The following is a 57,395-nucleotide window of genomic DNA, read 5'->3' as shown; positions in this document are numbered from 1 at the left end:
TTCTTCTTGGTCTACGTGCCATAAAATACTCCATATATTGATGTTTATAACATCATTTGGGGAGCAAAATATCACTTATAAGTGTTGTTCAAATTTCCTGATCCACCTCTCAAGTAAAAATAGGCAGCCAAAGTTTTGCAATTAAGAAATCTTAAAAGTCATCTATATTTATGGTTAATTTTGCTTACATAGGATACGTATTGACATACATTTTATAAATTGAAGGATACTTGTTTAAAGTTATATTTAAAATTAACCCTAATAAGAATTTAGAGAAAGCAATGAAAATTGGATTTATTGGCGGAGCCAATGACGGTATTGTAATCAATGCTGCTGATGGCCTTGATACTTATAAGCTTGAATGGCATTACAAAGCAGAAAAGCACTGTGAAGCACAGCCAACCTTAGGTCTTAATGGGCCTGAGTATGATTACTACAACCTATTAATACTAAGAAAAAATAAAGAGGCTAAACTCTTTTATGTACTCACTACAATGGGAAAAGATGATATCGCGAGTAAAATCCATGAGTATTGGGAGTGCTCTACATCTGTTGGCTATGATTTCGATGATTAAGAAAATTTTTATTAATAATTTAAAATTTTGACTTTAATCAAAAAATAAATGAAGAGCTCGTAATTTCATATAACACATGTGCTTTTAGTTGGTGATGGAGAGGAACCTTGGGATGATCAAAGTTTTTAACTTTGTGCATTCCAAGTCTTTCCATGACGGCTTGAGAGGGTATATTTATGTTAGCGGTAAATGAAACGATCTTATCTAAATTCAGTACATTAAAACCATAGTCTAAAGCCGCTTTTGCTCCTTCAGTTGCATAACCTTGTTTCCAGAATTCTTTTGCAAGTCGCCACCCGATTTCCACACAAGGAGAAAAGTCAAATTGTTCAGGTTGGCTATGTAAACCAATAAACCCGATAAATTGATGGGTTTCTTTTAATTCTACTGCCCAGAAGCCCCAACCATTTTCATTAATTAGAGATGAAATTTTTTGGATTAAATTAAGGCTTTCTTGGGGTGTTAATAGAGTTGGGAAAAATTGCATAACATCTTGATCCAAGCCCATTGTTATAAAAGGCTCAACATCACTTTCTTTCCATTGTCTTAAAATTAAACGTTTTGTTTCGATCATGAGATGTCTCTTTAATAAAAATAAGGGATTAAAGTGGTTTTTGCACAATCTTTTGTAAAATGATCTTGGAATTGATGCTCACTACACCTTTTATTTTATTTAAGGTATTAATGACGAAATGAGAAAAAGAACTCAAATCTTTGGTCGCAACGTGTAAAACATAATTAGATTCGCCAGTAATAATATATGCATTAATGACTTCATCAAAATTTTTGATCTGACTTAAAAAGAAGTTGTGATCATTTTCTGTGAGTTGGGCAAGCTTTATTTCGACAATTGCCTCAATTTTTATACCTAGTTTTTCATAATTAACTTTCGCTTGATATTTTTCAATTACACCATTGCTTTCTAAAATTTTAACTCGCCGATGACAAGCTGAAGCCGAAAGGTTAACGAGATCGGCCAGTTCTTGGTTACTTAACCGAGCATTATCTTGTAAATATTTTAAAATTTTAAGATCAATTGCATCTACATTCATTTTCGAATTTCATCCATGTTTTTTAATTTTAATTCGAATTTTATACGAAAATAGCAAATTTTAATCAAATATTATCGAATAAATCGAAAGAATTGGCGTGATAAAATTCAAATACAAAGGAAATGTTGAAAATAGGTGAAATAACAAATGATTACTCACGAACAATGCTGCTATTGGGATCAGGAAGATGAACTCAAAAAGTTTAAAGATGAATTTGCACTGCCAGAAAATATCATTTATTTAGACGGGAATTCTTTAGGCGCAAGACCAAAAAAATCATTAGAGGTTGCTCAGCATATTATTGCAAAAGAGTGGGGTGAGGACCTCATTAATAGTTGGAATAAAGCCGATTGGTGGGGACTACCGACTAGACTCGGAGATAAAGTCGCGCAGCTTATCGGTGCTGAAAAAGGTGAAGTGGTTATTTCAGACTCAACGACCCTAAATCTATTCAAAGTTTTATCAGCAGCGGTAAAAATTCAAGCTGAAAAATTTCCGGAACGTAAAATTATTGTTGCAGAAAAAGATGCCTTTCCAACCGATATTTATATTATTGAAGGCTTTATCGATTTGATTCATCAGGGTTATCAAGTTGAATTGATTGATGGCACCGATGATTTATCTCGTGTTTTAGCAAAAGATGTGGCGGTTGTTGTTCTTTCTCATGTGAATTATCGGACTGGATATTTCTATGATATGGAATCTATTAATCAACAAATTCACGCTAAAGATGCTTTGATTATTTGGGATTTATGTCACTCGGTTGGTGCGGTGCCTATGGATCTTAATCAGAGCAATAGTGATTTTGCGATTGGTTGTACTTATAAATATTTAAATGGTGGCCCAGGTTCTCCAGCGTTGTTATGGGTAAATCGAAAGCATCGTGATCAGTTCTGGCAACCTCTCTCAGGCTGGTGGAGCCACAAGAAACCTTTTGATATGGCTCAGCACTATGAACCAGCTAACAGTATTCGCCGTTACTTGTGCGGAACTCAACCCATCATTTCTATGAGTCTAATTGAATGTGGTATCGATATTTTCTTACAAGCTGATATGCAACAAATACGCGTGAAATCACTCAAATTAACTGATTTGTTTATTCAACTTGTTCAACAAGAGTGTGCCCAGTTTGGTTTTGAGCTGATTACACCTTTAAATCATAAATATCGTGGCAGTCATGTCAGTTATAGGCATGAGTTCGGTTATGAAATTATTCAAGCTCTCATTGCTCGTGGGGTAATTGGGGATTATCGAGAGCCGGAAGTATTACGTTTTGGAATTACACCTTTATATCTAGGATTTGAAGATATTTGGAATGCCGTACAACAACTTAAGCAAATTATGCTGAATAGTGAATGGAAAAATGAACGTTATCTGGTGCGCAGTGAAGTGACCTGATCGTTAGAGATCAACATTAGAAAAATGGCTAGGAGGGCCTATGAGCAGTTTTGATGAAATACAAAATCGAGAAGCGGGTTTACATAAAAAATTATCCGCAAAACAGATGGGAATGATTGCAATTGGTGGAGCGATTGGTACAGGGCTGTTCATGGGAAGCAAGTTCGCAATTAGCTTTGCTGGCCCAGCCGTCATTGTGAGTTATGCCATTGGAGGCTTAATCGCATTTGCTATTATGGCTTGTTTGGCTGAGATGACAGTCCAGCACCCTACGTCAGGCTCATTTGGGGCATATGCTGAGCATTATGTAAGTCCGCTTGCTGGGTTTTTAGTCCGTTATTGTTATTGGGCATGTATTGTATTAGCGGTCGGTACAGAAATTACAGCAGTTGCAGACTATATGAAATTATGGTTTCCAGATGTCGGTTCCTGGGTCTGGATTGCGTTTTTTTCGCTAACCTTACTTGTGGTTAATGCATATAGTGTTAAAGCATTTGGGTTGGTTGAATATTGGTTTTCGACCATAAAAGTCTTTGCAATTATTGTATTTATTCTTTTAGCAATTGGTATTTTGACTCAAGGTCATGGAGGAACAGCTCAGGTTGTCTCTAATCTAAATGATCATGGGGGCTTTTTTCCTCATGGTTTTAGTGGAGTCTGGATTGGAGTAATCATTTCAATATTTAGTTATTTAAGTATTGAAATGATCGCTGTTGCAGCAGGTGAGGCTAAAGATCCAGAAAGAGCTGTTAAGAAAGCTTTTAAAAGTACGGCAATTCGCTTAATCCTATTTTATTTGCTGTCTTTATTTCTCATTGTGGCCCTTGTTCCTTGGATAACCTTAATTGGAGCTGACGCAACCAGCCCTTTTGTGATGGTAATGAAAATTGTAGGTATTCCATATGCGGACAGTATTTTAAATTTTATTGTAATTGTCGCGGCCTTATCCGCCATGAATAGTATGTTGTATATCTCGACACGTATGCTATTTAGCTTGTCACGCGCAGGTGATGCACCGAAACTATTTGGTCGTATTAGCCATAATGGCGTACCAATTAACGCGTTGCTATTATCAGCAGTGGGTATTGGAGTTGCGAGTATTATTTATACCATTAATCCGAACTCGGCATTCCCGATCATGATTGCTTTATCTATGTTCGGTGCACTGTTCACTTGGGGCAGTATTTTTGTTACCCATATGTTTTTTAGAAGGAATATGGCGCGAAAAGGAGAACAGTTAAAATTTAAAGTTCCAGCGAGTCAGTTAATCTCCTTGTTAGGATTAATCGCAATTTTAAGTATTACGATCACAACGTGGTTTACCAATGAATTCAAGTCAACTTTACAGTTTGGAGTCCCATTAGTTGTTGTTCTTACATTTTTCTATTATTTAAAACGTTCATCAGCCAAGCTTGCTTTAAATAGTCATGAAGAATCTTTGAAGTAAGACACCTATGCGACCATATGATAATTCTAGAACCGTAGCGAATGAACATGAAATATTGGCAGAATTTAAAAGAACAAGCTTGTTGAGCTATCAAAAATTTACCCATATTGCAGATATCCAATATGGTACGCACTCACGGTCAACTTTAGATTTTTTCCCATTAGAGCAAGCCAAAAAGACTGTTATTTTTATTCATGGTGGATATTGGCAATGGTGTGATAAATCAGATTTTGCATTCATCGTACCGTATGTTCTAGCAAAAGGAGTCCAGTGCGTTCTTTTAGAATATGATCTGGCCCCACAAAGCAAAATTTCAGATATTGCTTCTCAAATTAATCAAGCTCTCGATTTTATTCGAGAGCAAGACTGTAAAACTAATGAGGTAGTTTTGGTTGGGCATTCGGCAGGGGCGCATCTGGCTGCTTTGTCATTAGGCCATCCACTCATATCTGAGATGGTTTTGTTAAGTGGAATTTATGATCTGGAACCTATACAAAGTACACATTTAAATCATGCTCTCAATCTTTCAAGCGAAGATATCTTAAAATACAGCCCTGTTCATCAGTCAAAACGAATTACTACTCCATGTTCAATTTTCTGTGGTGAACTCGAACTTGATGAGTTGAAATGGCAAAGCCAAAATTATTTTGAAATGAAGAAAAGGCAAGATCAGGATTTTGTTTCTTTCAAGCTTATTCCTAAAATTAACCATTATTCTATTTTAAATCATTACTTTAATAATATTTTAATTTAAGTGTTTGAAATAGAATGTAATTGAGTAAAGAAAAACAGATTAAACTTATTAGAAGATAAAATGTGAGATAAATCACAACTCAACCTAATTTTTATAAAAATTAAGTATCGTTATTGACCTGACTATAGAACTTAATTAGATTAAAAAGATAGTGCTTTCTCACTAAGCGGCAAAATGTTTAGCTGTTGTTTAGTTGAGTTTCAAGTCCGTAGCTTCCCAAGATGCGGACTTTTTTATTTGATTTTTAAAAACAATAAGATAAATCGAATTTTGTTCTTGGATATGGCGGTAATATCTATTTAATGATTAATATGAGTTAATCACATAGCCCTCTGCCAAATAAGAAACAAACTAGTATTTGCTTTTCATTATTTAACTGGAATTATCATTTAATTAATAGATTATATAAAATATATTTTACCAAACTAACAAAGTGTGAGATTACACTCGGAACTTCATGAGTTTGTCATATAGGTTAGATAAATTAAAAACAGAAAAATAAAAGAGAGAAGGCTATAGCACATAATTTAATAATATATTGCATCTGTAAATAAATGGTTTAGTCGGCTCTTATGAGTTGGCTTTTTTATTTTTAAAGGAGTGTTAATGAAAGTACAGTATTTTGAAGGAGGCATGTATAAACATATGTGTCCTGCTTGCGGATATCTTCATTATATTCCTGTACATTATCCTTTCTCTAACGGCAACCAATGGTTTTTTAATGGTAACTTGGAAAAACCGACATTTGATCCCATCATAAGTATAAATGAATATTGTAATTACTTTATTAAAGATGGCTTTATCGAATATAGCGTTAATTGTAGGCATCATTTAGCTGGTTGTAAGGTTGAACTGCCAGAACTAAAATTAAAAAGCTATAGAATATAATTGATTTTAGTATTTATTAATTATAACCATTTAAAAAACATTATATTCATTAATTATCACATATTTTTGCAATATATCTTTACATATTTGATACTGAACACCTATAGTTTAAAAAATTGTAAATCTCTTTTAGTTGAAGGCTATATTGTAATTTGCAAGAATTTTCATAACTCACTGTTTTATATTTTTATTTATGGATATCTGGAAATTTTTAAAAAGCTTTAATACAACTGGAACATATCTCATTATTTCTACATTTATATTATTTTTAATGATTATATATTTTTACATTATACATCCCACCTAAACTAAATTATAAATAAAGTAAGATAATTATTTATTCTAAAATGTTTGATGTATTGGTTTATTTAAATTGGTTCTCAATTTTAAATGAAAAAAGATAATAGCATTGTATAGGTCCAAGTTTTATGAAAACATGATGTGGTTATAATATATGGAGAATATAATAAAAATTCCTTTCTAAAGATGTTAATCCCTAAATATAAAGACTGTACTGATCATAACAATGATGTCTAAAGTAAAAAATATGGAGATTTTCTATGAAGTTTTGCCAAGTTTCGACTTTTCTTTTAGCAATAGCGCTGAGTCATTTAACCTATGCTGCACCTGCTACAACAAATTCTGTATTAGGCTCATCTGAAGCAAAAGGAATTATTAAAAATCAATATATTGTTATTCTTAATAAGGATGTGGGTTCTTCTAACGAGTTTGCACAAGGTATTGCTAAACAACATGGTGGGAAGGTATTACAGACCTATGATGCTGTACTTAAAGGATTTGCAATTTATTTACCCGATGTTGCCGGTACTGCTTTTGTTGAAGCAATGAAAAAAAATCCGAAAGTCGTTTCTATTGAAAATGACACAATCATGAAAGTCGATGCGACTACGCAAAGTAACCCAGATTGGGGACTAGATCGTATTGACCAAAGAAACTTACCTCTAGATTCAGCCTATTCGTACTTACAAACAGGTTCAGGCACAACCGCTTATATTGTTGATACAGGAATATTGTCTACACATCAACAGTTCTCTGGACGGGTATTAAGTGGCTATACCGCGATATCTGATGGTAATGGAACAAGTGACTGTCATGGTCATGGTACCCATGTGGCAGGAACAGTTGGTGGTAGTACCTATGGGGTTGCCAAGAATGTAAGCTTAGTGCCTATTCGGATTTTAGGATGTGATGGTTCTGGTGCTTCGAGTAATGTGATTGCTGGTTTAGATTGGATATTAAAAAATGGTAAAAAGCCAGCTGTAGTGAATATATCTTTAGGTGGTGAAGCAAACGCATCTTTAGATAGTGCAGTAGAAAACTTATTTAATAATGGCTATGTAATGGTTGTGGCTGCAGGAAACTCGAATACAGATGCATGTAGTTCTTCTCCTGCCAGAGTAAGTAAGGCAATTACTGTCGCTGCTACAGATAATACTGATACACGAGCGAGTTATTCTAATTATGGAAGCTGCGTTGATATTTTTGCGCCAGGAAGCCAGATCAATTCTTCATGGATTGGGAGCAATACAGCAACTAAAGTTTTAAATGGAACTTCAATGGCTACTCCACATGTTGTTGGAGTCGTAGCTGAAATGTTGCAAAGTACACCTACAGCAACACCTCAGACAATCTCAACTAATCTGTTAAATCAAGCAAGTAGTAATGTGGTAAAAAATCCTTCTGGTAGCCCAAATCGATTGTTATATAAATCACCTTAATAAGAAGTATGTCTTGAAATTGGAAAAGGTCCCGAAGGACCTTTTTTTAGATTTTTGCATGAGTACCGTATTTATCAATCATGATTGAGCTGGCTTCATTTAAACCGCGAACCGTTACCTGAATACCGTTCTTTTGAAATTTATTCACAACAGAATCTAACATGGCAACTGAGGTCACATCCCAAATATGAGAATGGGTGAGATCAATAATGACTTCTTTAACATCTTCTTTAAAGTTAAAACCTTGCATAAATTTTTCAGATGAACTAAAAAATATTTGACCTTTTAATTCATATAGACGAGCTTGATTTTCGAATGAAGTTTCTATACGAATATCATTTTCAAGTTTATTTGCTAAGAAAAGTGCTGAAAGTAATACCCCAGTTAATACACCTAACGCTAAGTTATGGGTAGCAACTACTACAATAACGGTTGCGATCATAACGACATTACTACTTTTAGGATTATTTTTAAATTGAGTCAGTGAACTCCACTCAAAAGTACTAATTGATACCATAATCATGACGGCAACCAGAGCGGCCATGGGAATAACCTTTAACCAGTCACTTAAAAATACAACGAGAATAAGTAAGAATATACCTGCGCAAAAAGTGGATAAGCGTGTGCGACCACCCGATTTTACATTAATCATTGATTGACCAATCATGGCACAACCCGCCATACCTCCCATAAAACCTGAAGCGATATTTGCAATGCCTTGACCTTTACATTCTTGAAATTTATCACTAGATGTATCTGTCATTTCATCAACGATTGTTGCAGTCATCATTGATTCAAGTAAGCCAACCGCGGCAAGGGCTAAAGAATATGGAAGAATAATAAGGAGGGTTTCTAAATTTAAAGGAATATTCGGAATTAGAAATATCGGCAAAGTGTCTGGTAATGAGCCCATATCACCAACCGTTCGAACGTCAAATCCTAAAAAAATAGCGAGTAATGTGACTACTACAATACAAATAAGAGGTGAGGGAAAGAACTTTCCAATTTTTGGAATATAGGGGAAAAGGTAAATAATTCCTAAACCAATTGCTACTAGTAAGTAGACATGCCATGTCACATTTACCAATTCTGGTAATTGAGCCATAAAGATGAGTATGGCGAGGGCATTAACGAATCCAATAACCACCGATTTAGAAACAAAACGCATGAGTTTGGCAAGTTTAAAATATCCGGCCAAAATCTGTATGACGCCAGTTAATACTGTCGCAGCGAATAAGTATTGAAGCCCGTGTTCCTTTACTAGCGTTGTCATAACCAAAGCCATGGCACCCGTAGCTGCCGAAATCATAGCTGGACGACCGCCTACGAAAGAAATAATAACGGCAATACAAAAGGATGCATATAAACCGACTTTGGGATCTACACCCGCAATAATTGAAAATGCAATTGCTTCTGGAATTAAAGCAAGACCGACAACGAGACCAGAAAGAATATCTGCGCGGACATTAGAGAACCATTGTTCTCGGACATTCGATAACATGAGAAATAGCCTAAGTTTTAAAATTTTGAAAAGGCTAGTGATGTGATATACCAACACAAGCGACTACACCACATCACTAAACAGTGATGAGTTATTTACAAGGGATAGGGGTAAATAAACTTAAGGTGGCGTAAGTGTCATAGGTATAGAGATTTGAGGCATTTAAAAGTGCCCGAAGAATAGCATAAGTTTTTAAGGCTGACTAACCTAAGTCGACTAAACCGATTTAATCATAATTTTTCATTTCAGCTTTTGGCATTGAGGCAAATTCATTCGCAGGCATATCTAAGAAAAAGTCTTTTGCTTCAGAATGAGTACAGTTGAGCCAATCATTTCTAAGATTATCAGGTATCACAATAACCGAACGTTTTTCATCATCAGGTTTGTGAAATTGTTTCATGAAAGGGTGATGATCAGCATTAATTGTTAATAGCGACATTGATCTAACTTTCTGTTCATCTATAAGTGTTTCTTCATAGATTGCAGCAAGGGTAAAAGGTTGCCCATCTTGACGGAAAATACCATACCAATGTGCTTTCCCATTGATATATTTAGGTTCATAAATAGCTTCAACAGGAATAAGCGCAAATTGATCATTTAACCAAGCATGTTTAAAAGAGCGCTTTTGTTCTACTGTCTCTGTTCTGGCATTATAAGTTGCATATTTGAATGCGATTTCTTTGGCATAAGGGGGAAGCATTCCAAATTTAGCTTTTCGCCACTCAAGCTCATTTTGATGAGATAAAATAAGTGGACAATCATCACTTGGGAAAATATCCATCTTATATTCAAAAGTGGGTTCAAATAACTCTAATTGATTGGCATGTATTTTCTTAATAGGTTTAAAGTTTGCACACATAAGACACCTTCGTTGTAAAAATAGCTCTCAATTACAGCTTCTAACTTTTAGTCTTTAGTGATGTATATTTTTATAATTAGAATTGTCTCTTTGAGTATTAATTTTTTAACTATCAATTACTTCGTTAATAAATATTTATTTAACTCATGGCCATTTCAAAAAAGTTTCAGATATAAAATTAATAGAATAGATAAATCGTATAGTTAAGTTGCTCATCTTAAAGAGAGTTTATTCAGTTTTAATAGCTACTTTTATGCAACAGAGCCTTTCAGAAATTTAGATTTTAATAGATTTGTTATTCATCATAATACAAATCATATAGAGAACTCGTACAAACCCTTTATTAGAGGTTTAAAAATTCTCGGAAAATTTTGACAATTTATAAGGTGGACACATGAATAAACATTTACTGGCAAAAATTGCTTTATTAGGCGCCGCTCAGCTAGTTACACTCAATTCAGCATTTGCTGATGTTCCTCTTACTCCATCTCAATTCGCTAAAGCAAAAACAGAAAACTTTGACAAAAAAGTTATTCTATCTAATTTAAATAAGCCACATGCTTTGTTGTGGGGGCCTGATAATCAAATTTGGTTAACAGAGCGCGCAACAGGTAAGATTTTAAGAGTGAATCCAGAGTCGGGTAGTATAAAAACAGTTTTTCAGGTGCCTGAGATTGTAAATGATGCTGATGGACAAAATGGTTTGTTAGGCTTTGCTTTCCATCCTGATTTTAAAAATAATCCTTATATCTACATTTCAGGTACATTTAAAAATCCGAAATCTACAGATAAAGAATTGCCTAATCAAACTATTATTCGTCGTTATACCTATAATAAATCAACAGATACGCTCGAGAAGCCAGTAGATTTATTGGCAGGATTACCATCATCGAAAGACCATCAGTCTGGTCGTCTTGTCATTGGTCCAGATCAAAAGATTTATTATACGATTGGTGACCAAGGGCGTAACCAGCTTGCTTATTTGTTCTTGCCAAATCAAGCACAGCACACGCCAACTCAACAAGAACTGAATGGCAAAGACTATCACACCTACATGGGTAAAGTACTACGCTTAAATCTTGATGGAAGTATTCCAAAGGATAATCCAAGTTTTAATGGGGTGGTTAGCCATATTTATACACTCGGACATCGTAATCCACAGGGCTTAGCATTCACTCCAAATGGTAAATTGTTGCAGTCTGAACAAGGCCCAAACTCTGACGATGAAATTAACCTTATTGTCAAAGGTGGCAACTATGGTTGGCCGAACGTAGCAGGTTATAAAGACGATAGTGGCTATGCTTATGCAAACTATTCAGCAGCAGCCAATAAAACAATTAAGGATTTAGCTCAGAACGGAGTAAAAGTAGCCGCAGGGGTTCCTGTGACGAAAGAATCTGAATGGACTGGTAAAAACTTTGTCCCACCATTAAAAACTTTATATACCGTGCAAGATACCTACAACTATAACGATCCAACTTGTGGAGAGATGACTTATATTTGTTGGCCAACAGTTGCGCCGTCATCTGCCTATGTCTATAAGGGCGGTAAAAAAGCAATTACTGGTTGGGAAAATACATTATTGGTTCCATCTTTAAAACGCGGTGTTATTTTCCGTATTAAGTTAGATCCAACTTATAGCACGACTTATGATGATGCTGTACCGATGTTTAAGAGCAACAACCGTTATCGTGATGTGATTGCAAGTCCAGATGGGAACGTTTTATATGTATTAACTGATACTGCCGGAAATGTCCAAAAAGATGATGGCTCAGTAACAAATACATTAGAAAACCCAGGATCTCTAATTAAGTTTACCTATAAGGCTAAGTAATACAGCCCATTAAAAAACCGATCTATAAAGATCGGTTTTTTAGCTTTAGAAAATTATTCAGTTACGACTAATACTGGTAAATGAATTTCTCCTAAAAGGGCTTGAGTCACACTTCCTAAGAAGAACTTTTTAAACCCTTTTCGCCCATGCGAGCCAATCACTAATAAATCTGCTTTTAGCTCATTAGCTGCTTTAATAATTTCTGTGTGGATTGTTTGACCCTCAACAATTTTTGTTTCAACAGAAATTCCATGTTGGCTAAATTGTTCTTTAGCTTGGTCTAAAATGCTCTGAATCGATGCTCTAGCTTTATTAAAATAATCCTGTGCTAATTCTGTACTATCAATGAATTCTACAGAAATGAAAGGATCTATAGTAAGCGCATATACTAGAGTCACTTTACTGCCAAAGGCCTTTGCAATTGCTGTTGCATGATTAACGGCAATAAGTGAAGTAGGAGAACCATCGACTGGAACCAAGATATGGTGATAACTCATATATTGCTCCTTATTGTCTTGTGACAATGTATGGTGTGGAAACACCGAAATTATTATCTTTATGTTTATATTATGAACAGTTTTTAAAAAATTATTGTTTATTTTTAGTATGAGTAAAAACTAAAAGGTTTATTAAACCTCTTATTTTCAAAGATTGTAATGACTTTCTAAGTAAGGCTGATTTTGTTTAAGTATGGAAATAACCTGAGTAGCATCTATAGCAGATTCAAACAAGAATCCTTGACCTATGTTATAACCAAATTGTCGAAGCAGTTCTTCTTGTTCTGGAGTTTCAATTCCTTCAGCGATAAGCCCGAGTGATAAATTTGGAGCGAGTAAACCAATTGCTTGGACAATTGCATAAATTGATGGGTCATGTTGCATCTTTTGGATAAAGCTACAATCTACTTTTAAACTGTCAATCGGGTAATCGCGAATATGGGTTAGCGATGAGAAACCAGTCCCAAAGTCGTCAAGTGCAATACGTACCCCATGCTGTTTTAATTTATTAAGTGCACGGATCACATATTCCGAGCCTCGGTCGCCTAGCATGTGCTCAGTGACTTCCACTTCAATATAATGCGTTGGTATTTGAAATTGATTAATCTTTTTCAAAAGTCTCTCAGCATAATTATCTCTTAAGAACTCAACTGGTGCAGCATTTAGTGAAACAGGGAGAGGGGTAATACCAAGAGTTATCCATTTGGCGATATCACGTAAAACTTGATGTTGCATCGTTTCACCGATCTTACTCGCTAAATTATAATCTTTAAAAGCTTCCGCAATTTGTGCAGGGTAGCCTCTTTGAGCTGAGGTTGTATGCCATCTTAATAAAGCTTCAAACCCCACTACACGATGAGTTCTTAAATCTACTTTAGGTTGATAATAAGGCTGGATGGTATGATGGCGAATCAGCTGACGAGCTAAATTAAGCTGAGAAGCGACAGTTTCAGTCATTTGCATCATGCATGGATCATACATGCGAATACCACCACGACCACGCGCTTTTAAATCATGCAATGCCATATCGGCACAACTGAGCAAACCTGACTGGTCTACGGCATCTTGCGGGTAAATTGCGCAGCCAATGCTCATCCCACCATTTAAGACATTACCTAAATAGGTAATCGGCTGATTTAGCTGTTGAAGTAAAATGGCTGCTAACTCTCGGACATCATTTTCAGAATTGAGATTATTAATAATAACCGCAAATTCGTCTCCGCCTAACCGCGCGACAAAGCACTTTTCATCATCTACACAATGACTAAAGCGTTTAGAGAGAACTTTTAATAGATGATCGCCTGCGCTATGCCCTAAAGTATCATTAATATGTTTAAAGTGGTCGAGGTCAATTAAAAGTAACCCTACACTTGTTTGAGTATCTTTTGAATATGAGAGAGTACGCTTAAGTTGAAATTTAAATGAACGCCGATTATATAATCCGGTCAGTTCATCTCTCTCACTCATATTCCTAAGCTGGTTTTCTGCCAAATGTTGTTGAGTAACATTACGTGAGACACAAAGGATTTGTCCAATTTCACCATTTTCCCGATGAATCGGGGTAAGCATATTATCCCAATACTCAGGATCCTGATCTGGCAAACAGCTCATTCCTGCAAATCTAGCAACTTTACCTTGAAAAGCTTTTTTCAAAGCGACTCGACCGCGTTTACGAATGTGCGGTGGTAATAGTTCGAGCCATTTCATTCCAAATTCTGTTTCATCAACAGGTACACCTAAAGCGAGGCATCCTGATTTGTTCATATGAGAAAGTGTGCCGTCTACATTTAAAACTTTAATGCAATCTACACTGATATCTAACATCTGATTTTGTATTTCAATGTTCTTTTGCAAGTTTTGTTGTTCTTGAATATCGTGATCTATATCTAAAAAGCTAACATACCATTCGCTAGTTTGTGAGGAGCTGCGATACTTAGATGCTTGAATCGATAGTTTGCACCATCTATATTGATTTCCAGCTCGTAAAAGTCGACATTTTAATTCGATTCTTTTTTGTAGGCGAATTGCTTCGAGCCATCTGTTTTTGACTTCATCTAAATCGGCAGGATAAACAAAATCTAGCCATTGCGCTGGCAATGGAGAAAAAGTATCCAACCAATATTCTGTACACTCTATATTGCAATATAATATCAAGCCATTTTCATCACTCACCCAAGTTGGGAGTGGAATTTGCTCAACAATAAAATGCTTTTGGGTGTTGTTCGACATTGAAGTCATAACATGCCTAGAAAGATTGTGTTGATTAATCTATTTATTAGCCATTATTGTAATCTTTCTGTAGTAAGCAAAACAGCAAATAATAAATTTTATGTGTATTTTTTTTGAACTAAAATTGAGTTATTAAAGCTAAAATATACTAAAGATTTAATTTATGTTTTTGTTATTTATTAATTTTTATTTATCTTTCTTTAAAAAAATATTTATGCTTATTTTTGTAAAAAACTTATTAAAACAGCAGCTTATAATTATGCATATATATTTGTCATATTAAAAATAAAACTAAGAAAGTAGAAGGAGTAAAGATAAAAAATAAAGAATTTGATAAATCAAATTTTATTCATAATATAAACAAAGAAGCTCTCAAAAGAGGTTAATTAAATACAATAATCGCTATTAAGTTTACAAAAGTAATATAAAATAATAGCTTGTATTATCGTAAAATTCTTTTTGTCAAAAAGGATATATATTTCCTTTTTGTACATTTTATAGCCTACATTTTCCCCAAGATGTAGGTTTTTTTTATGCATAATTTTTATAAATTTTAATTATAAAAATAAAAAAAGCCAAAATGGCTTTTTATACAGTTTCTGGCTTGTTCAACTGTTGTTGTATGTACAGATTCATATAGTACTGTTCGATATAATCATCAGCATAGTTGTTTGCTAAGGTTTTTGTTGCCACTTGCTCATGTTTTAAATAGCAGTTTGATTCAAGGTCTTTTTCAAGTACCCACCAGCTACGGTTAATACGACGTACCTGAAATTTGTCACTTTTGTATTTTCTTTTAGCCATTTTCCGAAATTTGCTATTCAGTTATTGAAAGAGAATTTCTACTGGAGTTAAGAGCTCAAGTCAACAGATGGAAGGTTAATTGATTATTTTATGTGGGATGCCATTTCTCTCAATATTAAAGTAGAGACATTAAAATAGTTAAGCTCTCATAATGAGAGCTTAACTATTGGGTGTAAATAGATTCTTATTTCATCTTAGCGAGAAAGGTTCTTTAAAAGTAATTTTAAACTTTCCATCATTTTTTCTAACTGTAAGGGAGTAATACCTTCAAAAGACTGCTCAAGTACTACACTTGTAAGATCATTGATCTTGTTGATCATTTCAGTCCCTTTTTCTGTAAGTACTACACGAGTGATACGACCATCAGTTTGGCAAGAGTAAGTTTCAACCAAACCTTCATCTTTCAAACGATAAACAATTTTTGTGGTAGTCGACATTTTTGAAATAATCATATCTGAAAGTTCAGAAACACTCGCATGGGGCTTGCTGCTTAAAGCCAACATGATGCGTCGACGTGAGTTATCTAAACCATATTTTTTTAAAGCATTATCAATGTTTTGTACATATTGAGCATGTACCTGAGTAATCCAATAATATGGAAAATCTTCAAGAGTAAAAGATTCTGTTGTAGGTAAAAAACGCGCATACTTCTTTGTCATTGACTTTTCCCCATACCTTGGTGGATCGCATTCCTGGTGAACTATCTTTAATAGTTGAAAAATATAGTTTCATCAAGCAAGTTATAGCAGGACTTTACTTGATGAGCAAAAGTTATATAGCTTCATTTAACAATGACATGGTTTAATTGTCTTTATCTTTATAAAGCGTTCCTACAACTTTGCGAACTTTAAATACTCTTCAGCTATAATCAAAGACTATTAAAGGTAAAACTGCTTAACAGGGCTGTACCTAAAACTCTTTGAGTGGATATGTAAGATTGCATCTAAGCTTGCTTGATCGTTAATTGAACGATATTGCTTGCAAGGGCATCGTAGAAAAAAAATTATGATTTGAACGTGGCATTGAACGAGAAAGTTTTTGTCTCTAAAGTCATAACTATGAAAAATTAAGATATTTAAATAAAAAATATTTATTTTTATCAATCACTTGTATTGTTTTGATGTTGCCGAAATTTACCATACATTTAACATGAAACATCTATTATTTAGTAAAATAAAATTAGATTTCTATATTAAATAATTGATTTTTATTAATAAATTTCAAATATTATTTGAAATCATAAGCTTTTGAAATAGAGGTGTTTTTGTCTATAAATTATAATTTTAATAAATTTTATCCATTAAATCTCAAAAGAGCCAATCTAACCGTAATACTCGCAGAAGAAGTGCCCACAAAGATTATGGCAAGAGCTATTCAGATTAAATGATTTAAGTCTCAGAGAAAGAGAATTAAATATTAAAAACTCTCAGTTTAAATTTTTATGAGATCAGGCACATATAATTTATAAAAAAGGGAGAATTTATATTCTCCCTTTTTAATTATGCAGTGGTCACAGCTTTTTCTTCTATTTTTTTCTTAACAATCGCATAGCTTATCCCTGTAACGATACTACCAGCAGCAATTGCAGCAAGATATAACCAAGCATGATTAATCGCATTGGGAATTAAAAGAACAAATACACCGCCGTGAGGAGTAACCAACTCACAATGGAATAGGGCAACGAGTGCTCCAGTCACAGCTCCACCTAAAATGCAAGTTGGAATAACACGCATTGGGTCTTTAGCTGCAAAGGGAATAGCACCTTCAGAAATAAAACATAAACCTAATACGAAAGCTGCTTTTCCGGCATCTTTCTCTCCAGTACTAAATTTATTCCTAGCAATGAAAGTTGCAATAGCCATACCAATAGCAGGGACCATGCCGCCTGCCATCGTGGCTGCCATAGGCATATAAGTATTTGTTGTCAGCAGTCCAACAGTAAAAGCGTAGGCTGCTTTATTGATTGGTCCACCTAAATCAATACACATCATGCTTGCTAATATAATTCCCATTAACACGGCATTTGTTGTACCCATGTTATTTAAGAAATCTTTCATTAGCTCAAAAATATGTGCTACTGGCTGTCCAACCACATAAAACATAATTAGACCAACAAATAATGTGCCTAATAACGGAATAATTAGAATGGGTTTAAGTGCTTCTAAACTAGTTGGAAGTTTAAGTTTTTTAGCGATAAATAGTGCGATATAGCCTGCAAGAAAACCTGAGACAATACCTCCTAAAAAACCTGCTTGTAACTGAGAAGCAAGTAAGCCGCCAATTAAACCAGGTGCGAGGCCAGGACGATCAGCAATCGAGTAGGCGATATAACCAGATAACATTGGAACCATAAGTATAAATGCAGCGGCACCAATTTGTTTTAATATAGCCGGTAAGCTGCCTGCTTGTTCAGCTGCATTAAGGCCAAAGCATAAAGACAGAGCAATTAAAAGACCTCCCGCCACCACCATAGGTAACATATAAGAGACACCTGTTAAGAGATGTTTATATACGCCAACTTTTTCGGTTTTATCTTTGTTTTCTGCAGATGTTTGTTGCTTACCTTGTTCTAAAACTTGCGCATTACTGATTGCCTCAGCAAAAGCTTTATCTGTTTGCTTTAGAGCAAAACCTGTACTACATCTATAAACACGCTTACCTACAAAACGGTCTGTATTAACTTCAATGTCAGTCGCAAGAATGACGATGTCCGCATCAGCAATAGTTTGAGGTGATAAAATATTTTTTGCGCCAACGGAACCTTGAGTTTCTACTTCAATGTCATAACCATGTTTTTCTGCGCCTTGCTGTAAAGCTTCGGCGGCCATAAAAGTATGCGCGACACCCGTAGGACACGCAGTGATCGCAACAAATTTTTTAGCTGTAGATGCTGATACGTTATTATCATTTTGCCAGTCTTGAGCAGATTTAAAATGATCTAAAGCAGTTTGAAAAGCTGAATCAGTATCACTTTTGATCTCTTCAATGTTAATGAAAGATAAAGGGTGTGTACCAAAAATATTAAGATTTTTCGGGCGTTGTCCAACAACGATAATTTGGTCAAAGCTTTCATTCACCTCGAATTCATCAAGCGAAATAATGCTGTTTTGATAACCCTGTTGAGACGCGACTTGTGCAAGCTTACGAGCTAAAATCAAAGCATTGACTTGCTGTTGCGGACTATTAATAACAAATAATAAACGTTTAGCAGTTGGCATCAGATTCACTCAATGAATTGATTGTTGTTTGGGCTTTTAATTGGTTTAGCTTTTCAGCATTAGGAATACGAAAGCCTATTTGTGTTACAGCGTGGCTTGCAATTGCTGTAGCAATTTTTAATGTTTCTTCGGCAGAGAAGCCACTTAATAAGCCATGAATCATCCCTGCTAAAAGAGAGTCACCCGCACCAACTGTACTTTTAACTATCACTTTAGGTGCTGTGGCATGAAGTGGGTGAGTGTCATGTAACCAGTTTACACCGTCTTCACCCATCGAAATAACGACATGTTCAATTTTAGCTAAGTTTGCAAAAAGTTTTTTTTGTTCAGCATAGGTTGTAGCAGGAAGCTGATAACTTTCTACTAACTCATCTGTATTTGGTTTAATCATCCAAGGTTGACATTCAATTGCAGCAACCAACGCTTTACCACTTGTATCAAGTGCAACATTTTTACCTTGCTCTTGAATAAGTTTAATAAGTTGTTGTAACTCATCAGCACTAAAACCTTGTGGTAGGCTTCCAGCAATAGCAACCACATCTACCTGAGGCAAAATCATCTCGATTTTTTGAAAGAGGTTTTTCTTATCTAGTTCATATACGAAAAAACCTTTTCCATTTAAATCCGTCATACGTCCTGATTGTTCAGCAATTTTTATATTTTGGCGAGTTTCACCTTCAATATAAATAAATTCAGATTGAAATTGAGCTTCTTTAAAATGGTCATCGAAAATCTGTCTATTTGTTGCTCCTAGAAAACCAGAAACAACAACTTCATGCCCCAAATCTTTTAAAACTTGAGCAATATTTAAACCTTTGCCTGCCGCATGTATTTCAACAGATTCTTGGCGGTTTACTTCACCTATCTGTAACTCATTGAGTTGTATAGTCACATCAATTGCAGGATTTAAAGTAATTGTTAAAACTTTAGCCATTACCATTCCTAATCTTTACATTTCTTGTTCGGATAACTGACGTACAGCAGTAGCGCTATCACATTCAAGTGCACGCTTAGCAAGCACTTGAGCTTGGCTGTAGTTAAGTGTACGAATTTGTGCTTTAACCAAAGGAATACTATTTGGTGACATACTAAGCTCATCTACCCCTAAGCCCATTAGAATGGGCACAGCTTTTGGATCGGCTGCGAGTTCACCGCATATACCAACCCATTTGCCATACTTATGCGCAGCTTTTACAGTTTGATCAATCAATTGCAAAATACTTGGGTGTAGTCCATCAGCTTCAGCTGAAAGGATAGGGTGTCCACGGTCAATGGCTAATGTATATTGAGTTAAATCATTTGTTCCGATACTGAAAAAGTCCACTTCTTTCGCGAGAATAGGTGCAAGTAAAGCAGCAGAAGGAACTTCAATCATGATACCAACTTGTAAGTTGGTGCATGGATGTGCAGCTTTAACTTCATCAAGAATAGTTTTTGCAGCACGCCATTCTTCCACACGGCCAATCATTGGAAACATGATTCTTAGAGGGCGGTCATCTGCAGCTTTAAGCAAAGCAATAAGTTGTTGACGCAACAATTCAGGCTGTCTTAGCGTTAAACGGATACCTCTTAGACCTAAAAATGGATTTTCTTCTTCAGCAATTGGAAGGTAAGGAAGCGGTTTGTCACCACCTACATCTAGCGTACGTACTACGAGAGGGCGGCCCGCTAGAGCATCTAAAACAATACGATAATCTGCTTCTTGGGTAGCTTCACTCGGAGCGCTACTATGCGCCATAAAAACAAGCTCAGTCCTGAGTAGGCCAATTGCTTCAGCGCCATATTCAACCGCATGGGCTGTTGCTTGAACTTTTCCTAAATTGGCAGCAATTTCGATTTGATGTTGATCTAGAGTAATCGCAGGTTCTTGGCTGTGACGTTCAGCTTCTTCACGAATTTTTTTCTGAAGGTCTCGTTCTTGTTTTGCTTGTTCGATTTGTTGAGCATTGGGATTTAAGATAAAAGCTCCAGTATCTCCATTAATTAAAAGAGAACTTTTTTGCTCAATATCTAGTACTTGATCACCAGCCCCAACAATTGCAGGGATACCTAAAGCACGAGCAACAATAGCACTATGAGCGCTTGCACCACCTACAGCTGTCAAAATACCTGCTACACGATCTTTATTAAGTCGGGCTACATCACTTGGTCCCACGTCATACATGATCAATATATAAGGTTCTTTAGGTTCTTCGATGATGACCTCACCGCAGAGTTGAGCCAAAACGCGATCACCAATATCACGTAAGTCTGTAGCACGCTCAGCTAATAATCGATCTGGTAAAGCTGCTTGCTCTTTGGCTGCTGCTTCAATATGTTCATGCCAGGCAGCAGGAGCAGAAAGATTTAGGTTAATCTTTTGATAAACACCATTAATAAGATCTGGGTCATCAAGCATTTCCAAATGTGCTTGGAAGATTTGCTTAATTTCAGCCACTTCAGATTTTGCAATAACTTGGTGAATATTGTTTTTAACTGCGTGAAGTGCAATATCAAGTTTTTCTTTTTCTGCTTTGACACTTAAGCCCATGCGTTCATATTGGTAAACCTTAGGTTTAATTACATGTACAGGGCCAAAAGCTAAACCGCTTGAAGCAGCAATTCCTGTATTTGTGCTAAGTGGTTTTGAATGGCTTGGGATTTCACTAGATTGCTCTACTTTGATGTCTGAAGATTTTATAGGTTCAACTTCTTCACCTAAGCCTTGTTGTACTGCCAGAATAACTTTATCTAAAGCGTCAACTGCATCCGTTTCTGGTTCAGCAATGAAACGTAAAGTTTGGCCGCGTTTACAACCTAAAGCTAAGAGACGTGTCAAACTTTTAGCTGAAACAAAATTGCCTTCATCTACTGCGACTTGGATATCACCTTGAAAACTTTTTGTTAGGTTTACTAAATGAGTTGCTGGTCGAGCATGTAATCCATGTGCATTAGCGAGTACAACAGAACGGTGGGGCCAATCGGGAATAACATCTGCACCAATGATTTTAGCAATTTCATTTGGTGCTTGTGTTTGGTCTAATTGTGCAACTTGCTCTGGATTAAACAGAATATCAATCAGTCGATTAAATCTCTGGCTATCTAATTGTTCATTGGCAGCTATACAAACTAGCGTATTTAACTTTTTTTCACCTAGCTCTAAAGCATGGCGAGGCTTTACGATACTGATTGCTGGTTGTTGAACAAACTTACTACTTGAAATAGACCAGATCTGATCTTGTAGTTGAATAACTTGATCAGGGTCAAGTGAACTTAGAAAGCCGCACTTTACGAAATTGTGCTTTTTTAGAATCTGAGATGCTGACCAAAATAAATCTTCAATATCTTGAGATTCAATTTCAGTTTGAATTAAATTCTCATGCAAAGTTAAAGATAATGGTTGAGCTTGTAAGATTTCAATAATTTGTTCAGGTTGTTTAGCATTTTTTACCTGTTCACTTACATCATGCATTAAAGCTCGAGTTAATATTTGTAGAACTTGTAAATGTTCATCAGATTTTGCTGCAATAACAACAGCTAAATAAATTCTGTTTTCACCATCCCATATAATTCCTTCTGGAAAGTGAGCTAAACGGATACCTGTTTCTAGAATAAATTCGCGAGATTGGGGTGTACCGTGGGGAATAGCAATGCCTTGACCTAAATAGGTGGCACTTTGTTGTTCGCGATTAATGAGTCCTGTAATGTAGTCAGGTGTAACTAACCCATCTTTTACCAATATATCTACTAGACACTGTAATGCATGCTTTTTATCAACAGCATGTTGATTCATATGAATATGTCGAGGCTCTAGTGCTAGCATACTTATCCTTGAACAATTTCTTTGGTTTAGCTAAACAGAAAAAAAGAAGCTGTTAGTATTAAAAAAAGGTTAGTTTAACCGTTTTTAAACAACAGCTTCGTATAAATAACGATAGCAGAACTTTAAAGCTATATCGACGTATTTACGTAAATAATGCTTGTTTTTAATACAAAGGAATAGGTGATTAATATATTTTGTTTTCTTATGATAATTATTAGGTTAATAAACTAACTTTATAAAAGAAGTGGGTATTAATATTAAAAAAAACCTCTATACCGGATTACGGGTATAGAGGCAAAAGTAAAAGATCAATAGATTAGTGTTGGATTTCCTGTTCTAAAAGTGACCATAAGTTTTGATGTGATTTTTTAAACATTAGCATGTGCCCAATTGATTTATGCCCAAGTTTCATGGGATTTAGCTCTAGCATTTTTGTGGGCGCATTAGGATAAAGTTTTAATAAATCTTCAACGTTACGCTCGGTTGCAATTTCATCGTCACTTGCCCAAATTGAAGTAATAGGGCAGATAATTTCACTATGAAAATCATGATGGACTGTTTTACCTATAGCATTTTTCACATAGCCAGGATGGCTGCAAAATTCTCGCCACTGTTGGGCGACTTTTTTAGGTAAGTTTTCTCCCATTCCAATAAATTGAGTAGCACCATAACCTTTAAAAGCACTAGAAATTGGAAAGATGACATTGAACATTACCGGTGCTAAAAACTTGGTTTTACCTTTAAGACCTTTTACATGGCCAGTGGAACCTGCGACCGCGATAACTTTTGCTACTTTATGAAAATTAGGAACAATTCCTAATAGCTGCCCACCAGCACTGTGGCCAAGAAGGGTAACTTGTTCTGCTTTAGTTTTTTCTAATAACGTATCAATTGCACAAGGAATATCGAGAACTCCCCAATCATTAATACTTGCTGTACTTTGCTTCAAAGACCCGTGTAAAGAGCCTCCAATTCCACGGAAATCAAAGCTTAATACGTCATATCCTTGTTCGCTTAACCATGTAGCAAAAGAATGATAGAAGTTTTTAGTAATACCTGTTGCTGGACAGATCAATACGGGATTTGCTGATTTTGGGGATTGAGCTGGATAAAAATGTGCAGCAAGTTGATAACCATCTTTACAGGTCATCCAAAATGATTCAAAAGTGTTATCCATAATATTTCGTAGTGATTGGTTTATTGATGTCTTTAATTTACACGAGTTCTGAAATGAAACTTGGTTAAAATGTGACTATAAAGTCAATATTTATGTTATATAGCTCATTAAATTTGAATAAAACAAATAATTGGAAAAAATATGGATTTACCGAAAGCTGTACAGCTCGCAATTGTATTTAGTGGCATATTTTTATGGATAGGGATGTTGACTGGGGTATGGAAATATTGGCAAATACGCCGTTCAGAATTAAGTCGTGCTCATTATTATGTGGATATCGCTCATCGAAGTAGTTTGTTATATGCAGCTGCTAGCCTAATTTTAGCTGTATTAAGCTATTTTACTGTTTTAAATGAAAATATTACTTTATGGTGTGTATTCGCAAATATTCTATTTTTTAGTTTTTCAATTCTGGTTTATATCATACATGGCTATTTACAGGACACAACAAATCAATTCAAACGTCCTCACAAGCTAGGTCGTTTTAGCTTACCTTCATGGATGATGACTTTAATGATGGTGGGATTAATTTTGACTGAATTAGTAGCTACAGCTATTTTAGTTATCGGAACAATTTTTTTATTTTTGGATGTATAAAAATGGATGATTGCTCATCCATTTTTTAAGTATTCGAGTTTTGTTGACTAAGACGTCTTTTAGCTAGTTTTCGCATCTTATGGTCGACAAAGGCCCACACACAAAATATGAAAGAAACAACCATCGCATACATAAAGTATTCGGGTTTCAGATTTCCTTTAATCATACCTTGAAACAGTAAAGTCAGCATAAGAGCAAGCGGTGTTACTCCATAAACAACTGAATCTTTGCTGTTCAGAGTGTTAATGAAGACTTGTTTGTTGAAATGTAATGATAACATCTCCATCCCTCCTTGTGGTTGCGCTAAAACCGAATGTTTTAGTCAAGAATAAGTTTAATGTTGTACTTCTATTTTTAATTCAATTCAATAGTGAATAGAAAATTTTTTGAACAGTTTTATAAAAAACTCTATGTTTATAAATGGTTAAGGTATTAAAAAAGTAAATATTAAATATTTTTGTATAAAATACTTAATATTTTAGAAAAGAGAAAATATTTTAATGAAAAGTGTAATAATTTCTCTTTTCTATCATTTCAGGTTAGCTGTTTTGTTTTTTTAAAAATATATCAATCGCATGTTGAGCAATTTCTGCATCTTCAAAAGATTGGACACCAGAAACGCCAATGGCCCCTAAAATTTGTCCATCATAAATAATGGGTTTTCCACCTTCTAACATTCCTTGAGCACTAGGCATACTTAAAAAACCTAAGCGTCCACTTTGCAGAAGTTCTTCGTAAAATTTTGAAGGTCTACCTGATATTGAAGAGCATTTTGCTTTTTCTAAACATAAATGTGAGGATAAAGGTGAAGCACCATCTAAACGCTTCATCAACAGTAGAGAACTTGTTTCATCAACAATAGCGATACTGACTTTAAAGTTGTGTTCAATTGCATATTTTTGAGCTTCTTCCATTAAAAACTCTGCATCTGCTTGTGTTAGGTAATATTTACTTTTCATTGTTGCTCTTCTTTCCTAGTAAGCTAAAAATTATTTTAGTGTAATTTTACAGTAAAAACTGATTATATCTATAGTTGATTTGTCGTTGAAAGTAGTGTGGAAATAAAATGCCGGTTGGGTAAACTCAGCATTTTATTCAATATATAAAATCATGTTTGGGTAAAACTCGATTTCAAAAAAGACACTAGATTAAATGTTTTTAAATTTAACTTTGTCGATAATTACGGTAATTGCTAGAACAACTAAAGATGGGATCAACCAAGCTAAGTTTTGTTCATTTAAAGGTAAATGTTGAAGAAAATTAGGTAAATAATCACCAAAACCAGCAACTTTAATACCGTCAATAATACCGAAAATTAAAGCAATACTTGTTACTGAACCGACAATAAAAGAGGGTTTGTGCCAAAATTTCCAAAAGAAGCTCAGCATAATCACAACAATGGCTGGTGGATAAATTGCACTTAAAACAGGTACTGATACGGCAATAAGTTTGGTTAATCCAAGATTAGAAATAATGAAAGAGAAACCAACTAAAATGAATACTAAAAGTTTGTAAGGTAATTTAGTTAACTGAGCAAAATACTCACCGCAAGCACAAGTTAAGCCAATCGCTGTCACCATACATGCTAAGAAAATGAGGCCAGTTAAGAATAATGAACCCATATTGCCAAAAGCATGTTGAACATATGCATGTAAAATTACTGCACCATTTGCTGCATTTGGTGCTACTTCATGACTACCTACACCTAATTTGAATAAGCTTAAATAGACTAAAGTAAGACCTGCACCAGAAATAAGACTGGCAATAATCGCATACTTAGTGACTAATTTTTTATCGGTAACACCACGCGAATAAATCGCTTGAATAATTACGATACCGAATACTAATGCGCCTAAAGTATCCATAGTGAGATAACCGTTTACGAAACCTTCCGAAACTGGAGATTCAACGTAATGGTTGATTGGAGCAGGGACGTAACCCGCTGGGATCATAACTGCTGCAATACCTAAAATTGCTAAAGCAATAATTTTTATGGGAGCAAGCACATGACCAACAGTATCTAATAACTTGTTTGGATAAAGTGAAACTACAGTTACAAATGAAAAATAAATTGCGCTGTAAATTAAAAGGCTACTACTTGATGTTCCAAAATAAGATGAAAAACCAATTTCATAAGAAACAGTAGCTGTACGTGGAGTAGCAAATAAAGGGCCTACTGATAAATAACAAACAACGGTTAAAATCAGACTTGCTACTCGGCCGAGAGGAGAGCTAATAATTTCAATGGAACCCTGCATACGAGAGAGTGCCATGATGGTAATTACGGGTAGACCAACTGCAGTAATCAAGAAGCCTATAGCGGCTAGCCATACATGATCACCGGCTTGTTGAGCGACAATGGGAGGAAAGATAATATTGCCAGCCCCAATAAAAAGAGCAAAGGTCATAAAACCTAGGGCAATAATATCTCCAGTACGAAGATGTTGCATAAATTAAAATTAATAAAAAAGAAGGAATTTTAGAGCAAAAGAGATCATGATCAAGCGGTATTTTATGTGAAAAAGATTTTTTTCAGAGCATAAAAACCTTTAATAGATATTAAAAATATCAACTGGTTAAGGTATGTATTTGAAAAACCATTGAAAGAAATTAGGAAATCATTTTTTGTCTCTGACTTTTTAAAGAAATTATGCAAAAATAAAAGTATGAATTTCTATTATGAATGTTGAATATTTGGGCATTTAATGCTTCCAGCCTATCCTATATCCGTTCTAGAATATTCTAAATTAACTTACATTTTTGTAGGCGTGGTAAAAGCAGTGCCTACGAGGATAAAACTGAATGAGAGCTTCTACTGTTACAATAAAAACTGAACAAGATCTGGAAAAGTTAAGAATTTCTGGACGCTTGGCTGCACAAGTTTTAGAAATGATAGGGGCATATATTAAACCGGGTGTATCTACTGAATATTTAGATAACCTGTGTAATGACTATATTGTAAATACTTTAAAAGTAATTCCTGCGAATGTGGGATATCATGGTTTTACTAAAACAATATGTACATCAGTAAATGAAGTAGTTTGCCATGGAATTCCGTCACCGAATAAGATTTTAAAAGATGGCGATATTATTAATATTGATGTCGCAATTATTAAAGATGGCTATTTTGGTGATACGAGCCGCATGTATTTTGTAGGTGATGTAAACCCGCAAGCAAAAAAACTTGTTGATACAACTTATGAAGCGATGGTTGCTGGGATTCATGCTGTTAAGCCAGGAGCTACACTAGGCGATATTGGTTATGCTATTCAGTCAGTTGCTCATCGAGAAGGGTATAGCATTGTTCGAGAATATTGTGGTCATGGGATTGGTAAGGTTTATCATGAACAACCTAATGTTTTACATTATGGACAGCGCGGCCAAGGCTTAGTATTAAAAAAAGGTATGGTCTTTACGATTGAACCGATGATTAATGCGGGTAGACCACAGGTTAAAGAATTAAATGACGGATGGACAGTTATTACTCAAGATCTTTCGTTATCTGCGCAATGGGAACATATGGTTGCTGTAACTGACACTGGCTTTGAACTCTTAACACCTTGGCCTGAAGGTGTAGGAAACTATCCTGTAATTTAAAAATAAAAAAAGTTCGATAATTATCGAACTTTTTTTAAATTCATTTTAATGCTCAGAAAGATGTTCTACCAAATAATCAATAAATACTCGTACAGCAGGTAATAACCCTCGGCGTGATGGATATACAGCATGTAATATACCGTGAGGAGCTTTCCATTCCGGTAAAATTTGTACAAGCTGTCCAGATTTTAGAAAATCTTCTGCTGCGCTCTCTGGTAGTAAAGCGATCCCACAGTTTTGACTCGCTAATTGCGCCAACATATGGATATTTGTACCCATTACGATAGGGCTGACTTTGATTTTCTTTTGCTGATTGTCTGGACCATGCAAAAGGAATTGTTGATCAAGATGCTCTTCTGACAAACTTAAAATGCGATGCTCACTAAGTTGTTCTGGATTTTTTATATCTCCAAATTCATTTAGATATGCTTGACTTGCAAATAGACTCTGTTCAATAAGTGCAAACTGTCTAAGAACTAAACTTGGATCATCATCTAGTTTTGAGCGAACACGTAAAGCAATATCAATTCCTTCATTAATGACATCTACTCGACGATTGCTGACCATAAGTTGCAAACGAATTTCTGGATATTTTTTTAAGAAAGCAGGCAAAATTTTAGGCAGTTGATTTTGAGCAATATCAACAGGAACACTAACCTTTACAACACCTCTAGGTTGAATGCTTAAATGATCAACCAAATCATGAGCAGCCTGTGCAGCATTCATCATGACTTGAGCATGTCTATAAATATCCATCCCAATATCTGTAACAGCAAAATGACGAGAGCTGCGTTGAATCAGGCGAACGCCTAAGTTTTCTTCTAGGCTATATACACGACGACTTAGTTTTGATTTTGGTATATCCGTTACACGCTCAGCGGCACTAAAACCACCATGCTCAACGACGAGAGCAAAACAATAAAAATCATCAAGATCAGTGAGCATTAAAATATCCTATTTCTGCAACAACCATGATTTTACATTATTAATTTTGCAACGATAATTCTTAAACTAAATTTTTTGTAATTAAAACATATACTAAGATATTTCCTTTAACTGAGAATTTGAAATTATATTGTCATTACAATGTAATTTTATTGTATGTTTTTTGATGAGTGGTTCTAGCCTTTTCTAGAACTTTCAATTAATTTCTTTTACACTACAATTTTCTATTCTTTTCAAATCTAATGCACTATCAATTAATTGAACTTAACGATACTTCTGCGAATATTGAATGTCCATTTTGCAAACAAGCAATAATTGACTGGGCGCAAGAACAATATATTCAGCCATGTGAACATACTTTATTTATTGCTATGGATTTGGGGTTTGAATTTATTGCTGATCGATTTGAAGAGTGTATGGATCAAAATGTGGATGAGTTGCACGAAGATCCGAATATGAATATTTTTGAAGCTCTCACGACAACAACTTATGAAAATCTAATTATTTTAAAATCTGATTTAGGTGTGGAAAATTTATTTCGCTATGTCGGGGTAAGTGATCGTTGAAATTGAGAGTATAAAAAAGCCAATCTATTGATTGGCTTTTTTATTATTTACGCTTCTGGCGCTGCGCTGTATTGTTCAACTAATGGTTTTAATTCGCCATTTTGGAACATTTCAAGCATGATATCGCTACCACCAATAAGTTCGCCATTTACCCAAAGTTGCGGGAATGTAGGCCAGTTCGCAATTTTTGGTAATGTTGCACGAATATCAGGGTTTTCCAAAATATTTACATATGCAAATGGACGACCAATTTGACTGAGCGCCTCTACAGCACGTGCAGAGAAACCACATTGTGGAAACTGTGGAGTGCCTTTCATGTAAAGTAAAACGGGATGCTTCGCAATTTGATCGCGGATTAACGCTTCAGTATCACGTGCTTGTTCAGTCATAAAGAGATCCTCAACTAATCTAGCAGCATTATAGGGGGTGTTTATATCGCTTTGCAAACCACCTGATTACTTAAAGTTGCATTGAATATTCAATATTTTATTGTATAAACCGAAGCGATAACAAAAAGCGGACGAAATTTTAGATAAATGAGTGATGAGACTTTTCATCAGAGCCAGTTTTTGCTTATATAAACCCTTCTTAAAACCTCATACAGACAGAGTTCGTTATGAATGATATTACCCTAGCTCCAATACAACCTGATCAACCATCACATTTAATGGCTACTTATGGTCGCCAAGCGATCAGTTTTGTACGAGGCCGAGGGGCATATCTATATACCGAAGATGGCACAGAGTATTTAGATGCTTTAACCGGTATTGCTGTATGTGGTTTAGGTCATGCGCATCCAGTCATTGCAGAAGCAATTGCTGAACAGGCTGCAACACTTGTGCATACGAGTAACTTATTTGAGATTTCTTGGCAAACGGCAGCTGCTCAGAAGCTTGCTGAAGTTTCAGGGATGGAAGAGATCTTCTTTTCAAACAGTGGTGCAGAGTCAAATGAAGGCGCCATTAAAATTGCTCGTAAATTTGGTACTCAACAAGGTGTAAGCTCCCCAAAGATAATTGTGGCAGAGCAATCATTTCATGGTCGTACCTTAGCAACACTTTCAGCTACCGGTAATAAGAAAGTACAAGATGGTTTTGCTCCTTTAACCAATGATTTTATTCGTGTGCCATTTGGTGATGTAGAAGCAATTCAAGAAGCTGCTTTGCAGCACCCAGATATTGTTGCGATTTTGATTGAACCTATTCAAGGTGAGGGTGGTATTAATACAGCACCTCAAGGCTTTAGCTATCTTGAAGAAGTCCGCACCATATGTAATCAACATAACTGGCTAATGATGCTAGATGAAATTCAAACAGGTAACGGCCGTACCGGTAAGTATTTTGCTTATCAGCATACAAACATTGTGCCTGATGTTTTGACGACTGCGAAAGGACTTGGTAATGGCTTTCCAGTAGGCGCGGTAATGACCCAAGGTAAAGCTGTTGGCTTATTAGGGCCTGGTAGCCATGGGTCTACTTATGGTGGCACAGTGCTAGGTTCTCGTGTGGTTTATACAGTAATTGATACAATCCAAAAAGAGAATGCTGTAGAAAACGCGGCAGTTGTTGGTGGTTATATTGTTGATCAATTACGTGCGCAATTGGCACATAAAGATGTGCAAGTACGTGGCTTTGGTATGATGATTGGTATTCAATTGCCTAGAGACTGCGCTGAGCTCGTTGCAATAGCTCGAGATCAACATAAGCTTATTATTAATGTTACAGCTGGTTCAGTAGTACGTTTATTGCCACCAATTAACATGACTCAAGCACAGGCTGATGACTTGCTAGAGCGTTTAGTTGCTTTAATTAATAACTATCTTTAAGTTTTTACATCAATAAAAAATGGGCATATAAATGCCCATTTTTTATATGAAATAATTAACCAGAGATATACTGCTTTAATTGTTCAATGAGATTTTTCTGATCTTCCATCGCAGCTTTTACTAAGTCGCCAATAGAAATAAATCCAACTAGTTTTTCATTGTCTAATACAGGTAAGTGGCGTAAGTGACGATCTGTCATAAGCTGTAAGCACTCTTCAACTGTATTGTTTAGGCTTACTGTAAGCACTTTAGATGTCATAATTTCAGCAACGGTAGTGCTATATGATGAACGTTCCATAAGCGTTACTTTTCGTGTGTAGTCACGTTCAGACAAAATTCCGACAACTTTTTCACCCTCAGCTACGACGAGCGCACCAATTCCTTTATCCGCCATAATCTTAATTGCTTCAAGGACAGTGGCTTCTGGAGAAATTGTAAAAATATCTTGCTCTGCTTTGTTCTTGATTACTTGTGCAACGATTGTCATTTCTTCTGTCCTGTGTTTTATCATTTTGTTTTAAATTAGCTTGATTTTATAAAAATGCAAAGACTGGATAGTCATTAAATACAAGTTTCACACTCAAGCGTTCAAAAAGCATTCTAATAGAGATTAAGAACCTAAAGAAAAGTTTACGCTCCTTGCCAATTCGGATGTTTGAAAAAGAAATGCTGCATTTGCTGAGTAGATAACTTTAATTTTCTATGAGATGAATTAAACAAAGCAGGAGTGACGTTGAGTCGAGTTAAAGTTGGTAATAAAGACTCATGGAAATCTTTAGGTGTAATTCTTCTTGGTTTGTAATGTGGCCAATGCTCTTTTGCGTAGCGATGTGCCTGTAAGCCATTAAGCCAAAAAGGAAAAATAAAGTCTTCCTGATCTGATTTAATTGCCCATCCTTGATGAAATAATCCCCAAAGAACCCCGCAATACATCATGGTTCTTAAAATATAAATCTTAATCATCAAGTCTCTTGAAACCGGTTGTAGATTACTTAAACTTTTCATTGTGAATTTAAAGGTTCTAACTTGTCTTGCTTATTATAAAAAAATCAGATGACATTTCAGTTTAAACAGGTATCAAATCGTAAACAAATATTCCAGCTGTGAAATTCATATCCTTTACTTCAAGTGGCTAAAGTTTTAGATAAATTGCTAGTTTTACTTATTTCCAGACGTAAAAAAACGCCACCTAAGTGACGTTTCTTTATGCTTGCATTGTGGCTAACTTTTGCCAATATTGTGCTTTAAGTGAGTCACGTTCAACACGGAAACCTTGATAATACAATTCAGCTAAAAACAGAGCAGCTTTACCGTGCCCAGCGCGAGCAACTTCTTCTAACTGTGCAACTGCATCCTGAAAATTCATTTGAGAGTGAATTGTGTTTACTGCAGTTGCGTACACATGTTCTAAATCATGATGAGAGATACGTTGAATCATAGAAAACTCCTTATTGTAATTATGATTACTTTTTCTAAAGGCCGCTGCCTTTAAATTAATTTAACTTAGAATTATTAAACTAATATTACAAATTAATGGATTTGTCAACTATTGGTGCATACCAGTTAATTCACTATTAGGATACATGATTAAACATTATTCACAAATAATTTTGAGTAAAATCAATATGAGAATAAAAGACAAGGAGAATAAAATATGACAAATACTATCGATGGCTTTGTTTTTGATACTCCACCTAGAGAGGAACAAATCATAGAACTAGCCCATTATCATCGTAAACTATTAGATGAAGCGATCTTTCATCAAGAGATCCATTTAGGGGATTATTGTCTTGCTCAGCGCAAAAGAGTATTTGACTTTGCACGGCATTTGGAACCTGCACAAAAAAACTGGTTTTATCAAGTTTATGATGGTGAACTGAGAAAAATTGCCGACGAAGACGAATTGCATCCAGCCGATGCTGAAGAAGGGTTAAGTATTTTTGCGATGTTTTTAGTCTTGGTGATTATTGCAGCAATTTTATACTTTTCCGTCATTCGTTCACTAATAAGCTAAGTATTATGATCCAGTAAGGTACGATTCTTGGCCTTACTGGATGTTTGATCTTGTGCATATGAGTATTGAACCCTACACTACACTAATTCGAGGTAGGTCATGCTCATATTCAAACAAAATTTTCTTAAATTAAAATCTGAGTTAAAAGTTGATCAATGTTTTAACCTATTTGTGGTTATTGTCATTGGTTGTATTTTTGTGCTGTCATATTTAGCATTACTTCGGCCTATTAGTCAGGAACAATATCAACGAATTATACAACTCTCTCATCAAGCCACTTATCCTAAAACTCAGGATATGGCTGAGCTGCTAATAGCTCAATCAGAAATTCATAGAGCAGAGTATTTAAAGTTAATGCATGCATATCAATTTGAAGGTGCTCATATTAGACAATATCCAGCACTTGCTCAGGAAGATACTCAGTAAATGGGTTAATCAGGCTAAATCTTGGTTTCCAAAGCTTTTTGAGCACTATTGTGGCAGGCAAAATTTTGAATTTATGCTAAACTTTATCTTTTTAAACGCGCTGCTTTTCAAGGAATCCGCATGGAGCAACAATCGAATATGCAAAATAAATTCTTGATAGATGCTGAGATCGGTGATGACGATGTCACATTACCTAATTTACCTGCTATCGATGTTCCCATCGTTGAATCTCCTGCTAAATCACAAGAAAATATTGAAGTAGCCAAAGACGAAGTGGCTTCTACAGGAACAGCGGCTGAACAACCAAAAACTGGTTTTTTTGGCCGGATGAAAGAAGGCTTAACCAAAACTCGTCGTAATTTCGCTGATGGTATGGTCAATATCTTGATTGGCGGAAAGGAAATTGACGATGAGTTACTTGAAGAAGTCGAAGAGCAATTATTGGTTGCAGACATTGGTGTTGAAGCAACTAAAACCATCATTACCAATTTAACAGAGCGTACAGCTCGTGGTGATTTGATCTATTCCCACTCTTTATATAAAGCGTTACAAGAAGAGTTAGTTGCTTTGTTGGCTCCACGTGTTAAGCCATTACATATTGACCCTAATAAATCACCGTATGTGATTTTGATGGTTGGGGTAAATGGAGTAGGTAAAACTACAACTATTGGTAAATTGGCTAAACGTTTACAAGGTGAAGGTAAAAAAGTGATGTTGGCTGCTGGTGATACATTCCGCGCCGCAGCAACTGAGCAATTACAGATCTGGGGTGAACGTAACGATATCTCTGTAGTAGCGCAAGGTCATGGAGCTGATAGTGCTTCTGTTATTTTTGATGCCTTTGAAAGTGCTCGTGCTAAAGGAATTGACGTATTAATTGCGGATACGGCAGGTCGTTTACATAATAAGAGTAACTTGATGGAAGAACTCAAAAAAGTTAAACGTGTTATGCAGAAAATTGATGCAACTGCACCTCATGAAATTATGTTGGTGGTAGATGCAGGAACAGGTCAAAACGCGATTAACCAAGTACAAGAGTTTGATCAAGCTGTAGGTTTAACGGGTATTACCATTACCAAGTTGGATGGAACAGCTAAAGGTGGTGTACTCTTTAACATTGCGAGCCGCACCCATGTGCCAATTCGTTTTATTGGTGTAGGTGAAAAAATTGATGATTTAAGACCATTCTCGGCTAAATCTTTTGTTGCTGCGCTGTTTGAAACTGATAAGTAAATTGCTTGATAACCCTAAAAAGCTTCACTAAATCGTGAAGCTTTTTTTATATGTATATCTTTTATTATTGTTGCGAAAATAAAACGAACTGTCATATTTTTAATGCTGATTATGAAAAATGACTTTAATACACTGTACTCATTCCCAAACAACGACCCTTGGTCAAATCAATAGGTAGGAAATAACAAAATGTCTACTTTCTTAGATAAAATTAAAAACCGTCGTACAATTTATGCAATTGGTAAAAACGTTGCATTAGATCACACTAAAATTGAAGAAACTATCCGTGAAGCAGTTAAACATAGTCCTTCAGCTTTTAACTCACAATCTTCACGTGTAGTGACACTATACGGTGAATCTCATGCTAAATTCTGGAATTTAGTTCGTGAAGCTTTACGTAAAATTGTTCCTGCAGAAGCTTTTGCTGGTACAAATGCAAAAATTGATAGCTTTGTAGCTGGTGTTGGTACGGTTTTATTTTATGAAGACCAAGCTGTTGTTAAAAGCTTACAAGAGCAATTCGAACTATATGCAGACAATTTCCCTGTATGGTCTGAACACTCAAGTGCAATTGCTCAATTTGCAACTTGGACTGCGCTTTCAGAGCTTGGTTTAGGTGCATCTTTACAGCACTATAACCCAATTGTCGATGCAGACGCAGCTGAAGCATTTGATGTTCCTGCAACTTGGAAATTACGTGCTCAATTAGTATTTGGTTCGGTTGAAGCACCAGCAGGTGAAAAAGCATTTATTAATGATGCTGATCGTTTCAAAACTTTCAATTAATTTAATTGAAATTAAAAAAAGCATCTATTTTAGGTGCTTTTTTTATGTTTTTAGAATGAAGAGGAAGAATACATAAAACGAAAATTTATGAAATTCAAATGCATATTTCAAAATAATAAATCAAGAAATTAGTCGATAACTGCTTTGTCATAAAATAGTCACAATCATATTGCATATTGCTCATGATTTAATAGCTTATCAAACACAGAGAAAGAGACAGATGACTTTAAGATTAGGTGTTGCTGCAATTGGTTTATTACTCAGCGGTTCGGTATTTTCAGCAGTTACAATTACAGCACCAGAGGAAATTGTAATCCTTGCGGTGAATGGTCAGGAAGTCAACTCTGGGTTATTTCGTTCATCTAAAAATAATTATAAAGTCGATGCTGGTGAAACAAGCTTAAGTGTGCGCTATCAAGAATACTTTGAACATTTAAGCGGGGAGCATGACATTGTTAAATCTGGAGTAGTCACAATTCAAACTCCAGTACTCAAAGATGGGCAAACTTATAAGCTTTCGATGGTAGATGCACCAAAGCAATTTGAACAAGCAAAGAAATATGCTGAGCAACCAACTGTGGCTTTGTACAGCGCAAATAATGAATTAATCGTACAACAAACTGGTGCAAACAATGAGGCAAAACCATGGTTTGCAACGGGTTTATTAGGAAAAGTCACTGACTTTACGACTAAATCATCTAAATCGCAGCCTGAGGCAGTGTATGCCTCTGCTAAACCTACTTCTGTTCAGGTGGCTGTACCAGCTCCAACATCTATGCCAGTAACGGGTGTAGCCCAAACGAATGATCAACGTTTAGTAGAAACTTGGCAAAAAGCTTCTAAAGCTGAGCGTCAAAAATTTATGGCATGGTTAGCTGAACAATCAAATTAATTTATTGCTATTTAAAATAAAGCCGATTTAATATCGGCTTTATTTTTAGAATTTTTATAAATAGCCTAAGTATATTTTATGAATAATTTAAATTTCCGCTCAGCTCAATTTCCTGATATTCCACAACTCGTAGTTTTAATTAATAAGTCCTATCGAGAACAACAAGATAGAAGTTGGACAACAGAACTTGATTGGGTAGAAGGACAGCGTATTACAGAGTTTCAATTAGAAGCACAACTACAACTTAGGAATTCAACATTATTGATAGCAGAAACTTCTGTTTCCAAGCTTATTGCTTGTATTGGGCTTACATTTGAAAATAATCAGGTTGAGATTGGAACATTTTGTACTGATCCTCAAGTTCAAAATATGAGAGTGGGTCGATCTGTTTTAGAATATGCAGAGCAATATGCATTGAAAGAAGATCCCCATCTGACCAGCGCCTTAATGTATGTGCTAGATGTCCGTTCTGAATTGATCGCTTATTATGAAAGACGTGGATATATGAAAACGGGTAATAAGCAGTCATATCCGGTTGAAGCAAATGTAGGGGTGCCAAGGGTCCCTATTAAATTGGTTGAAATGAAAAAAGACCTCAGATGAGGTCTTTTTAATTTAGGTTAGAAACCAGATGTAATAACCTAAAAGCATGAGAGGCCAAGCCACCCATGGGCTAAATAGCCATTTCCATAACCAGAAGTTGGGTACGAAACCCACTCCATAAATAAAACCACCAGAAATACCAATCATCACCAGCATAAGCTGGCTATGATTGTAGTGTCCGTTAGCATCTAGCATGAGTGAAGGATAAACCAACAAAATTGCAGCAAGAGGCAATGCCAACAGAAAAGAAAGGGCCATTGCAAATGCTTGAGCTTTTCGATGATTTGATGCTGTCATTGCTTTTGCCATCATTTATTCCTCATCTAAATTTTGATGATGTTCGATATAAAGTGCACTGAGTACACCCGCAAAACATGCCATCAAAATGCCTAGGATCCATGCGAAATACCACATTGTGTTCTCCTTAATACAAGCTATGCGAGTTTGACTCGATGTGTTTGTTGGTAATGACTCCCCACATTTTGTAATAAGACCAACTGGTATAGATCAAAATAAGAGGAACAAAAATGCAGGCTGCGACAGTCATAACGCCTAAAGTAAGGTGACTTGATACAGCATCCCACATCGTCAAACTAGAATTAGGGTTGATACTAGATGGAAGCAGGAACGGAAATAAGGCAAAGCCAGCAGTTAAAATTGCTCCAACAATCATTAAACTTGTGCCAGTAAAACTTAAGCCTGCTTTTGCTTTTGAAGATGCAAAAATTGCAATGATTGCACCTAAGATGGCAAGAACTGGAGCAACTTTAGTCACTGGATAGGTGCTGTAATTATTCATCCAACCAGGATTGCTATTAGTCACCACTTCTTTAGCTAAAGGGTTGAGTGCAGCATTTGGATCTATAGCAACAGCATAGCTATAACCCGGCATTTGCCCAAAATACAGCCATGCTCCAATTACAAGGAAACAAATTAAAAAGATAATTGCCATAATTTGAGTAGCTTTGGCAGAGCGCTGTTTTAAAGCTTCATCAGTACGTAGCATGAGCCATGCACCGCCATGTGCACAAAGCATAGACAGACTTACCACACCGCAAACTAAAGCAAAGGGGTTAAGAAGGGCAAAAAAGCTGCCTGTATATTCAGAGCGTAAAGTGCTATCTAAACTAAAAGGAATACCTAAAAACAAATTACCGAAGGCCACACCAAACACAAGCGCTGGAACAGCACCACCGATGCACAGACCCCAGTCCCAAGAGTTACGCCATTTGGTATTTTCAAGTTTAGAACGATAATCAAAACCTACGGGTCTTAGAAAAAGTGCAAATAAAACTAACAAGAGTGCCCAGTACATGCCTGAGAAAGCGACTGAGTAAACCATTGGCCATGCAGCAAATAGTGCACCACCCGCTGTAATAAACCAAACCTGATTACCATCCCAGTGTGGGGCAATGGTATTGATTGCAGCACGGCGCTCACTATCGGTTTTTCCAACGAAAGGCATGAGAGCCATAGACCCCATATCAAAGCCATCAGTCAGAGCGAAGCCGATCAGAAGTACGCCAACTAACACCCACCAAATGATTTTCAATAATTCATATTCAATCATGATAAGGCCTCCCCATTAGCTGTTGCTTTCGGTTCTTGCTTTTCAAAATGATATTTGCCAGTGTGTAGAGAGCTTGGTCCTAAGCGAGCAAATTTGATCATTAAATACATTTCAATAATCAAAAGAGCCGTGTAGAACGCTGCTAGCGCAATAATCGAACCCCATACGTCACCAGTACTTAAACTAGAAGTAGAGAGGTGGGTTGGTAGAATTTCACCAATAGACCATGGTTGACGACCACCTTCAGCTACATACCAACCAGTTTGTGCAGCGATCCAAGGAAGCGGAAGAGCAAACAATGCATATTTCAGGAGCCAAGGTTTATTTTCAGCATTTCTTTTTGCTACAGCCCAAGTCGCTAAAATGAAAAGTAATAGCATTAAGAAGCCAGAGGCAACCATCGCGCGGAAAGAGAAAAATAGCGCTGTAACTTTTGGAACAGTATCTTTTACAGCAGCTTTAATATTTTGCTCGCTTGCATCAACTACATTGGGTGCATATTTCTTAAGAAGTAGGCCATAACCTAAATCTTTTTGATTTTTTTCAAAAGAGGCTAATAACTCTGGTGAACGATCACCTGCACGTAATTTTTCAAGTTCGGCATAGGCAAGCATACCGTTGCGAATACGAACTTCATGCTGTTGCATGAGATCTTTAAGACCAGTAACTTCTTTGGTTGTTGAACGAGTTGCAATTAAACCTAATGCATATGGAATTTTAACTGCATAATCTGTCCGCATTTCTTCATGGTTTGGTACACCAAACAAAGTAAACGGAGCAGGAGCAGGGTGAGTATCCCATTCGGCTTCGATCGCAGCGAGTTTAGTTTTTTGAACATCACCGAGCTCATAGCCAGATTCATCACCTAACAGAATCACTGAAAGTGTAGATGCAAGACCGAAAATGGCAGCAATTGCAAATGAGCGACGTGCGAAAGGAAGATCACGTTTTTTAAGTAAGTAATAGCTTGAGATGGCAAGTACAAAAATTGCACCAGTTACATAGCCCGCAGAAACGGTATGTACGAATTTCACCTGAGCTACAGGGTTAAAGATAAGCGCGCCGAAATCAACTAATTCCATACGCATGGTTTCAAAGTTAAATGCAGCACCTACTGGGTTTTGCATCCAACCATTCGCCACTAAAATCCAGAGTGCTGACATGTTAGAACCTAGAGCGACTAACCACGTTACGCCTAGATGCTGAACCTTACTTAAACGGTCCCATCCAAAGAAAAATAGACCTATAAATGTAGACTCAAGAAAGAATGCCATAAGGCCTTCAATTGCTAATGGAGCACCAAAAATATCACCTACATAGTGTGAGTAATAAGCCCAGTTTGTTCCAAATTGGAACTCCATGGTTAAGCCAGTTGTTACCCCTAAAGCAAAGTTAATACCAAATAATTTTCCCCAAAATTTAGTCATATCCTTGTAAATTTCTTTACCGGAAATGACATAAGTGGTTTCCATGATGGCAAGGATAAATGCCAAACCTAGAGTTAAAGGGACGAAAAGAAAGTGATACATTGCGGTCATCGCAAATTGAAACCGCGAAAGATCAACCACGCTTTCAGAAATCATCAACGTGTCTCCTTAATGTGGGAAATGTTATCGCCAGCAATATGCTCGGCGACCTGATTGTCAAAATTTTTGGGGATGGTGGGAGCATCAAACCAAATATGTTTGATCGTTAAAAGAAGCACTATTTTTATTATTAGAATAATAGTGATTTCTTTAACTAAACGACCATTAAGATTTTTAAAATTAAGGCTCATAAATTAAACCTCATTTGATATTAATTTTATTATTAATCAAAATATAATAAAAATAAACATTAAATATATTTTAAATGAATATTTAAATAATTAATTTATATAAAACAATCACTTAATATTTTAAAATAAATACTATACTAAAATAGTTTGAATTAATTATTAAATCCTACTAAAACACTTGTAAATAAAAATATTAAGTTTATTAAAATGGTTTGTTTTAATTTAATACCAACTAAAATGGTTGTATATTATATTTACAAATTATATTTCAAACTAAAATGGTTGGAATAATAAATAATTAATTAAAAAGAAAATAATAAAATATAGGCGTAATAAAGACTGCTAAAAGCAGTAAGTGAATAGAATAATAGTAAGAATTTAATCGGGAGCGAAAAGATCGTTTGATACAGAAATTTTCTTGGCTACATAATGACTTTTATGCACTCTGACAAGGATAACCTGAGAGTATAATTCGAGTTCGCCGTATTCTGGTTCGACTTGAACGTAGTGGAGCTGGCCGAATTCATCACGCACTCGCGCTTGGGCAGAAAACCCAGGTCTAGCATTACCACTGGAAACCGTCGCTAATCGTCCTAAAAGATTATAATTTGTATGAGTAAGCTTTGGTTTAATTACTTGGTCAAGGCAGTGAATCATGAATACAGTAAAAAAGATTGCGATGACAAGGGCTGGGACGATTAAATAAAATGGTGAAATAAAATAATGCTGGATTGCAAAGAAAGAAAGCTGTAAAAAATAACCTGCAAAACTGAAGTTGATTAGTAAAAAAACGAAAATTAAGGCTTTAGAAAATTTAACGTTAAGTAGTGGTGAGTTAGAAAGCCAAACAGGCGCAATTTTTTTGAGTAATTGACTTGGACGAAGTCCAATATACATACCAATGGTTTCTACCACGCTGAGTAATATCAAAGCCACTACACTTAAGTGAAATGGCATAAGATAATAATTGAAAAAGAAATCAGCCATGGCAGAAACTCTAATGTTGATCGCTTCAGTCTACGATATAGATACCGCCATCTGAATGTACTTTAATCTCAACTTTATTTAAAAAATCACCTAAACATGGTCCTGAGATACATTCGCCTGTTTCCACAGTGAATAAAGCACCATGGGTAGAACATTGAATATATTCTTGGTCTTGATCCAGAAATTGATTTTCTAAATATTCAAGCTCTGTTTGCAAGTGAGGGCATAGGTTTTGATAAGCATAGAATGCGCCATCACGTTGCGTAATGAAAATAGTAGTTCCTTGTAAAGTGTCAAAAGCTCTAGCTTCACGCTCAGGAACTTCTTCCGTCATACAGATCCTTTCCATTTCAAGCACATTCCTTCTGAAAATTTTCAAGAAGTTTAGCATAATCATTAATTGCTAAACGTGGGCCAAACTGAGAAACAACCTCACTAGAAATCAAGACAGCCAACTGTGCAGCAGCATTCAAATCTTGATGATGGTTTAGGGCGTATAGGAATGCGCCTGCAAATGCATCACCCGCACCATTGGTATCAACGGCTTCTACATGACGGCCTGCCACATGGAAATGTTGAGTAGAGTTAGAAACTAAAGCACCTTTAGCACTTTGTGTAATGACTACTGTATGATTTTTAAAACGTAATTGAGCAAGAGCATCTTCAACAGTTGTTGTATTTGTATACATTAAGGCTTCTTGTTCATTACAAAATAGTAAATCTACGCCATCATCCATGAGCTCTTCTAAGCCTTCGCGAGCGTATTGCACCATGGCAGGATCTGAAAGAGATAAAGCAATCTTAACGCCATTTGCTTTTGCAATTTCTCTGGCTTGTTTTACAGCTTTGCGCGCTGTTTCACTTGTAGAAAGATAACCTTCAATATAAAGCCATTTTGCTGTTTTTAACGGTTCAAAGTCGATTTGATCTTGAGAAAGTTCAGCAGTGATGCCTAAATAAGTATGCATTGTACGTTCAGAGTCAGGACTAATGAGTACCATGCAGGTACCTGTCACGCCTTCACTGATTGATTTTGGAGTGGTTTGGATGCCAGCTTCATTTAAACCTTGCAGATAAATTGAACCCAAATCATCGTTACCAACGCGGCAACCATAAAAAGCACTTCCACCTAATGCACTAAAGGCTACAGTAGTATTCGCAGCAGAACCACCACTTGCTTGACCTTTATAATCTTGATGCTGTTTTAACTCCGCATAAAGAGCAGATTGAGTGTCGCCATCGGACAACTGCATGGTGCCTTTTTGCAAACCTTGTTGACTAAGAAAATCATCAGACACTTTAAATTCTTGGTCGATTAATGCATTACCAATTGCAAAAAGATCTACAGTTGCCATATGTGTTGTCACAAAATAAAAAAATCAGGTTGCTAAGTTTACACCATTGCTTGGATTTGCTGTAGTTTGTTGAATAAAATTCAGTTAAATCAAAAATTAGTGGAAAAATATTATTGTGTGAAAATTCTTTAGACTCACAAATAGCTCGTTGAGATAAAATTGATCAGCTTTTTTATTCAATGTCTATCATATACATAGAATTAAAAGCTTTTGTTCTGTTAGGATAAAACATTCATGGCTATGTGCTTGATATCAAAGCTGTGCCAATGAAAACTAATACTCAACAAAAACATAGTATTTTACTTGGCTTTTGTTCGCCAATCTCAAGCTGACTCAGGCTATAATGAGACTTATTCACTTATCCGATATGTTAGGAGATCACATGACTGTAGATGTCACTGAAACCATTTCTCAAACTGTTCACCCTGCGTTTCAGTTGCTACGTCAGCACCATGTAGAAGCATTAGATATTTTAGTGTCTGAATATAAGCATAAAGTCACAGGTGCGGTGCATTATCACTTGGCAACTGATTATGATGAAAATGTATTTCTTGTTGCTTTTAGAACCCAGCCTATGGACTCTAAAGGCACGGCACACATTTTAGAACATACGGCTTTGTGTGGATCTGAAAAGTTTCCGGTACGTGATCCATTCTTTTTAATGATTCGTCGTTCTTTAAATACTTTTATGAACGCATTTACAGCAGCAGATTGGACAGCATATCCATTCGCTACTCAAAATAAAAAAGATTTTCAAAACTTACTTTCTGTTTATCTTGATGCGGCATTTGCTGCCAATTTGAATCCACTTGATTTTGCTCAAGAAGGTATTCGTATTGAACTTGAAAATGGTCAACCTGTATATAAAGGTGTTGTTTTTAATGAAATGAAAGGTGCAATGAGTGCGCCGTCTGATCAACTTTATCATCAGTTGGCTCATCATTTATTTCCTGAAACGACCTATCATTACAACTCAGGTGGTGATCCGAAAGATATTCCTGATTTAACGTATGAGCAGTTAGTCGATTTTTATAAAGTACATTACCACCCAAGCAATGCTGTATTCATGACCTTTGGTAATCAGACAGCATATGAACTACAAGAGCAGTTTGAAAAACTAGCCCTACACAAGTTTTCTGCGGGAACAACTTTATACTCTAAGCCTGAAAAACGTTTAGCTGCACCAATTGAAGTAACAGAGAACTACGGTGTTGATAGTGATGATTTAAAAGATAAAACTTATCATGTTCTATCTTGGTTATTACCGGAAGCAAATGACATTAAATTGCGTTTAGGAATGCGTTTAGTCGAAGGGATTTTATTAGAAAATTCGGCTTCGCCACTGCGTCATTACTTAGAAACTTGTGGTTATGCTCAATCTACAGGTCCATTAATGGGCGTAGACGATAGTAATTTTGAAATGACTTTCTACTGTGGTGTTCAAGGTTCAAATCCTGAACATGCGCAAAGCTTTAGAGATGGTGTTTTAAATATTCTGCGTGATGTTGCTGCAAAACCAATTGATAGTAATTTAGTCGATGCAATTTTGCATCAAATCGAGTTACATCAACGTGAAATTAATGGTGATGGTACACCGTATGGTTTAAGTCTAATTTTAAATGGCTTAAGTGGTGCGATTCACCATAATGATCCAATCCAAATTTGGGATGTTGACAGCGCAATTGCACAAGTTAAAGAAGAGTTGAAAGACCCAATGTGGTTATCAAATCTGATTCAAACACATTTGCTCGACAACCCTCATCGCGTACAGATGACTTTAGTTCCAGACCCGACCAAGTCTGTAAAAGAGCAGGAAGCGGAAAAAGCTCGTTTAGCGGCTATTGGTGAAAAGCTAACAGATGCTGATAAGGCTGAAATCATTGCTAAGACTAAGGCTTTAGAGGAACGTCAGGACACTCCTGATAATCTTGAGTTATTGCCAAAAGTAGGTTTGGAAGATGTACCTGCTGACTTGCATATTGTGCAAGGTCAGTTACGCGAAATTATTTGTAATCGTATGGATACGCCGTTGAACTTGTACCATGCGGGTACTAACGGCATTTACTATCAACAAGTACTCATTCAGATTCCTGAAGATATTGTGAAGTCACCTTACTTCAATTTGCTTTCTATTTTGATGGGTGATGTGGGTGCAGGCGAATATGGCTATCTTGAACTACAAAACTTACAAACTGCTGTAAGTGGTGGTTTAGGAATGGGCGCTTCTTTACGTAGTAAAGTTGATGATAAAGATAAAATTAGTGCTTGGCTGACTTTAACGACTAAATCGTTGACTCAGAAATTTGATGCAATTCATTTATTAAAATTAGCATTTGAACAGCTTCGATTTGATGAGAAAGAACGAATTATCGAGTTACTGCAACAACGTAAAACACGTTGGCAATCTCGTTTATCTGGTTCAGGTCACAGCTATGCGATGCAGATTGCTTCTCGTAACATGAGTGCCCTGGCTCAACGTGACTATCAAAACACGGGTTTAGGTGCATTGAATTGGTTGGGTGAGCTTGTTACTAAAATTACCCAAGATGATGCCGCTTACGATGAGCTGATTGCAGAATTAAAACGTATTCATAGTAAGTTGTTGCAAGCGCCTAAACAGTTCTTACTTGTCTGTGAAGAACATCAATCTGAACGTTTGGTTGAAGAAATCCAGAATGTTTGGGATAAATTAAATGTTGATACAGCTACAGCTGAGTTAACTCAAGTAGAACAAGCTAATGATAATAATCATGAAGCGTGGTTAATTCAGGCCAATGTTCAATTCTGTGCGTCTGCATATCAAGCCGTAGAAGTATCACATCCAGATGCGGCTCCATTAATGGTATTGGCAGCTTATTTACGTAACGGATTCTTGCACAGTGCTATCCGTGAAAAAGGTGGTGCTTATGGCGGCGGTGCTAGTTATGATGGAAATGCTTGTTCATTCCGTTTCTTTAGCTACCGTGACCCACGTTTAGCAGAGACGTTTAAAGACTTTGAAGCAAGCGTGCAATGGTTATTAAATACAGAGCAACAACCTCATCAGCTTGAAGAAGCAATTCTTGGTTTAATGGCAAGCATGGATAAACCAGGCTCTCCAGCAGGTGAAGCGATTACAGCATGTTATGCATTGTTGCATGCGAGAACACCAGCTTTCCGCCGTACTTTGCGTGAAAGATTGTTGCATGTAACATTGGATGATTTAAAACGTGTTGCTCGTCAATATTTAGTAGAGCAAACTCCTGTAAAAGCTGTAGTTGCGCCATTTGCTAAACGTGATGAATTGCAGCAATTAGGTTTTACCATTCAACAAGTTAATTAAAATAAAAATTGGAGATTGAACATGGCGTTCAAACAATTTGAACGCACATCTTTACAGCTAAGCATGGGAATCGTGCTTAGCTGTTTATGTGCGTCTGTAACATATGCTGATACCTTAGCTCCAGCAAACCCTGCCACAGTTGATGCATGTGTTGCTCTTGCTTCGAATGCCGATCGTCTGGCTTGTTACGACTCTGTATTTAAACCAGCAGCTCTACCTGTTGTGCAAGCCGCTGTAGTACCTGAGCCTGTTAAAAAAATCGATCAGCCTGCTGTTCAACCAGAAACATTTAAAGAGAAGGTTGTAGATACAGTCAGTAATATTAAAGTGATTGGTAAAGCGCCTACACTTGAGCCTACTACTTCTTTGCTAGATCAACGTTGGGAGTTATCTGAAAAAAGTAAACTCGGTGTTTGGAATATTCGTGCTTATCAGCCAGTCTATTTACTACCTGTATTTTGGACTAGTGATAAGAATGAATTCCCGAGTAGTCCAAATCCAAATAACACTGTAACGGATGCTCAGAATCTGAAATCAACAGAAAGTAAGTTTCAGATTTCTTTGAAAACCAAAGCTTGGGAAAATATTTTTGGAAATAATGGTGATTTGTGGGTAGGGTATACACAATCTTCACGTTGGCAGACATTCAATGCTGAAGAATCTCGCCCATTTCGTGAAACGAACTATGAGCCAGAAGCAAGTTTAATGTTTAGAACGAACTATGAATTGCTTGGTTTAGATGGGCGTTTGCTTGGAGTTACCTTAAACCATCAGTCAAATGGTCGCTCAGATCCATTATCTCGTAGTTGGAACCGTGTAATTTTTAATGTTGGATTGGAGCGTGGTAATTTTGCTTTAATGCTTCGTCCATGGATTCGTCTTGAAGAAGATAGTAAAGATGATAATAATCCGGATATGGAAGATTACATTGGTCGTGGTGATTTAACAGCGTTTTATAAGTGGAAGCAGAATGACTTCTCTTTAATGCTGCGTCATTCATTGAAAGGTGGTGATGACTCTCATGGTGCTGTGCAATTTGACTGGGCTTTTCCAATCAGTGGCAAGTTACGCGGACATTTCCAGTTGTTTAACGGTTATGGTGAAAGCCTAATTGATTATAACCATCGAGCAACTTATGCTGGTTTGGGTGTATCGCTCTTGAATTGGTACTAAGAAGCTATAAGAAAAGCCGCTTTTAAAGCGGCTTTTTTATTATCCAATTTGAATATTGGCTTGAGGATGTTTGAGTCGACTCTTTTTCGGAGTAGCGATTAAATAGGCGAGTGTTAAAGGTCCAAGCCTTCCAGCAAACATGAGTAGGCTTAAAATGAATAAACTACCGTTATGTAAATCTGGTGTGATTCCACGAGAGAGACCCACTGTACATGCCGCTGAAACAACCTCAAAAAGCAAGTTCATAAAATCTGCTTTAGGTTCTAAGAGCAAAAGAGTAAAGAAGCCTATAAAAATCAGTATGCTCGTAATAGCAGTCACTGCTAATGCTTTATAGGTCGTTTCGTGAGATACAGAGTGGTTAAATATTCTAATTTCATCTGTACGGCGTAAAAATGAAATTACACTAAGTACTAAGATGACAAAGGTGCCAACTTTGATTCCACCAGCTGTACTCAGTGAACCACCACCAATAAACATTAGTAACATCATTAGTAATGAGCTACTGTTGGTCATTGCACCTGTATCAATGGTATTGAAGCCTGAAGATCGTGGAACGGTTGCCTGAAACCAAGCGTTTAATGCTTGTTCACCTGAGTTTAACATCCCTAAAGTCGCGGGATTTTGAGCTTCTAAAGCCCATATTAAAATAAAGGCAACGAGGTTAATAATTGCAATGGTGGTAAGAATAAGTTTGCTATTTGGCGTTAGTTTTTTCCATTTTTTGTTTTGTTTAATATCCATGAGCACTAAAAAACCAAGACCACCTAAGGTGTAAAGGATGCTAATGGTTATACAAATAATATAGTTACTTTGGAAATTCATTAAACTATTGGAAAATAATGAAAAACCAGCATTGTTGAATGAGGAAATACTGTAAAAAGCCGCATAATATAAACCACGAGCAAAGCCATAGGTTGGTGTAAAAGCGGTAGTAAGAATAACTGTACCAATCAGCTCAAAAATAAGAGTATAGGTGACAACGCCTTTAGCAACAAAGGTAACTTTTGATAGGCTTGTTTGCCCGAGACTATCTTGAGCCATCATTTGCTGTTTAAGACCAACTTTTGGTGACAAACTTAATGCGGCCAATATCGCAAAAGTCATAAAACCTAAACCGCCAGACTGGATCAGTAATAAAATAATAGTTTGCCCAAAGAGAGTAAAAGACTCATGAATATTTAAAACAGATAGACCAGTAATGGTAACTGCTGAGGTGGCTGTAAAAAGCGCATCCATCCAACTGACATTGCCTGTATTCGCAAATGGCAATTTAAGCAATAAAGTGCCAAAAGTAATAAAGCCTAAAAACCCTAGCGCTAAAAGTGAAGGAGGGCTTAAATTTAACGTTTTATGAGGCTTGGGATATATAGACATATTCTAGAGTTCGTTTTCTTATAAGAAGCAATTAGAAAGTTTCTTTAACTGTGATAAATGACCTTCTAAAATAAGAATATCATGTGTTTGCAAAGTGAAATTTTCTTCAGTCTCAAACAAAATTTGCTGCTGTCTTTTCACGAGCAATGTTTTGACTTGAGGTGCCTGCTGCATAATGCCATATAAATTGATGCCGTTAAGCTTATCTGGGATTTCAATCTTGATAATGTAATGGTCATCTTCTAAAGACATATAGCGGCTTACCATAGGGTAGTTCAGAGCTTGAGCAACTCTTACGCCCATATCTTCTTCAGGATGAATAATCTTATTGATATTAAGGTGTGACAAAATGGTGTGATGAGCTTTGGTTTTTGCTTTTACCCAAATTTTATCAATTCCTAAATTTTTTAAGTTCAACACACACAAAATACTGGCTTCAATATCTTCACCAATTGCGACTACAACAGCATCACAATTTTGGATATTCAATTCGTCAAGCACATGTTCATCGGTAGCGTCAGCAATGACGGCATGAGTTAAAACGTCGGCAAGATTTTCGACATTCTTTTTTACCGTATCGATGCCAATAACATCATGATTCAATTTTGTGAGTTCTTGAGCAACTGTGGCTCCAAAACTACCTAAGCCAATGACTGCAAACTGTGCCATGTTGGTCCTTTTTTCCGAGTTAGATCATTATTTTTAAGGATATTTTCTTTAAGATAAAGAGATGCAATGTAAAGATGATAGAAATATAAAAAGATTGTATAAAAAAGCCGACAACTTTGTCGGCTTCTTCATCAAAATTAAAGATTATTTTAAGAAGCGTTTATAGCCGACGTTATCAGTAATTTCTGCATACGGATAATTAATCTGCTCGAGAGTCTCAATCAATCCATCAGGGTTTTGTTTAGCATCTGTTGCTTGTAAGCCAACTAATACACGACCTTCAGCAGCGCCGTGATTACGGTAATGGAAGAGGGTAATGTTGTGGGTTGGACCTAAACGAGTTAAGAAGGTTAAGAGCGCACCAGGTCGTTCAGGGAACTCAACACGGAACAATCTTTCATCATCTAGATTTGCATGACCACCAATTAAATAACGAATATGTAATTTGGCAACTTCATCGTCAGAAAGGTCATCTACAATATAATCTTGCTGTTTTAATTGTTCCAAAATTTCATGGCGCTCTGCATCTCCACCTTTTAAACTAATACCGACGAATACTTGTGCTTCCTCTGTATTGTTTGCTCGGTAGTTAAACTCAGTAATATTGCGGCCTTGTAAAGCACGGCAGAAGCCTAAGAATGCGCCTTTTTCTTCAGATAAGGTAACTGCATAAATCGCTTCGCGTTGCTCACCTAACTCGGTACGCTCAGCAATATAACGGAGGCGGTCAAAATTCATATTGGCGCCGCACACAATCGACACCATATTTTTATTACTGATTTTATGTTCGTGAATATATTTTTTGATACCCGCTAAAGCCATTGCGCCAGAAGGTTCAACAATGCTGCGGTTTTCATCAAATGTGTCTTTAATTGCTGCACAAATTTCATCTGTATTCACAGTCACAATATCAGGATCAACAATCGGTCCTGAGTTATCAGATTTGCGCAAACGAATAATATCAAAAGGTAAAGCACCAATTTGGGCAACAGCCGTACCATCTGCAAATAAGCCCACGTGTGGCAAAATTACACGTTCATTTGCTTCTAAAGCTGCCTTTAAACAAGCAGACTCTTCATATTCAACGCCAATAACTTTTACATGCGGTGCAACTTCTCCAAGGTAAGCTGCTACGCCTGAAATAAGGCCACCACCACCTACGGCAACAAACACGTACTCTACATCACGCCATTGACGTAAAATTTCATTGGCAATTGTGCCTTGACCTGCAATGACAAGTTCATCGTCATAAGGTGGAATAAATACAAGACCTTCAACTTCAGCACGTTGTTGAGCATATTTATTTGCGATATCAAAGCTATCGCCATGTAATACGACTTGACCACCTAAGCGTTTAACAGCCTGAACTTTAATGTCAGGTGTTGTGCTTGGCATAACAATAATAGCGGGAATTCCTAGTCTTTGTCCTGACAAAGCTACGCCTTGAGCATGGTTACCAGCAGAGGCGCAAATTACTCCGCGTTCAAGTTGTTCTTTTGGTAATTGACTAATACGGTTATAGGCACCGCGTAATTTAAAAGAAAAAACGGGTTGTAAATCTTCACGCTTAAAACGAATTGTATTGTTTAATTTTTGACTAATTCGTGGAGCTGCTTCGAGAGGTGTTTCAATTGCAACATCATAAACCGTTGCTTGTAAAATTTGTCGTACCACACGAGACAGCATGTTCATCTTCCCTATAACAGTTTAAAATAGGAAATTATTGTAGCAAACCCTTGTGCATTTGCGCCGTTTATTGGCGCATAAATGTCAAAAAATAGTTGAGTGATGTAATGAGCCTATATGCAACCCAAGATGAAAAGAAACAAGCTGCTGCGAAAGCTGCTTTAAAACACTTACCCAAAGGTGGCATTTTGGGTATTGGGACTGGAAGTACCGTAAACTTTCTAATTGATTTATTACCTGAATTACAATTAGAAGCGGCTGTGGCAAGTTCTCAAGCAACTGCTGATCGCCTTAAAAAACTTGGTATTGAAGTGGTTGATATGAACCATGTAGGTAGCCTAGATGCCTATGTTGATGGTGCAGATGAGATTGATCGCCATATGCATATGATTAAAGGTGGTGGTGCTGCATTAACACGTGAGAAAATCGTTGCATCAATCGCTAAGAAATTTGTATGTATTGTTGATGATTCAAAATGGGTTGATCAACTTGGACGTGATTTCCCATTACCAGTAGAAGTTATTCCAATGGCACGTTCAGCTGTAGCTCGTAAATTGGTAAGTTTGGGTGGTGATCCGGTTTATCGTGAAGGTGTAGTTACAGATAACGGTAATGTTATTTTGGATGTTTTCAATCTTAATATTTTAAATGCTATTGAGCTGGAAAAAACAATTAACAATATTCCTGGTGTGGTAACTAACGGTATCTTCGCCTTAAATCCGGCAACGATTGCAATTGTTGCAACGAATAATGGTATTGAAGAGCGTACAGCACAGTAATGTCTGCAAAAATGCCAGAGATTAAAATCGTTCGACACGTAAGAGCACGAAAATTGCGCTTACGTGTTGAGCCTGCTTCAATCCGTCTTACGGTTCCTTTATTTTGTAGTAAAAAACAAATTCAGCATTTTTTAGCACAATCTGAACAATGGTTAACCGAGACATGGAATAAGCAACAAAACGTCCAATCGGCATCCATTGAAATTCCTTCGGAAATTTATTTCTTTAATAAAGAACAGCCATTTCAAGTGATTGTTCAAAAGCAGCATCGTGTTTTTCAATTCGACTGGGAAAACAATTCTTTATTTATTAAAAACACACAGCCATATTTGGCATTGCAAAACGCAGTTATTGCCTATGCGAAACAAGAATTACCAGAGCTTTTAAAAGAATTAAGTGAGCACACTCATTTGGCTTATAGGGAGTGTACAATTCGCCGCCCGAAAACTCGGTGGGGAAGTTGTAGTAGTCAGCATAATATTATGCTACATGCAGGACTGGTACTTATGTCACACGAAATTGCTCGCTATGTGGCTATTCATGAGTTAGCGCATACTAAACATTTTGACCATAGTCCTGCATTTTGGGCAGAAGTTGAAAAATACGATCCATATTTTCAAAAACACCGCAGACAACTTAAATCAAATCCATTGCCTGCATGGTGGTATGTTTCAGCTTAACTAAAGGTACATTCTAGTTGAGGTGTTTGTAAGCTATCGGGTGCTTTCCGGCTATCTAAACCTGCTTTAGCACTAATAATTTTATTTGCTTTAATAGATAATTGGATAAAGTTGTATTGTTGCGTCGTGTTATTTGGTTCGGCTGAACTTGAATTGAGTAAATAACTTGAACTAGCAGCATCTGTTTGCAATAAATTATCGGTACTATCAGCACTTAAAGCAGCACGATAAATTTGTGAACCTTTACTTAAGTCGATTTGACCGTTCGCGCGAAAATTAAGCTGACATCCAGTTGAGGTGTCTTCATAGTGGCCCACTAAATAGTCTGTAGCTGGTAGGTTTGGATCTGATAGGTTGATGCTAGTTAAGCCTTGTTTGCATGGATAGCTTGATCCATTACACGTCGCTGTGGTGGTAAACCCAACAGCTCTACGGTAATCTCCAGCACCGTCAATGCGAATGAATGTTGTTGAATTTACAGTAGGAACAATTCCTGTATATTGTTTTTTTTGTAGAAGTTCATAACCCGTCTGATCTAAAGACTGTTGTGAATTAGCCTGAGCCAATTGCAAAGTAGATGCTTTTAGGTTGGTTCCAAAGTAATCGCGCGTTACTTTTTGATTAGCTGCAATATCTAACAGCGTATTTTTTAGTGGATCAATATTATCTGGAGCAGGTGTGAAAATAGGAGTGAAGGATGTTTGATCCCCATGAAGTTTTTTCCCATCCAAAAAGCCATCTTTTAAATCAGTTGCTAAACTTTTAACAAGTTCTTGGTAGGTGTTTGCTCCGCCATGAATCGTTGACCAATATTGTAAGTAACCAAAGCTAAGATAACTATCTACATATGTACTAGGTTTAGTAGTTGAGTATCGCAACAAAGTTAAATTCAGAAGGGAATTAGCTGGACTTAAACTTGGAATGTCACCATCCTTAAACGCATTCATTAACGATTTGTAGACATCTTGAGAAGCTAAATCCACATGTAATTGCTCAATACGGGTTGGGTCAACCGTTTCTTGAGGGAGTTGTCCCGAACGTATGACAGCTCGTTGATAAACTGCTTCACTGCTTGGGCTAATGAATTGGATTCTGCCACTTACACTGTTTGGTGTAATAAATGCATGATAAATACCTGACAAATTTTGGTATTGTGGAGTAATGGGGTCAAACACTTGAGATGAGCTTTGAGTTGTAATTTCTACGCGATATAAACGATTCAATTTTGCAGTAGGAATTTTGACATTAAAGCTATTTAAACTCGCAATTGAAGTATCCACTAAAATAGCATTGTTGGTATTGTCATATACTTTAAGCTGGATATTACGCATTTCTACAGGGGTTTTTAAAGTAACATCAGTTGTTGCTTCAGGTGTAGGGTCAACTGGCGTTGGTGTAGTGGGTGAACTGCCTCCACTACTACCTCCACCTCCGCAACCAGTAAGGGCTACACTTAAAATAAATGTGCTCAAGCCAAGGTACGTGCGTAATTTTGTTTCTTTTGATTGATGAAGCATCCTAGCTCTCCAAAAATTAATCTGGTATTTATTTGCTGATATTTATGTGGTTATGACAGTCCAGTAAGTGCTATCTGATTGTCGCTAAAATTAAAAAAATTAAAATTACTAAGCATGAAATGGTTTTGTAAGCTTGGACATCCTGTCATACTACTGCTCAAGTATAGATTCAAAAATTGAGGTAATGCACGTGATTTCTGTCGGAATTGTTGGTGGAACGGGTTATACAGGCGTTGAACTATTACGTATTTTATTACGACATCCTAAAGCGCAGGTTCGAGTTCTTACTTCACGTACAGAAGCGGGCAAACCAGTTGCAGATATGTTCCCTAATTTACGTGGACATACTGATCTTCAATTTTCAGATTTAAACATTGATGCATTAAAAGAGTGTGATGTTGTATTTTTTGCAACGCCACATGGTGTTGCCATGCAACATGCCAAAGATTTAATTGCAGCTGGAACTAAAGTTATTGATTTAGCAGCAGACTTTCGCTTACAAGATCTTGAACAATTTGAAAAATGGTATGGTATGGAGCATGCTTGCCCAGATGTACTAAAAGATTCTGTATATGGTCTAACTGAGTTAAACCGCGAAAAAATTAAACAAGCTCAAGTTATTGGTAACCCTGGTTGCTATCCGACGACTGTTCAATTAGGTTTAGCGCCACTATTAAAATCAGCACAAGCACTCATTGAAACCAAAAATATTATTATTGATGCGAAGTCTGGTGTTTCGGGTGCTGGCCGTAAAGCAAGCTTGGGCATGATTTATAGTGAAAACGCTGATAACTTTAAAGCATATGGTGTTGCAGGTCATCGTCACCATCCAGAAATTGTAGAAGCCTTAGAAAATATTGCAGGACAAAAGGGCGGGTTTGATGGACTCTTATTTGTTCCTCATCTAGTACCTATGATTCGCGGTATGCTGAGTACAATTTATGTAGATTTGACAGAAGCTGGTAAGCAGACAGACTTACAAGCTTTGTATGAAAACTTCTATGCTAATGAAAAATTCGTAGATGTTATGCCTGCAAATAGTTCACCTGAAACACGTAGTGTACGCGGTGCGAATGAACTTCGTATTGCATTATATAAACCACAACCAAATAAACTGATTATTTTGGCGGCTCAAGATAACCTTGTAAAAGGTGCATCTGGTCAGGCTGTACAAAATATGAACCTTATGTTTGGCTTTAATGAAGATGAAGGCTTACAAGGGATTGGTTTATTACCATAAAAAACTCTTTTTTGCTTCACACACATTTAAATTTCGATTTAAATGTGTGTCTTGACTCTGATCTTGAACACTGAGATGACGATGCAAAACTCTGGACAGACGACTTCAGCAGAAAGTTCGTTGCAAAAGAAAAAATTTTTAAACACCAATAAGCCTTTGTTTATTGGTGCTGCTATTTTAATGAGTGGTTGTTTTGCGCTCGGCTATACAATTGGGCACCGTCAAGGTTTAACTGTTGTTGGTTACGATGCAGATGCGGAGCAATTGGTTGAAGTGGTGCAAAAGCAAAAAACAGCCTTAGATGCAGTTAACAAAAGCCTTAATGCAGCGGTGCAAGAGCGTGATGTGGCTGTGACGAATGCAAATGATCTATTTGAAGCGCTTAATCAAGCGAACGCCGATAAGACTCAGCAAGAAGGTATGAGTAATATCTACCGTGAGATTTTGAGACAGCGCGGTGGTTTGAGCTTAACAATCCAAAATCTGGCAATTAAGCCTTTACCTGAAAATGCTTATGAATATCAACTAGATTTAGTTCAAGTAAGTCCAAGTAAGCGCCGTGCTTTAGGATCGGTTGAAATCAGATTGATCAAAGATACTGAGGTTTTAGTCGTACCACTTGAAGCGAAGAACTTTAACTTTACTGACTTTGAGCGCTTAACAGGTCGTTGGACAATGCCTAAAGGTTTCACGCCTCAATTTATTGAAGTGCGTTTAACTGGTGGCTCTGATACACCGATTATTAAACGTTTTAGTTGGCAGCGTGGTAAACCTGTCGAAACATCTTCTGCTTTCGTGGCAGAAATTCCTCAAGCTGAAGCAAATTCACAATAGTAACATCCTATGCGAACAAATAAGCGTCAAACAAACTTAAAAGATATCAAGGCTTCTTTTCAGCAGTCTGGCTATGTCGATTGGCACTTCCACCCACGCTTAAGTGATTCGCAAAACGAAGATCATGATGGAGAGGTTGTTGTACAAACAGCCCCTCCTGAACTCAAGCGTCCCCCATTATATGCAGTCGTATTAATGAATGACGATTACACTCCAATGGACTTTGTAATTGAAATTTTACAACAATACTTTGCAATGAATCTTGACCAAGCAACTCAAGTAATGCTAACAGTACACTATGAAGGTAAAGGTATTGCCGGAGTCTATCCAAGAGACATCGCGGAAACTAAGGCAAACCTTGTTAATAATTACGCTCGATCGCAAGGTCATCCATTACTTTGCCAGATTGAGCCTAAAGCATAAGGGGGTTACATGCTCAGTCGTCAATTAGAAGTATCATTACGTTTGGCTGTTAGCATGGCTCGTCAAAAGAGACATGAGTTTCTTACAGTTGAACATTTATTATTAGCACTACTCGACAACGATTCAGCCGTGAATGCATTAAAAGCATGTGGGGCTGATATAGTTTCTTTGCGTAAAGAATTAGAAGAATATGTAGAACAGCATACTCCTAAGCTTGGCGAAAATAGCGAGCAAGCGCCTCATCCAACAGAAAGTTTCGACCGCATTTTGCAACGTGCTATTTTTCACGTGCAATCAAGTGGCGGCGATCGTACTGTTGAAGGTGCAGATGTTTTGGTCGCAATGTATTCAGAGCGTGATTCTTTTGCTGTGTATTTACTTAAACGTCATCAAATCAATCGTTTGACATTGACTCAATACTTGTCTCATGGGACACGTAAAGACGAAGTACAAGTTGAAGAAGAAGTTGAAGATATTGAAGGTGAAACTAGCGCAAGCAATGCAGGGCCACTTGAGCTTTATACGCTGAATCTAAATGTTGAAGCGCAAAAAGGCAAAACTGACCCATTGATTGGTCGTGAAAAAGAAATTGAGCGTACAGCTCAAATTCTGTGTCGCCGTCGCAAAAACAATCCATTGCTTGTAGGTGATCCAGGTGTAGGTAAAACCTCGATTGCCGAGGGTTTGGCATGGTTAATTGTGAATGGTAAAGCACCTAAACCTTTAAGTCAGGCTGAAATTTATAGTC

General features: G+C 36.5%; 57 protein-coding genes (1 of these 57 only partly in view). 25 read left to right on the top strand and 32 right to left on the bottom strand.

Going from position 1 to position 57,395, the window contains the following annotated elements:
- The first annotated feature begins 281 nt into the window (after positions 1 to 281).
- On the top strand, positions 282 to 575 hold the full coding sequence (locus WBW42_RS13765; protein WP_023187860.1) for a hypothetical protein: 294 nt from the start codon (positions 282 to 284) through the stop codon (positions 573 to 575).
- Positions 576 to 612: 37 nt separating this feature from the next.
- Here the strand turns inward: WBW42_RS13765 and WBW42_RS13760 are convergent, their stop codons facing one another.
- Together WBW42_RS13760 and gigD are read right to left on the bottom strand one after the other, a co-directional pair.
- A complete protein-coding gene (locus tag WBW42_RS13760) occupies positions 613 to 1,149 on the bottom strand; it encodes a GNAT family N-acetyltransferase (RefSeq protein WP_005068924.1) in 537 nt (178 codons plus the stop codon).
- A 28-nt stretch (positions 1,150 to 1,177) separates the two neighbouring features.
- On the bottom strand, positions 1,178 to 1,627 hold the full coding sequence (gene gigD / locus WBW42_RS13755; RefSeq protein WP_004791887.1) for an Lrp/AsnC family transcriptional regulator GigD: 450 nt from the start codon (positions 1,625 to 1,627) through the stop codon (positions 1,178 to 1,180).
- 147 nt (positions 1,628 to 1,774) lie between these two features.
- On the opposite strand from gigD, the gene kynU reads away from it, so the two are divergent.
- The 5 genes from kynU (at position 1,775) to WBW42_RS13730 (ending at position 7,853) form a co-directional block, all read left to right on the top strand.
- A complete protein-coding gene (gene kynU / locus WBW42_RS13750; protein WP_032070666.1) occupies positions 1,775 to 3,025 on the top strand; it encodes a kynureninase in 1,251 nt (416 codons plus the stop codon).
- 40 nt (positions 3,026 to 3,065) lie between these two features.
- Positions 3,066 to 4,472: an amino acid permease gene (locus WBW42_RS13745; protein ID WP_032055923.1), complete on the top strand. Its 1,407-nt coding sequence runs from the start codon at positions 3,066 to 3,068 to the stop codon at positions 4,470 to 4,472.
- Positions 4,473 to 4,479: 7 nt separating this feature from the next.
- The gene (locus WBW42_RS13740) at positions 4,480 to 5,226 is read left to right on the top strand and encodes an alpha/beta hydrolase (RefSeq protein WP_032055925.1); all 747 of its coding nucleotides are present in this window, start codon (positions 4,480 to 4,482) and stop codon (positions 5,224 to 5,226) included.
- A 606-nt stretch (positions 5,227 to 5,832) separates the two neighbouring features.
- Entirely contained in the window at positions 5,833 to 6,114 is a 282-nt protein-coding gene (locus WBW42_RS13735) for a ubiquitination-like system serine protease family protein (RefSeq protein ID WP_032055927.1), read from the top strand.
- A 560-nt stretch (positions 6,115 to 6,674) separates the two neighbouring features.
- Positions 6,675 to 7,853 carry a S8 family peptidase gene (locus WBW42_RS13730; protein ID WP_032055929.1) on the top strand — a complete coding sequence of 393 codons (1,179 nt, stop codon included), beginning with the start codon at positions 6,675 to 6,677 and terminating at the stop codon, positions 7,851 to 7,853.
- 46 nt (positions 7,854 to 7,899) lie between these two features.
- On the opposite strand, the gene WBW42_RS13725 is transcribed toward WBW42_RS13730, so the two are convergent.
- Together WBW42_RS13725 and WBW42_RS13720 are read right to left on the bottom strand one after the other, a co-directional pair.
- Positions 7,900 to 9,354, bottom strand: a complete 1,455-nt coding sequence (locus tag WBW42_RS13725) for a SulP family inorganic anion transporter (RefSeq protein ID WP_032055931.1) — start codon at positions 9,352 to 9,354, stop codon at positions 7,900 to 7,902.
- Positions 9,355 to 9,580: 226 nt separating this feature from the next.
- A complete protein-coding gene (locus tag WBW42_RS13720; RefSeq protein WP_017386009.1) occupies positions 9,581 to 10,213 on the bottom strand; it encodes an SOS response-associated peptidase family protein in 633 nt (210 codons plus the stop codon).
- A 394-nt stretch (positions 10,214 to 10,607) separates the two neighbouring features.
- Between WBW42_RS13720 and WBW42_RS13715 the strand changes: the two genes are divergently transcribed.
- Positions 10,608 to 12,047 carry a glucose/sorbosone family PQQ-dependent dehydrogenase gene (locus WBW42_RS13715; protein WP_032055933.1) on the top strand — a complete coding sequence of 480 codons (1,440 nt, stop codon included), beginning with the start codon at positions 10,608 to 10,610 and terminating at the stop codon, positions 12,045 to 12,047.
- A 53-nt stretch (positions 12,048 to 12,100) separates the two neighbouring features.
- On the opposite strand, the gene WBW42_RS13710 is transcribed toward WBW42_RS13715, so the two are convergent.
- From WBW42_RS13710 to WBW42_RS13675, 8 genes are all read right to left on the bottom strand, one after another.
- Positions 12,101 to 12,544 carry a universal stress protein gene (locus WBW42_RS13710; RefSeq protein WP_002120966.1) on the bottom strand — a complete coding sequence of 148 codons (444 nt, stop codon included), beginning with the start codon at positions 12,542 to 12,544 and terminating at the stop codon, positions 12,101 to 12,103.
- Between the two features lie 147 nt (positions 12,545 to 12,691).
- On the bottom strand, positions 12,692 to 14,782 hold the full coding sequence (locus tag WBW42_RS13705) for a putative bifunctional diguanylate cyclase/phosphodiesterase (RefSeq protein ID WP_032055935.1): 2,091 nt from the start codon (positions 14,780 to 14,782) through the stop codon (positions 12,692 to 12,694).
- Between the two features lie 579 nt (positions 14,783 to 15,361).
- Complete coding sequence (locus WBW42_RS13700) at positions 15,362 to 15,577, bottom strand: hypothetical protein (RefSeq protein WP_002120955.1); 216 nt, start codon at positions 15,575 to 15,577, stop codon at positions 15,362 to 15,364.
- Positions 15,578 to 15,771: 194 nt separating this feature from the next.
- The gene (locus WBW42_RS13695) at positions 15,772 to 16,236 is read right to left on the bottom strand and encodes a MarR family winged helix-turn-helix transcriptional regulator (protein WP_002121027.1); all 465 of its coding nucleotides are present in this window, start codon (positions 16,234 to 16,236) and stop codon (positions 15,772 to 15,774) included.
- 840 nt (positions 16,237 to 17,076) lie between these two features.
- Positions 17,077 to 18,795 (bottom strand): fructose-specific PTS transporter subunit EIIC, encoded by a 1,719-nt coding sequence (locus WBW42_RS13690; protein WP_032055938.1) that lies wholly within the window; start codon positions 18,793 to 18,795, stop codon positions 17,077 to 17,079.
- Positions 18,782 to 19,729 (bottom strand): 1-phosphofructokinase, encoded by a 948-nt coding sequence (gene pfkB, locus WBW42_RS13685; protein WP_032055940.1) that lies wholly within the window; start codon positions 19,727 to 19,729, stop codon positions 18,782 to 18,784. The genes WBW42_RS13690 and pfkB overlap by 14 nt, the downstream gene beginning before the upstream one ends.
- 15 nt (positions 19,730 to 19,744) lie before the next feature.
- Entirely contained in the window at positions 19,745 to 22,597 is a 2,853-nt protein-coding gene (gene ptsP, locus WBW42_RS13680) for a phosphoenolpyruvate--protein phosphotransferase (protein ID WP_032062757.1), read from the bottom strand.
- A 316-nt stretch (positions 22,598 to 22,913) separates the two neighbouring features.
- Positions 22,914 to 23,774 (bottom strand): alpha/beta hydrolase family protein, encoded by an 861-nt coding sequence (locus WBW42_RS13675; RefSeq protein WP_005068960.1) that lies wholly within the window; start codon positions 23,772 to 23,774, stop codon positions 22,914 to 22,916.
- A 141-nt stretch (positions 23,775 to 23,915) separates the two neighbouring features.
- Here WBW42_RS13675 and WBW42_RS13670 point away from each other — a divergent pair, with 141 nt between their 5' ends.
- A complete protein-coding gene (locus WBW42_RS13670; protein ID WP_005068962.1) occupies positions 23,916 to 24,371 on the top strand; it encodes a hypothetical protein in 456 nt (151 codons plus the stop codon).
- 25 nt (positions 24,372 to 24,396) lie between these two features.
- Here WBW42_RS13670 and WBW42_RS13665 read toward each other — a convergent pair whose 3' ends face one another.
- The 3 genes from WBW42_RS13665 to brnQ form a co-directional block, all read right to left on the bottom strand.
- A complete protein-coding gene (locus tag WBW42_RS13665; protein ID WP_005068965.1) occupies positions 24,397 to 24,651 on the bottom strand; it encodes a hypothetical protein in 255 nt (84 codons plus the stop codon).
- 259 nt (positions 24,652 to 24,910) lie between these two features.
- Entirely contained in the window at positions 24,911 to 25,330 is a 420-nt protein-coding gene (locus WBW42_RS13660; protein ID WP_002120910.1) for a GlcG/HbpS family heme-binding protein, read from the bottom strand.
- A gap of 189 nt (positions 25,331 to 25,519) precedes the next feature.
- On the bottom strand, positions 25,520 to 26,821 hold the full coding sequence (gene brnQ, locus WBW42_RS13655; protein ID WP_032055944.1) for a branched-chain amino acid transport system II carrier protein: 1,302 nt from the start codon (positions 26,819 to 26,821) through the stop codon (positions 25,520 to 25,522).
- A 352-nt stretch (positions 26,822 to 27,173) separates the two neighbouring features.
- On the opposite strand from brnQ, the gene map reads away from it, so the two are divergent.
- On the top strand, positions 27,174 to 27,968 hold the full coding sequence (gene map / locus WBW42_RS13650) for a type I methionyl aminopeptidase (RefSeq protein ID WP_002121088.1): 795 nt from the start codon (positions 27,174 to 27,176) through the stop codon (positions 27,966 to 27,968).
- A 45-nt stretch (positions 27,969 to 28,013) separates the two neighbouring features.
- On the opposite strand, the gene WBW42_RS13645 is transcribed toward map, so the two are convergent.
- Positions 28,014 to 28,913, bottom strand: coding sequence for a LysR family transcriptional regulator (locus WBW42_RS13645; protein ID WP_002120927.1), 900 nt, complete (start codon positions 28,911 to 28,913; stop codon positions 28,014 to 28,016).
- 242 nt (positions 28,914 to 29,155) lie between these two features.
- On the opposite strand from WBW42_RS13645, the gene WBW42_RS13640 reads away from it, so the two are divergent.
- Positions 29,156 to 29,479 carry a hypothetical protein gene (locus WBW42_RS13640; protein WP_005068972.1) on the top strand — a complete coding sequence of 108 codons (324 nt, stop codon included), beginning with the start codon at positions 29,156 to 29,158 and terminating at the stop codon, positions 29,477 to 29,479.
- A gap of 47 nt (positions 29,480 to 29,526) precedes the next feature.
- On the opposite strand, the gene grxD is transcribed toward WBW42_RS13640, so the two are convergent.
- Positions 29,527 to 29,868, bottom strand: coding sequence for a Grx4 family monothiol glutaredoxin (grxD, locus tag WBW42_RS13635; protein ID WP_002120913.1), 342 nt, complete (start codon positions 29,866 to 29,868; stop codon positions 29,527 to 29,529).
- Between the two features lie 227 nt (positions 29,869 to 30,095).
- Between grxD and WBW42_RS13630 the strand changes: the two genes are divergently transcribed.
- Entirely contained in the window at positions 30,096 to 31,304 is a 1,209-nt protein-coding gene (locus WBW42_RS13630) for an aspartate aminotransferase family protein (RefSeq protein WP_005068973.1), read from the top strand.
- A 55-nt stretch (positions 31,305 to 31,359) separates the two neighbouring features.
- Here WBW42_RS13630 and WBW42_RS13625 read toward each other — a convergent pair whose 3' ends face one another.
- From WBW42_RS13625 to WBW42_RS13615, 3 genes are all read right to left on the bottom strand, one after another.
- Complete coding sequence (locus WBW42_RS13625) at positions 31,360 to 31,791, bottom strand: CBS domain-containing protein (protein WP_002121094.1); 432 nt, start codon at positions 31,789 to 31,791, stop codon at positions 31,360 to 31,362.
- A 143-nt stretch (positions 31,792 to 31,934) separates the two neighbouring features.
- Positions 31,935 to 32,309 carry a DUF2750 domain-containing protein gene (locus WBW42_RS13620; RefSeq protein WP_005802084.1) on the bottom strand — a complete coding sequence of 125 codons (375 nt, stop codon included), beginning with the start codon at positions 32,307 to 32,309 and terminating at the stop codon, positions 31,935 to 31,937.
- Between the two features lie 199 nt (positions 32,310 to 32,508).
- A complete protein-coding gene (locus tag WBW42_RS13615) occupies positions 32,509 to 32,742 on the bottom strand; it encodes an SEL1-like repeat protein (protein ID WP_002121063.1) in 234 nt (77 codons plus the stop codon).
- 216 nt (positions 32,743 to 32,958) lie between these two features.
- Between WBW42_RS13615 and WBW42_RS13610 the strand changes: the two genes are divergently transcribed.
- From WBW42_RS13610 to WBW42_RS13585, 6 genes are all read left to right on the top strand, one after another.
- A complete protein-coding gene (locus tag WBW42_RS13610; protein WP_002120892.1) occupies positions 32,959 to 33,318 on the top strand; it encodes a hypothetical protein in 360 nt (119 codons plus the stop codon).
- Between the two features lie 99 nt (positions 33,319 to 33,417).
- The gene (locus WBW42_RS13605; RefSeq protein ID WP_005068977.1) at positions 33,418 to 33,744 is read left to right on the top strand and encodes a hypothetical protein; all 327 of its coding nucleotides are present in this window, start codon (positions 33,418 to 33,420) and stop codon (positions 33,742 to 33,744) included.
- 120 nt (positions 33,745 to 33,864) lie between these two features.
- Positions 33,865 to 34,977, top strand: coding sequence for a signal recognition particle-docking protein FtsY (gene ftsY / locus WBW42_RS13600; protein ID WP_005068978.1), 1,113 nt, complete (start codon positions 33,865 to 33,867; stop codon positions 34,975 to 34,977).
- Between the two features lie 189 nt (positions 34,978 to 35,166).
- Entirely contained in the window at positions 35,167 to 35,763 is a 597-nt protein-coding gene (locus tag WBW42_RS13595; protein WP_032055947.1) for a nitroreductase family protein, read from the top strand.
- Between the two features lie 220 nt (positions 35,764 to 35,983).
- On the top strand, positions 35,984 to 36,655 hold the full coding sequence (locus WBW42_RS13590) for a YccT family protein (protein ID WP_032055949.1): 672 nt from the start codon (positions 35,984 to 35,986) through the stop codon (positions 36,653 to 36,655).
- A gap of 78 nt (positions 36,656 to 36,733) precedes the next feature.
- The gene (locus WBW42_RS13585; RefSeq protein ID WP_032055951.1) at positions 36,734 to 37,258 is read left to right on the top strand and encodes a GNAT family N-acetyltransferase; all 525 of its coding nucleotides are present in this window, start codon (positions 36,734 to 36,736) and stop codon (positions 37,256 to 37,258) included.
- Positions 37,259 to 37,270: 12 nt separating this feature from the next.
- Here WBW42_RS13585 and WBW42_RS13580 read toward each other — a convergent pair whose 3' ends face one another.
- From WBW42_RS13580 to WBW42_RS13545, 8 genes are all read right to left on the bottom strand, one after another.
- Positions 37,271 to 37,570: a cyd operon YbgE family protein gene (locus WBW42_RS13580; RefSeq protein ID WP_004791954.1), complete on the bottom strand. Its 300-nt coding sequence runs from the start codon at positions 37,568 to 37,570 to the stop codon at positions 37,271 to 37,273.
- Positions 37,571 to 37,672: a cytochrome bd-I oxidase subunit CydX gene (gene cydX, locus WBW42_RS13575; RefSeq protein WP_000270276.1), complete on the bottom strand. Its 102-nt coding sequence runs from the start codon at positions 37,670 to 37,672 to the stop codon at positions 37,571 to 37,573. It abuts the gene before it with no gap.
- A gap of 10 nt (positions 37,673 to 37,682) precedes the next feature.
- On the bottom strand, positions 37,683 to 38,828 hold the full coding sequence (cydB, locus tag WBW42_RS13570) for a cytochrome d ubiquinol oxidase subunit II (protein WP_032055954.1): 1,146 nt from the start codon (positions 38,826 to 38,828) through the stop codon (positions 37,683 to 37,685).
- On the bottom strand, positions 38,825 to 40,411 hold the full coding sequence (locus WBW42_RS13565) for a cytochrome ubiquinol oxidase subunit I (protein ID WP_284105359.1): 1,587 nt from the start codon (positions 40,409 to 40,411) through the stop codon (positions 38,825 to 38,827). The genes cydB and WBW42_RS13565 overlap by 4 nt, the downstream gene beginning before the upstream one ends.
- Positions 40,411 to 40,605: a cytochrome oxidase putative small subunit CydP gene (cydP, locus tag WBW42_RS13560; RefSeq protein ID WP_005073962.1), complete on the bottom strand. Its 195-nt coding sequence runs from the start codon at positions 40,603 to 40,605 to the stop codon at positions 40,411 to 40,413. Before cydP ends, WBW42_RS13565 begins: the two co-directional genes overlap by 1 nt.
- A 378-nt stretch (positions 40,606 to 40,983) precedes the next feature.
- Positions 40,984 to 41,592, bottom strand: a complete 609-nt coding sequence (locus tag WBW42_RS13555; RefSeq protein ID WP_002121106.1) for an OB-fold-containig protein — start codon at positions 41,590 to 41,592, stop codon at positions 40,984 to 40,986.
- A 25-nt stretch (positions 41,593 to 41,617) separates the two neighbouring features.
- Positions 41,618 to 41,926 carry a Rieske (2Fe-2S) protein gene (locus WBW42_RS13550; RefSeq protein WP_002121079.1) on the bottom strand — a complete coding sequence of 103 codons (309 nt, stop codon included), beginning with the start codon at positions 41,924 to 41,926 and terminating at the stop codon, positions 41,618 to 41,620.
- Between the two features lie 16 nt (positions 41,927 to 41,942).
- Positions 41,943 to 42,947 carry an adenosine kinase gene (locus WBW42_RS13545; RefSeq protein WP_017480985.1) on the bottom strand — a complete coding sequence of 335 codons (1,005 nt, stop codon included), beginning with the start codon at positions 42,945 to 42,947 and terminating at the stop codon, positions 41,943 to 41,945.
- Positions 42,948 to 43,329: 382 nt separating this feature from the next.
- On the opposite strand from WBW42_RS13545, the gene WBW42_RS13540 reads away from it, so the two are divergent.
- Together WBW42_RS13540 and WBW42_RS13535 are read left to right on the top strand one after the other, a co-directional pair.
- Positions 43,330 to 46,269: an insulinase family protein gene (locus WBW42_RS13540; RefSeq protein ID WP_032055962.1), complete on the top strand. Its 2,940-nt coding sequence runs from the start codon at positions 43,330 to 43,332 to the stop codon at positions 46,267 to 46,269.
- A gap of 21 nt (positions 46,270 to 46,290) precedes the next feature.
- A complete protein-coding gene (locus WBW42_RS13535; RefSeq protein ID WP_002120916.1) occupies positions 46,291 to 47,442 on the top strand; it encodes a phospholipase A in 1,152 nt (383 codons plus the stop codon).
- A 39-nt stretch (positions 47,443 to 47,481) separates the two neighbouring features.
- On the opposite strand, the gene WBW42_RS13530 is transcribed toward WBW42_RS13535, so the two are convergent.
- From WBW42_RS13530 to ilvA, 3 genes are all read right to left on the bottom strand, one after another.
- The gene (locus WBW42_RS13530) at positions 47,482 to 48,819 is read right to left on the bottom strand and encodes a TrkH family potassium uptake protein (protein ID WP_032055964.1); all 1,338 of its coding nucleotides are present in this window, start codon (positions 48,817 to 48,819) and stop codon (positions 47,482 to 47,484) included.
- A gap of 18 nt (positions 48,820 to 48,837) precedes the next feature.
- Positions 48,838 to 49,488, bottom strand: a complete 651-nt coding sequence (locus WBW42_RS13525; RefSeq protein WP_005069007.1) for a potassium channel family protein — start codon at positions 49,486 to 49,488, stop codon at positions 48,838 to 48,840.
- A 144-nt stretch (positions 49,489 to 49,632) separates the two neighbouring features.
- Positions 49,633 to 51,180: a threonine ammonia-lyase, biosynthetic gene (gene ilvA, locus WBW42_RS13520; RefSeq protein ID WP_014206951.1), complete on the bottom strand. Its 1,548-nt coding sequence runs from the start codon at positions 51,178 to 51,180 to the stop codon at positions 49,633 to 49,635.
- A 101-nt stretch (positions 51,181 to 51,281) separates the two neighbouring features.
- Here ilvA and rpiA point away from each other — a divergent pair, with 101 nt between their 5' ends.
- Positions 51,282 to 51,953, top strand: a complete 672-nt coding sequence (gene rpiA, locus WBW42_RS13515; RefSeq protein ID WP_032055966.1) for a ribose-5-phosphate isomerase RpiA — start codon at positions 51,282 to 51,284, stop codon at positions 51,951 to 51,953.
- Positions 51,953 to 52,633 (top strand): YgjP family zinc-dependent metalloprotease, encoded by a 681-nt coding sequence (locus WBW42_RS13510; RefSeq protein WP_032055968.1) that lies wholly within the window; start codon positions 51,953 to 51,955, stop codon positions 52,631 to 52,633. The genes rpiA and WBW42_RS13510 overlap by 1 nt, the downstream gene beginning before the upstream one ends.
- On the opposite strand, the gene WBW42_RS13505 is transcribed toward WBW42_RS13510, so the two are convergent.
- Positions 52,630 to 54,150 carry a hypothetical protein gene (locus WBW42_RS13505; protein WP_032055970.1) on the bottom strand — a complete coding sequence of 507 codons (1,521 nt, stop codon included), beginning with the start codon at positions 54,148 to 54,150 and terminating at the stop codon, positions 52,630 to 52,632. The genes WBW42_RS13510 and WBW42_RS13505 overlap by 4 nt on opposite strands.
- 184 nt (positions 54,151 to 54,334) lie before the next feature.
- On the opposite strand from WBW42_RS13505, the gene argC reads away from it, so the two are divergent.
- The 4 genes from argC to clpA all read left to right on the top strand — a co-directional run.
- The gene (gene argC, locus WBW42_RS13500; protein ID WP_016805956.1) at positions 54,335 to 55,390 is read left to right on the top strand and encodes an N-acetyl-gamma-glutamyl-phosphate reductase; all 1,056 of its coding nucleotides are present in this window, start codon (positions 54,335 to 54,337) and stop codon (positions 55,388 to 55,390) included.
- 75 nt (positions 55,391 to 55,465) lie between these two features.
- Positions 55,466 to 56,224, top strand: a complete 759-nt coding sequence (locus WBW42_RS13495) for a DUF6776 family protein (RefSeq protein ID WP_014206946.1) — start codon at positions 55,466 to 55,468, stop codon at positions 56,222 to 56,224.
- Between the two features lie 9 nt (positions 56,225 to 56,233).
- Positions 56,234 to 56,647, top strand: coding sequence for an ATP-dependent Clp protease adapter ClpS (gene clpS, locus WBW42_RS13490; protein WP_002121129.1), 414 nt, complete (start codon positions 56,234 to 56,236; stop codon positions 56,645 to 56,647).
- Between the two features lie 9 nt (positions 56,648 to 56,656).
- Positions 56,657 to 57,395, top strand: partial view of an ATP-dependent Clp protease ATP-binding subunit ClpA gene (clpA, locus tag WBW42_RS13485; RefSeq protein WP_032055972.1) — the start only. The gene runs 1,538 nt beyond the window's last position; the window shows 739 of its 2,277 coding nt (coding positions 1–739); it begins with the start codon at positions 56,657 to 56,659; its stop codon lies beyond the right edge, outside the window.

This window comes from Acinetobacter sp. LT1, assembly GCF_059800965.1.
This window is presented reverse-complemented; position numbering and strand designations above follow the sequence as displayed.

What these genes read in the sequence shown, in the direction of transcription:
- WBW42_RS13665 (WP_005068965.1), bottom strand. Translation starts at nt 24,651, where the DNA reads ATGTTATCATTACATTTCAACAAACAAGTCTTCATTAACACTCTGAAC.
- cydX (WP_000270276.1), bottom strand. Translation starts at nt 37,672, where the DNA reads ATGTGGTATTTCGCATGGATCCTAGGCATTTTGATGGCATGTTTTGCG.
- WBW42_RS13725 (WP_032055931.1), bottom strand. Translation starts at nt 9,354, where the DNA reads ATGTTATCGAATGTCCGAGAACAATGGTTCTCTAATGTCCGCGCAGAT.
- WBW42_RS13660 (WP_002120910.1), bottom strand. Translation starts at nt 25,330, where the DNA reads ATGAAAAGTAAATATTACCTAACACAAGCAGATGCAGAGTTTTTAATG.
- WBW42_RS13705 (WP_032055935.1), bottom strand. Translation starts at nt 14,782, where the DNA reads ATGACTTCAATGTCGAACAACACCCAAAAGCATTTTATTGTTGAGCAA.
- rpiA (WP_032055966.1), top strand. Translation starts at nt 51,282, where the DNA reads ATGAGCCTATATGCAACCCAAGATGAAAAGAAACAAGCTGCTGCGAAA.
- WBW42_RS13715 (WP_032055933.1), top strand. Translation starts at nt 10,608, where the DNA reads ATGAATAAACATTTACTGGCAAAAATTGCTTTATTAGGCGCCGCTCAG.
- WBW42_RS13710 (WP_002120966.1), bottom strand. Translation starts at nt 12,544, where the DNA reads ATGAGTTATCACCATATCTTGGTTCCAGTCGATGGTTCTCCTACTTCA.
- ptsP (WP_032062757.1), bottom strand. Translation starts at nt 22,597, where the DNA reads ATGCTAGCACTAGAGCCTCGACATATTCATATGAATCAACATGCTGTT.
- WBW42_RS13505 (WP_032055970.1), bottom strand. Translation starts at nt 54,150, where the DNA reads ATGCTTCATCAATCAAAAGAAACAAAATTACGCACGTACCTTGGCTTG.
- WBW42_RS13675 (WP_005068960.1), bottom strand. Translation starts at nt 23,774, where the DNA reads ATGGATAACACTTTTGAATCATTTTGGATGACCTGTAAAGATGGTTAT.
- WBW42_RS13760 (WP_005068924.1), bottom strand. Translation starts at nt 1,149, where the DNA reads ATGATCGAAACAAAACGTTTAATTTTAAGACAATGGAAAGAAAGTGAT.
- WBW42_RS13530 (WP_032055964.1), bottom strand. Translation starts at nt 48,819, where the DNA reads ATGTCTATATATCCCAAGCCTCATAAAACGTTAAATTTAAGCCCTCCT.
- ftsY (WP_005068978.1), top strand. Translation starts at nt 33,865, where the DNA reads ATGGAGCAACAATCGAATATGCAAAATAAATTCTTGATAGATGCTGAG.
- WBW42_RS13700 (WP_002120955.1), bottom strand. Translation starts at nt 15,577, where the DNA reads ATGGCTAAAAGAAAATACAAAAGTGACAAATTTCAGGTACGTCGTATT.
- WBW42_RS13585 (WP_032055951.1), top strand. Translation starts at nt 36,734, where the DNA reads ATGAATAATTTAAATTTCCGCTCAGCTCAATTTCCTGATATTCCACAA.
- WBW42_RS13590 (WP_032055949.1), top strand. Translation starts at nt 35,984, where the DNA reads ATGACTTTAAGATTAGGTGTTGCTGCAATTGGTTTATTACTCAGCGGT.
- grxD (WP_002120913.1), bottom strand. Translation starts at nt 29,868, where the DNA reads ATGACTGAACAAGCACGTGATACTGAAGCGTTAATCCGCGATCAAATT.
- WBW42_RS13550 (WP_002121079.1), bottom strand. Translation starts at nt 41,926, where the DNA reads ATGACGGAAGAAGTTCCTGAGCGTGAAGCTAGAGCTTTTGACACTTTA.
- brnQ (WP_032055944.1), bottom strand. Translation starts at nt 26,821, where the DNA reads ATGCAACATCTTCGTACTGGAGATATTATTGCCCTAGGTTTTATGACC.
- WBW42_RS13595 (WP_032055947.1), top strand. Translation starts at nt 35,167, where the DNA reads ATGTCTACTTTCTTAGATAAAATTAAAAACCGTCGTACAATTTATGCA.
- WBW42_RS13510 (WP_032055968.1), top strand. Translation starts at nt 51,953, where the DNA reads ATGTCTGCAAAAATGCCAGAGATTAAAATCGTTCGACACGTAAGAGCA.
- cydB (WP_032055954.1), bottom strand. Translation starts at nt 38,828, where the DNA reads ATGATTGAATATGAATTATTGAAAATCATTTGGTGGGTGTTAGTTGGC.
- WBW42_RS13745 (WP_032055923.1), top strand. Translation starts at nt 3,066, where the DNA reads ATGAGCAGTTTTGATGAAATACAAAATCGAGAAGCGGGTTTACATAAA.
- WBW42_RS13540 (WP_032055962.1), top strand. Translation starts at nt 43,330, where the DNA reads ATGACTGTAGATGTCACTGAAACCATTTCTCAAACTGTTCACCCTGCG.
- WBW42_RS13690 (WP_032055938.1), bottom strand. Translation starts at nt 18,795, where the DNA reads ATGCCAACTGCTAAACGTTTATTATTTGTTATTAATAGTCCGCAACAG.
- kynU (WP_032070666.1), top strand. Translation starts at nt 1,775, where the DNA reads ATGATTACTCACGAACAATGCTGCTATTGGGATCAGGAAGATGAACTC.
- WBW42_RS13630 (WP_005068973.1), top strand. Translation starts at nt 30,096, where the DNA reads ATGAATGATATTACCCTAGCTCCAATACAACCTGATCAACCATCACAT.
- argC (WP_016805956.1), top strand. Translation starts at nt 54,335, where the DNA reads ATGCACGTGATTTCTGTCGGAATTGTTGGTGGAACGGGTTATACAGGC.
- WBW42_RS13720 (WP_017386009.1), bottom strand. Translation starts at nt 10,213, where the DNA reads ATGTGTGCAAACTTTAAACCTATTAAGAAAATACATGCCAATCAATTA.
- cydP (WP_005073962.1), bottom strand. Translation starts at nt 40,605, where the DNA reads ATGAGCCTTAATTTTAAAAATCTTAATGGTCGTTTAGTTAAAGAAATC.
- WBW42_RS13735 (WP_032055927.1), top strand. Translation starts at nt 5,833, where the DNA reads ATGAAAGTACAGTATTTTGAAGGAGGCATGTATAAACATATGTGTCCT.
- WBW42_RS13625 (WP_002121094.1), bottom strand. Translation starts at nt 31,791, where the DNA reads ATGACAATCGTTGCACAAGTAATCAAGAACAAAGCAGAGCAAGATATT.
- WBW42_RS13495 (WP_014206946.1), top strand. Translation starts at nt 55,466, where the DNA reads ATGACGATGCAAAACTCTGGACAGACGACTTCAGCAGAAAGTTCGTTG.
- WBW42_RS13765 (WP_023187860.1), top strand. Translation starts at nt 282, where the DNA reads ATGAAAATTGGATTTATTGGCGGAGCCAATGACGGTATTGTAATCAAT.
- clpS (WP_002121129.1), top strand. Translation starts at nt 56,234, where the DNA reads ATGCGAACAAATAAGCGTCAAACAAACTTAAAAGATATCAAGGCTTCT.
- WBW42_RS13615 (WP_002121063.1), bottom strand. Translation starts at nt 32,742, where the DNA reads ATGATTCAACGTATCTCTCATCATGATTTAGAACATGTGTACGCAACT.
- WBW42_RS13525 (WP_005069007.1), bottom strand. Translation starts at nt 49,488, where the DNA reads ATGGCACAGTTTGCAGTCATTGGCTTAGGTAGTTTTGGAGCCACAGTT.
- WBW42_RS13695 (WP_002121027.1), bottom strand. Translation starts at nt 16,236, where the DNA reads ATGACAAAGAAGTATGCGCGTTTTTTACCTACAACAGAATCTTTTACT.
- WBW42_RS13580 (WP_004791954.1), bottom strand. Translation starts at nt 37,570, where the DNA reads ATGATGGCAAAAGCAATGACAGCATCAAATCATCGAAAAGCTCAAGCA.
- WBW42_RS13645 (WP_002120927.1), bottom strand. Translation starts at nt 28,913, where the DNA reads ATGCTCACTGATCTTGATGATTTTTATTGTTTTGCTCTCGTCGTTGAG.
- WBW42_RS13610 (WP_002120892.1), top strand. Translation starts at nt 32,959, where the DNA reads ATGACAAATACTATCGATGGCTTTGTTTTTGATACTCCACCTAGAGAG.
- gigD (WP_004791887.1), bottom strand. Translation starts at nt 1,627, where the DNA reads ATGAATGTAGATGCAATTGATCTTAAAATTTTAAAATATTTACAAGAT.
- WBW42_RS13565 (WP_284105359.1), bottom strand. Translation starts at nt 40,411, where the DNA reads ATGATTTCTGAAAGCGTGGTTGATCTTTCGCGGTTTCAATTTGCGATG.
- WBW42_RS13730 (WP_032055929.1), top strand. Translation starts at nt 6,675, where the DNA reads ATGAAGTTTTGCCAAGTTTCGACTTTTCTTTTAGCAATAGCGCTGAGT.
- WBW42_RS13620 (WP_005802084.1), bottom strand. Translation starts at nt 32,309, where the DNA reads ATGAAAAGTTTAAGTAATCTACAACCGGTTTCAAGAGACTTGATGATT.
- WBW42_RS13555 (WP_002121106.1), bottom strand. Translation starts at nt 41,592, where the DNA reads ATGGCTGATTTCTTTTTCAATTATTATCTTATGCCATTTCACTTAAGT.
- map (WP_002121088.1), top strand. Translation starts at nt 27,174, where the DNA reads ATGAGAGCTTCTACTGTTACAATAAAAACTGAACAAGATCTGGAAAAG.
- pfkB (WP_032055940.1), bottom strand. Translation starts at nt 19,729, where the DNA reads ATGGCTAAAGTTTTAACAATTACTTTAAATCCTGCAATTGATGTGACT.
- WBW42_RS13670 (WP_005068962.1), top strand. Translation starts at nt 23,916, where the DNA reads ATGGATTTACCGAAAGCTGTACAGCTCGCAATTGTATTTAGTGGCATA.
- WBW42_RS13545 (WP_017480985.1), bottom strand. Translation starts at nt 42,947, where the DNA reads ATGGCAACTGTAGATCTTTTTGCAATTGGTAATGCATTAATCGACCAA.
- WBW42_RS13640 (WP_005068972.1), top strand. Translation starts at nt 29,156, where the DNA reads ATGCACTATCAATTAATTGAACTTAACGATACTTCTGCGAATATTGAA.
- WBW42_RS13740 (WP_032055925.1), top strand. Translation starts at nt 4,480, where the DNA reads ATGCGACCATATGATAATTCTAGAACCGTAGCGAATGAACATGAAATA.
- WBW42_RS13535 (WP_002120916.1), top strand. Translation starts at nt 46,291, where the DNA reads ATGGCGTTCAAACAATTTGAACGCACATCTTTACAGCTAAGCATGGGA.
- WBW42_RS13605 (WP_005068977.1), top strand. Translation starts at nt 33,418, where the DNA reads ATGCTCATATTCAAACAAAATTTTCTTAAATTAAAATCTGAGTTAAAA.
- ilvA (WP_014206951.1), bottom strand. Translation starts at nt 51,180, where the DNA reads ATGAACATGCTGTCTCGTGTGGTACGACAAATTTTACAAGCAACGGTT.